The sequence below is a fragment of the Pseudotabrizicola algicola genome, from assembly GCF_010915705.1.
In the GTDB taxonomy this organism is placed as follows: domain Bacteria; phylum Pseudomonadota; class Alphaproteobacteria; order Rhodobacterales; family Rhodobacteraceae; genus Pseudotabrizicola; species Pseudotabrizicola algicola.
The window spans coordinates 1-49,967 of the sequence record NZ_JAAIKE010000014.1; the positions used below are offsets into that span (position 1 = coordinate 1).

General features: G+C 58.3%; 45 protein-coding genes, 1 tRNA gene and 1 pseudogene. 24 read left to right on the forward strand and 23 right to left on the reverse strand.

What is annotated here, in order from left to right; genetic code table 11:
* Positions 1–76: 76 nt before the first annotated feature.
* A tRNA-Met gene (locus G3572_RS20555) sits at positions 77–153 on the forward strand.
* A 215-nt stretch (positions 154–368) separates the two neighbouring features.
* Here the strand turns inward: G3572_RS20555 and G3572_RS20560 are convergent.
* A complete protein-coding gene (locus G3572_RS20560) occupies positions 369–599 on the reverse strand; it encodes a nucleotidyl transferase AbiEii/AbiGii toxin family protein (protein WP_354004079.1) in 231 nt (76 codons plus the stop codon).
* Between the two features lie 168 nt (positions 600–767).
* On the opposite strand from G3572_RS20560, the gene G3572_RS20565 reads away from it, so the two are divergent.
* Positions 768–2,807, forward strand: coding sequence for an autotransporter domain-containing protein (locus G3572_RS20565; RefSeq protein WP_164615389.1), 2,040 nt, complete (start codon positions 768–770; stop codon positions 2,805–2,807).
* Positions 2,808–3,198: 391 nt separating this feature from the next.
* Here the strand turns inward: G3572_RS20565 and G3572_RS20570 are convergent, their stop codons facing one another.
* From G3572_RS20570 to G3572_RS20580, 3 genes are read right to left on the reverse strand one after another with little or no spacing between them, the layout of a single operon-like run.
* Complete coding sequence (locus G3572_RS20570; protein WP_164615391.1) at positions 3,199–4,044, reverse strand: class II fructose-bisphosphate aldolase; 846 nt, start codon at positions 4,042–4,044, stop codon at positions 3,199–3,201.
* Positions 4,045–4,077: 33 nt separating this feature from the next.
* Positions 4,078–4,821: an SDR family NAD(P)-dependent oxidoreductase gene (locus G3572_RS20575; protein ID WP_164615393.1), complete on the reverse strand. Its 744-nt coding sequence runs from the start codon at positions 4,819–4,821 to the stop codon at positions 4,078–4,080.
* A gap of 35 nt (positions 4,822–4,856) precedes the next feature.
* Entirely contained in the window at positions 4,857–5,738 is an 882-nt protein-coding gene (locus tag G3572_RS20580) for a sugar phosphate isomerase/epimerase family protein (RefSeq protein ID WP_354004080.1), read from the reverse strand.
* Between the two features lie 89 nt (positions 5,739–5,827).
* On the opposite strand from G3572_RS20580, the gene iolC reads away from it, so the two are divergent.
* Positions 5,828–7,444, forward strand: a complete 1,617-nt coding sequence (gene iolC / locus G3572_RS20585) for a 5-dehydro-2-deoxygluconokinase (protein WP_164615397.1) — start codon at positions 5,828–5,830, stop codon at positions 7,442–7,444.
* 5 nt (positions 7,445–7,449) lie between these two features.
* On the opposite strand, the gene G3572_RS20590 is transcribed toward iolC, so the two are convergent.
* A complete protein-coding gene (locus G3572_RS20590; RefSeq protein ID WP_164615399.1) occupies positions 7,450–8,517 on the reverse strand; it encodes a LacI family DNA-binding transcriptional regulator in 1,068 nt (355 codons plus the stop codon).
* 193 nt (positions 8,518–8,710) lie between these two features.
* On the opposite strand from G3572_RS20590, the gene G3572_RS20595 reads away from it, so the two are divergent.
* The 4 genes from G3572_RS20595 to G3572_RS20610 all read left to right on the forward strand — a co-directional run bounded on the left by G3572_RS20595 (position 8,711) and on the right by G3572_RS20610 (position 12,632).
* On the forward strand, positions 8,711–9,208 hold the full coding sequence (locus G3572_RS20595; protein ID WP_164615401.1) for a TRAP transporter small permease: 498 nt from the start codon (positions 8,711–8,713) through the stop codon (positions 9,206–9,208).
* A gap of 6 nt (positions 9,209–9,214) precedes the next feature.
* Positions 9,215–10,510 (forward strand): TRAP transporter large permease, encoded by a 1,296-nt coding sequence (locus G3572_RS20600; RefSeq protein WP_164615403.1) that lies wholly within the window; start codon positions 9,215–9,217, stop codon positions 10,508–10,510.
* A gap of 14 nt (positions 10,511–10,524) precedes the next feature.
* Complete coding sequence (locus tag G3572_RS20605; protein WP_164615405.1) at positions 10,525–11,520, forward strand: TRAP transporter substrate-binding protein; 996 nt, start codon at positions 10,525–10,527, stop codon at positions 11,518–11,520.
* 239 nt (positions 11,521–11,759) lie between these two features.
* Entirely contained in the window at positions 11,760–12,632 is an 873-nt protein-coding gene (locus tag G3572_RS20610) for a TrmB family transcriptional regulator (protein WP_164615407.1), read from the forward strand.
* 41 nt (positions 12,633–12,673) lie between these two features.
* Here G3572_RS20610 and G3572_RS20615 read toward each other — a convergent pair whose 3' ends face one another.
* Genes G3572_RS20615 through G3572_RS20625 form a run of 3 tightly spaced genes read right to left on the reverse strand, consistent with a single transcriptional unit; the run spans position 12,674 to position 17,491 of the window.
* Positions 12,674–14,857: an acetate--CoA ligase family protein gene (locus G3572_RS20615; RefSeq protein WP_164615410.1), complete on the reverse strand. Its 2,184-nt coding sequence runs from the start codon at positions 14,855–14,857 to the stop codon at positions 12,674–12,676.
* Between the two features lie 10 nt (positions 14,858–14,867).
* Complete coding sequence (locus G3572_RS20620; RefSeq protein WP_164615412.1) at positions 14,868–16,403, reverse strand: acyl-CoA carboxylase subunit beta; 1,536 nt, start codon at positions 16,401–16,403, stop codon at positions 14,868–14,870.
* On the reverse strand, positions 16,403–17,491 hold the full coding sequence (locus G3572_RS20625) for a mandelate racemase/muconate lactonizing enzyme family protein (protein ID WP_164615414.1): 1,089 nt from the start codon (positions 17,489–17,491) through the stop codon (positions 16,403–16,405). Before G3572_RS20625 ends, G3572_RS20620 begins: the two co-directional genes overlap by 1 nt.
* A 197-nt stretch (positions 17,492–17,688) precedes the next feature.
* Between G3572_RS20625 and G3572_RS20630 the strand changes: the two genes are divergently transcribed.
* Genes G3572_RS20630 through G3572_RS20665 form a run of 8 tightly spaced genes read left to right on the forward strand, consistent with a single transcriptional unit; the run spans position 17,689 to position 27,054 of the window.
* Positions 17,689–18,657, forward strand: a complete 969-nt coding sequence (locus G3572_RS20630; protein WP_164615416.1) for a Bug family tripartite tricarboxylate transporter substrate binding protein — start codon at positions 17,689–17,691, stop codon at positions 18,655–18,657.
* A gap of 4 nt (positions 18,658–18,661) precedes the next feature.
* Entirely contained in the window at positions 18,662–19,198 is a 537-nt protein-coding gene (locus G3572_RS20635; protein ID WP_164615418.1) for a tripartite tricarboxylate transporter TctB family protein, read from the forward strand.
* 12 nt (positions 19,199–19,210) lie between these two features.
* Complete coding sequence (locus tag G3572_RS20640; RefSeq protein ID WP_164615420.1) at positions 19,211–20,680, forward strand: tripartite tricarboxylate transporter permease; 1,470 nt, start codon at positions 19,211–19,213, stop codon at positions 20,678–20,680.
* Positions 20,681–20,685: 5 nt separating this feature from the next.
* The gene (locus G3572_RS20645) at positions 20,686–21,750 is read left to right on the forward strand and encodes an AbrB family transcriptional regulator (protein WP_164615422.1); all 1,065 of its coding nucleotides are present in this window, start codon (positions 20,686–20,688) and stop codon (positions 21,748–21,750) included.
* Positions 21,671–22,747 (forward strand): YeiH family protein, encoded by a 1,077-nt coding sequence (locus G3572_RS20650; protein ID WP_240335668.1) that lies wholly within the window; start codon positions 21,671–21,673, stop codon positions 22,745–22,747. The genes G3572_RS20645 and G3572_RS20650 overlap by 80 nt, the downstream gene beginning before the upstream one ends.
* 11 nt (positions 22,748–22,758) lie before the next feature.
* The gene (locus G3572_RS20655) at positions 22,759–23,613 is read left to right on the forward strand and encodes an HpcH/HpaI aldolase/citrate lyase family protein (protein ID WP_164615424.1); all 855 of its coding nucleotides are present in this window, start codon (positions 22,759–22,761) and stop codon (positions 23,611–23,613) included.
* A gap of 5 nt (positions 23,614–23,618) precedes the next feature.
* Positions 23,619–26,225 carry an aconitate hydratase AcnA gene (acnA, locus tag G3572_RS20660; RefSeq protein WP_164615426.1) on the forward strand — a complete coding sequence of 869 codons (2,607 nt, stop codon included), beginning with the start codon at positions 23,619–23,621 and terminating at the stop codon, positions 26,223–26,225.
* Complete coding sequence (locus tag G3572_RS20665; RefSeq protein WP_164615428.1) at positions 26,218–27,054, forward strand: alpha/beta fold hydrolase; 837 nt, start codon at positions 26,218–26,220, stop codon at positions 27,052–27,054. Before acnA ends, G3572_RS20665 begins: the two co-directional genes overlap by 8 nt.
* On the opposite strand, the gene G3572_RS20670 is transcribed toward G3572_RS20665, so the two are convergent.
* The 3 genes from G3572_RS20670 to G3572_RS20680 are packed head-to-tail and all read right to left on the reverse strand — an operon-like array spanning position 26,999 to position 29,176.
* Positions 26,999–27,574 carry a biotin transporter BioY gene (locus tag G3572_RS20670; protein WP_205518841.1) on the reverse strand — a complete coding sequence of 192 codons (576 nt, stop codon included), beginning with the start codon at positions 27,572–27,574 and terminating at the stop codon, positions 26,999–27,001. The genes G3572_RS20665 and G3572_RS20670 overlap by 56 nt on opposite strands.
* Positions 27,571–28,953 (reverse strand): acetyl-CoA carboxylase biotin carboxylase subunit, encoded by a 1,383-nt coding sequence (locus G3572_RS20675; protein ID WP_164615430.1) that lies wholly within the window; start codon positions 28,951–28,953, stop codon positions 27,571–27,573. The genes G3572_RS20670 and G3572_RS20675 overlap by 4 nt, the downstream gene beginning before the upstream one ends.
* A 1-nt stretch (position 28,954) precedes the next feature.
* Positions 28,955–29,176, reverse strand: coding sequence for an acyl-CoA carboxylase biotin carboxyl carrier protein subunit (locus G3572_RS20680; protein WP_164615432.1), 222 nt, complete (start codon positions 29,174–29,176; stop codon positions 28,955–28,957).
* A gap of 115 nt (positions 29,177–29,291) precedes the next feature.
* Here G3572_RS20680 and G3572_RS20685 point away from each other — a divergent pair, with 115 nt between their 5' ends.
* Positions 29,292–30,131 carry an HTD2 family dehydratase gene (locus tag G3572_RS20685; RefSeq protein ID WP_164615434.1) on the forward strand — a complete coding sequence of 280 codons (840 nt, stop codon included), beginning with the start codon at positions 29,292–29,294 and terminating at the stop codon, positions 30,129–30,131.
* Between the two features lie 17 nt (positions 30,132–30,148).
* Positions 30,149–31,267 carry a methionine adenosyltransferase gene (gene metK, locus G3572_RS20690; RefSeq protein ID WP_164615436.1) on the forward strand — a complete coding sequence of 373 codons (1,119 nt, stop codon included), beginning with the start codon at positions 30,149–30,151 and terminating at the stop codon, positions 31,265–31,267.
* Positions 31,268–31,599: 332 nt separating this feature from the next.
* Here metK and G3572_RS22210 read toward each other — a convergent pair.
* Both G3572_RS22210 and G3572_RS20700 read right to left on the reverse strand, forming a co-directional pair.
* Positions 31,600–31,842 (reverse strand): annotated as a pseudogene (locus G3572_RS22210) (transposase domain-containing protein); the annotation flags it as partial.
* 174 nt (positions 31,843–32,016) lie between these two features.
* Positions 32,017–32,214 (reverse strand): hypothetical protein, encoded by a 198-nt coding sequence (locus G3572_RS20700; RefSeq protein WP_164615383.1) that lies wholly within the window; start codon positions 32,212–32,214, stop codon positions 32,017–32,019.
* A gap of 433 nt (positions 32,215–32,647) precedes the next feature.
* On the opposite strand from G3572_RS20700, the gene G3572_RS20705 reads away from it, so the two are divergent.
* Together G3572_RS20705 and G3572_RS20710 are read left to right on the forward strand one after the other, a co-directional pair.
* Positions 32,648–32,815, forward strand: coding sequence for a hypothetical protein (locus tag G3572_RS20705; RefSeq protein ID WP_164615385.1), 168 nt, complete (start codon positions 32,648–32,650; stop codon positions 32,813–32,815).
* Positions 32,816–33,331: 516 nt separating this feature from the next.
* Positions 33,332–34,699: an MvaI/BcnI family restriction endonuclease gene (locus G3572_RS20710; protein ID WP_164615440.1), complete on the forward strand. Its 1,368-nt coding sequence runs from the start codon at positions 33,332–33,334 to the stop codon at positions 34,697–34,699.
* Here G3572_RS20710 and G3572_RS20715 read toward each other — a convergent pair.
* From G3572_RS20715 to G3572_RS20755, 9 genes are all read right to left on the reverse strand, one after another.
* Positions 34,680–35,132, reverse strand: coding sequence for a very short patch repair endonuclease (locus G3572_RS20715; protein WP_240335669.1), 453 nt, complete (start codon positions 35,130–35,132; stop codon positions 34,680–34,682). The two genes, G3572_RS20710 and G3572_RS20715, sit on opposite strands and share 20 nt — an antisense overlap.
* Before the next feature lie 31 nt (positions 35,133–35,163).
* Positions 35,164–36,396 carry a DNA (cytosine-5-)-methyltransferase gene (gene dcm / locus G3572_RS20720; protein WP_164615444.1) on the reverse strand — a complete coding sequence of 411 codons (1,233 nt, stop codon included), beginning with the start codon at positions 36,394–36,396 and terminating at the stop codon, positions 35,164–35,166.
* A gap of 85 nt (positions 36,397–36,481) precedes the next feature.
* Positions 36,482–37,141 (reverse strand): hypothetical protein, encoded by a 660-nt coding sequence (locus G3572_RS20725; RefSeq protein ID WP_164615446.1) that lies wholly within the window; start codon positions 37,139–37,141, stop codon positions 36,482–36,484.
* On the reverse strand, positions 37,138–38,163 hold the full coding sequence (locus G3572_RS20730) for a helix-turn-helix domain-containing protein (protein WP_164615448.1): 1,026 nt from the start codon (positions 38,161–38,163) through the stop codon (positions 37,138–37,140). Before G3572_RS20730 ends, G3572_RS20725 begins: the two co-directional genes overlap by 4 nt.
* Entirely contained in the window at positions 38,160–38,555 is a 396-nt protein-coding gene (locus G3572_RS20735; protein ID WP_164615450.1) for a VRR-NUC domain-containing protein, read from the reverse strand. The genes G3572_RS20730 and G3572_RS20735 overlap by 4 nt, the downstream gene beginning before the upstream one ends.
* Positions 38,552–38,818 (reverse strand): hypothetical protein, encoded by a 267-nt coding sequence (locus tag G3572_RS20740; RefSeq protein WP_240335670.1) that lies wholly within the window; start codon positions 38,816–38,818, stop codon positions 38,552–38,554. Before G3572_RS20740 ends, G3572_RS20735 begins: the two co-directional genes overlap by 4 nt.
* The gene (locus tag G3572_RS20745; protein ID WP_164615452.1) at positions 38,815–39,063 is read right to left on the reverse strand and encodes a helix-turn-helix transcriptional regulator; all 249 of its coding nucleotides are present in this window, start codon (positions 39,061–39,063) and stop codon (positions 38,815–38,817) included. The genes G3572_RS20740 and G3572_RS20745 overlap by 4 nt, the downstream gene beginning before the upstream one ends.
* A gap of 120 nt (positions 39,064–39,183) precedes the next feature.
* Positions 39,184–39,324, reverse strand: a complete 141-nt coding sequence (locus tag G3572_RS20750; RefSeq protein ID WP_164615454.1) for a hypothetical protein — start codon at positions 39,322–39,324, stop codon at positions 39,184–39,186.
* A gap of 43 nt (positions 39,325–39,367) precedes the next feature.
* Positions 39,368–40,369, reverse strand: a complete 1,002-nt coding sequence (locus G3572_RS20755; protein ID WP_164615456.1) for a helix-turn-helix transcriptional regulator — start codon at positions 40,367–40,369, stop codon at positions 39,368–39,370.
* A gap of 274 nt (positions 40,370–40,643) precedes the next feature.
* Here G3572_RS20755 and G3572_RS20760 point away from each other — a divergent pair, with 274 nt between their 5' ends.
* Complete coding sequence (locus G3572_RS20760) at positions 40,644–41,240, forward strand: hypothetical protein (RefSeq protein WP_164615458.1); 597 nt, start codon at positions 40,644–40,646, stop codon at positions 41,238–41,240.
* A 19-nt stretch (positions 41,241–41,259) separates the two neighbouring features.
* Here the strand turns inward: G3572_RS20760 and G3572_RS20765 are convergent, their stop codons facing one another.
* On the reverse strand, positions 41,260–42,516 hold the full coding sequence (locus G3572_RS20765; protein WP_164615460.1) for a tyrosine-type recombinase/integrase: 1,257 nt from the start codon (positions 42,514–42,516) through the stop codon (positions 41,260–41,262).
* Positions 42,517–42,811: 295 nt separating this feature from the next.
* Between G3572_RS20765 and G3572_RS20770 the strand changes: the two genes are divergently transcribed.
* The 4 genes from G3572_RS20770 to G3572_RS20785 all read left to right on the forward strand — a co-directional run bounded on the left by G3572_RS20770 (position 42,812) and on the right by G3572_RS20785 (position 49,852).
* Positions 42,812–43,696, forward strand: a complete 885-nt coding sequence (locus G3572_RS20770; protein ID WP_164615462.1) for a 3'-5' exonuclease — start codon at positions 42,812–42,814, stop codon at positions 43,694–43,696.
* 99 nt (positions 43,697–43,795) lie between these two features.
* Positions 43,796–45,727 carry an ATP-dependent nuclease gene (locus G3572_RS20775; protein ID WP_205518842.1) on the forward strand — a complete coding sequence of 644 codons (1,932 nt, stop codon included), beginning with the start codon at positions 43,796–43,798 and terminating at the stop codon, positions 45,725–45,727.
* Entirely contained in the window at positions 45,724–47,625 is a 1,902-nt protein-coding gene (locus G3572_RS20780; protein ID WP_164615464.1) for an ATP-dependent helicase, read from the forward strand. Before G3572_RS20775 ends, G3572_RS20780 begins: the two co-directional genes overlap by 4 nt.
* 1,180 nt (positions 47,626–48,805) lie before the next feature.
* Positions 48,806–49,852, forward strand: coding sequence for a LacI family DNA-binding transcriptional regulator (locus tag G3572_RS20785; RefSeq protein WP_164615466.1), 1,047 nt, complete (start codon positions 48,806–48,808; stop codon positions 49,850–49,852).
* Positions 49,853–49,967 lie beyond the last annotated feature (115 nt).

Below are 49,967 nucleotides of genomic sequence, written 5' to 3' on the forward strand. Positions count from 1 at the left end.
CGCCAAACCTAATAAGAGACAAAACTCTCAATACGATAACAAAAACCCGATCGAAATTAATCGCCCTCGGGAATGGCGCGGGGTGGAGCAGCCCGGTAGCTCGTCAGGCTCATAACCTGAAGGTCACAGGTTCAAATCCTGTCCCCGCAACCAAAAAATTACATCATATCAAATACTTGTAACCCGGCGGAAACGTCGGGCTTTCGCTTGCGCGTTTTACCTCAACGCCACCTCAACGTTTGATGAGGCCCCCTTGGAAGAGGGTGTCATCACGCCGGTTTGCAGGCTGGTTCCAGCAATGTCCAAATGTCCGTCGTGACTTCGGCGAAAGATTTGCCGTCCAGCGCGGTCCCGTCGGAATAGGCACGTCACTGGGTCATCTTGTCCGGGTCAGCTGTGAACTCTGCCGACAAGCCGACTGGGCAGGTCGCCGGAACCAATGTATTTCTGCGCTCAAAGGTTCCCAGGATCGCATCGGCGAGATCCTTCATGTCAATCCCGACTGCCTTCGGCAGCGCCCAGAGGTCGTAGAAATCCTTCATCCGGCTATTGGCAATGCCCAGCGCAACGATTGGCTGAAACCCCTCGGCGCTCCGCACATCGCCTTGCGAGACTGTTCCCCTTTTGCCTCAGAAACATTCAGTCTGACATCAATCGTCGACTTGGCCTCCGCAGGTCCGCACTGGAAGTTAATGCAGAAAATTAACTATTTTCGTGGATCAGGAATGGGAGACGGTATGAGCATGCTTCATCTGCAAAGAGGTCGCATGGTGCAGACCGTCGGCATGAGCCTTGGCGCGGCTGTTACGCTCTCCTGCATGGGAGCAACCGCCTTTGCACAAGTCCTCGAGTGCGATAGCGCGGCACCGGTCGGGACAGAGGCATATGAAATCTGTGATCTTGGCACGTTGGACACCGGAACCCGCAGCGCGGCATCGGGCGTCAGTGCTGACGGGACTGTTGTGATCGGCAGCGCCAACACCAATGACGGCATGCGCCCGTTCCGCTGGACCCAAAGTGGCGGTATGCAAAACCTTGGAGTGCTCTACGACGACTACACCACGGCAAGAGGTGTCAATGCGGATGGTACTGTCGTGGTGGGTACCAGCGGAAATCGCGCATTTCGATGGGTTGACGGTGTGGGAATGTCAGACATTGGCACTCTTGCCGGCGGAAACACCACGGCGAATGCTGTCAGTCCGGATGGATCTGTCGTTGTTGGATACAGCACCGTTTCGGATCTCCAGCTTGCTTATCGCTGGACCGAAACGTCGATGGAAAGCCTTATCACCGGAACCCACAGCGAAGCCTTCGGCGTCAATTCTGACGGTACCGTCATCGTGGGGCATTACTACACCGGGTGGTGGGTCGCATTTCGCTGGGTCGAAGGCAGCGGGATGCAGTCTTTGGGAAGCCTCGGTGGGTATGTCCGCAGTCGCGCGAATGCGGTGACCCCGGATGGTTCCATCGTTGTGGGTTCCGCTGCCACGGCCGATGATTCAACGCATGCCTTTCGCTGGATCGCGAATGGCACTGCCGGAGTTTCCAGCAACCCCCAGATGGAAGACCTCGGCACGTTTGAAGGCGGAAGCTACAGCGACGCCACGGCTGTGAATGCCGATGGCTCTGTCGTGGTGGGATATTCCGACGATGGCGCATCAGGCTGGGCATTCCGGTGGGTGGAAGGCGTGGGCATGCAGAACCTTGGTGGATTGACCGGAGCATCCTACAGCATTGCCAACGGCGTAAGTGCCGACGGGTCCATCGTGGTGGGGGAGAGTGCAAGCTACGGAGAAGATCACTATGATATGGGAACAAGCAGAGCTTTCATCTGGCGCGAGGCGGGCGACGACGGCACCATGGAAGACATTGCCAACCTCACCGCCTCTGTCCCGATCCTTGGCAATGACAGTGCCGTCGCACAAGCCGAACAGCAGTTTGCGCTGGGTCAGACCATGGAGCAGCAGGCTTTTGTGCAATCCGGTCAGATGGTCATGTCTGCTCAGACCAATATCCAGCACACCGGGCGCAACCCGACGACGGTTGGCGCGCGCAATTCTTCGGTTGGCGCGATCAGCTTCGGGCGCGGGATCAGTGACACAGTCACACTGGGCGCAACCCTCAGCCTGAGCGGCACCAGCCTGAAAAACAACGCCTTCGACATGGATACGGATCTGGGCGCAGCCCTGTGGGGTCAGTACAGCGCAGGTGGTGCCGCGCGCACGGGCCTGCAGTTCAGCGGTGCAATCGGCTATATGACATCCGAGGGTGAAATCGCCCGCGGCCGACTGCTGACGGATGTGCTTTTGGCGACGGGCTCGTCAACAGTCGAAACCCGGGCCGTAAAGGCCAGCATAGGACACGGGCTTGAGCACGGTGATTGGCTGATCACATCGCAGATTGGCATCGCGCATTATGACACCCGCCGCGAGGCCTATGCCGAAACGGGTGCCAGCTTCAACGCCAGCTATGACGAGATGCGCAGCAGTCGGACCGTGGCGACGTTGGGCGTGACGGGAGCGTTTGACGTGAGCGAGCGTGGGCGACTGGCGATCGGAGTGGGCGTCGACCAGGAACTGAACCCGGAACGCCCTCGCCTGACCGGGACATCCGACATTCCCGGGCTGGCGACTTTCGACATTGGTGGCACCTTCAGCCCAAACCGCACCCGCGGTTTTGCGACCGTTGACTACACCCATGACTTTGAGAACGGGTCAAGTGTGACGGGAAATCTGCGGGTCGGCGACGCTGTCTATGGAACGACGCGTTCAGTGGGCGTTGGGGTCTCCTACAGCATGCAATTCTGACCGTCGCAATGCTCTCGGCTCCGGCCCTCATAATTGAGGGCCGGAGGTAATATACAGAGGGACAGACCACACTTTGGGTGTTCACTCTGGCTCCGAGTCTCGGTGACGCTGGATAGAATGTGGTGGCAACGTCAGGGGGCCTCGGACGAATGAGGAGAAGCGGTCGATCTGCCTGCAGACGACTGCGTCGGCCATGTCGGTTGTCTAGGTTGCTCAGCGCAACGCGGTCAACGCGAACATGGTGTTCAAGTCGCTGTGGTATACACGCTATGCGCCTAGCCGTGAGGGAGCCTGCCGATGTTTCCATCTTCTTGGCGATCTAGATTGTCGATCAGCACCTGAACACCATCATGCCGCCGGTGCTGCTTGAAATCGCGGCGGATTGGGCAGATCAGCACTGCCCGCTTGAGCCGACCAGTGTCAGTTTTGAACGCGCAACGTCCGCCGCTGCATCTGCACCGCTTCTGAGGACGTCGAAGATCGAGGCCCCGCTGGTGGCGGCCAGGCGGGTCGCTTCTACATAGGCGTGGCGCAGTTCGGTTGCGAAGTTCATCTTGGAAATGCCGATTTCGACTGCCTGCCGCAGCACGTCATCCGCAAGTCCCGACCCGCCATGCAAAACCAGAGGCGGCATATTCGCGGCCCGAAGTTTGGCAATTAGCTTGAAGTCGATCTTCGGAGCCGCTTTGTAGAACCCGTGTGCAGTTCCCACCGCGACAGCAAGCGCATCGGGTCTGACAGCGGCAACGTACTGCTGCACGGTGTCGAATGAGACAGAAAAAACCTGATTCTCACCGACGCTAAGACCATCTTCGACCCCTGCGATCCGGCCAAGCTCTGCTTCCACACCGGCACCAATCTGGCGACACAGATCCATAACCATGCGTGTCGCCGAAATGTTGTCGATCATAGGATGCGAAGAAGCATCGATCATGATGCCCGTAAACCCGAGCGCAAGCGCCCGGTCAATCTGGGGGAGGCTTTCGGAGTGATCAAGGTGCAGACAGACCGGCACTGTTACGTGCCGGGCCAGTTGAAGAATCCCGGCCGCAACGGCTTCCATTCGGCCAACCCGGTCCACGCCCTGACCGATGGCAAGGATGACCGGGGACCGCATATCCTGCGCCGCGATCAGGACCGCCTGGGCAATCTCGATCGTGTCGACATTGAACTGCGCGACGGCATAGCCGCGTTCGCGAGCAGCACAAAGCATTGGCGCGAGACTTTGCAACGGCATACGATTATCCTTTTGTGGATGGCGTTTGCGCCATCAGTCCATGTGTAATCCACCGTTCATGTCAACAATCTCGCCGGTGATGAAACCGCTGTGGGGACCGGCAAGATAGGCGACAAGATGGGCGACCTCTTCAGCTCTGCAAAACCGGCCGACCGGAATTTCCGTCAGAAGCTTGTCCCGTTGCGCCTGCGTCAGCTGCTCGGTCACCATCGGCGTCAGCACATAGCCGGGAGCAATGCCGTTCACGGTCACGCCGAAGGCTGCAGACTCGCGGGCCAGCGAGAAGGTCAGAACGCCAAGGCCACCCTTTGACGCGGCATAGGCCGTGCCTGCCGTTAGGCCCCCTGTCTTAATTCCGAGAGAGCAGATGTTGACGATGCGACCCCAACCGTTGTCTTTCATCCCGCCCAGCACTTGCCGGGACAGGTAAAACGCGCCGTCGAGATTAACCGACATCACGCGTCGCCATTCTTCGGGCGTGGTTTCAACGGCCTTGTTGTTGGACAGGATGCCCGCATTGTTGACCAGGATGCTTACGGGCCCTTCGCGGACCAGAAGGTCTTTGTAAACTGCTTCAACAGCTTCGGAATCAGACACATCAATCCCGACGGCAACCACATGACCGCCGGTATCTTCAACAAGGCTGTCCATCATCTCTGCCCGCAGGTCAGTTGCGATGACACGGTGGCCGTCAGCAACAAGCTGCCGTGTGATTGCCTGTCCCAAGGTGCCGGCCGCTCCGGTCACCATGGCAAGCTGGCGTTTGATCTCATGCATGTCGATCCTCCCAATCAAGCTGAGTGTGTGGCGTATTATGCTACAGGCCTTCGCCCAAAGATGTTGCGGATCATGTCCATCGCGTTACACGCGAAACCGTCGGCATCATCAAAATGATTGCGCCAGATCGCCAGTGCATTTGCGTGGTCATCTGCCAGCCGGCTACGCGCAAAAGCTTCGACCCCGACAAGACCATCATAACCGGCAGCGACCAGCGGCGCAGACATGGCTGCAAGGTCAAGCGACCCTTGATCGAGCCGCCCGCGATGGCTTTGATCCAGCTCGAAATACCCTAGGCGCGGCAAAGCGCGCAGCACCGCGGATGGTACGTCTGCCTCCTCGATCGACATGTGAAATGTATCAAGGTGAAGATGCAGGTTAGCGTGACCGGCATCTGCCAGATAGGTCAGGCCGCTTTCAACGGTGTTCAGCAGTGCGGTTTCATATCGGTTCACAAGTTCAATGCACAGCCGGATACCAGATGTTTCGGCAATCTCGGCCACATGATGCAGTGTGTCTGCGCTGCGCTGGATTGTGTCGTCCGACACCGGACCGGCTGCGCGGCCAAGCGGCCCATAGAGTATGCCATTGATTTGGGTCATTCCGCAGTCACGGGCCAGAGCGACGGCCAGTTCCAGATGATCTCTGCCACGCGCGCGCGCGTCGGCATCGGGCGAGCCCGGGTCTGAATGCGGCGGGACGCCGGCTGTCCCGATTGCGCCGAGCCCTGCTGCTTGGAACGCGGCGGCGACTTGCGACGGTATGATCCTCGCGGGGTCGCGCAATGGCAGCGCCACACAGTCAAAGCCTGCCGAAGCCGCGCCGCGCAGAGTCCGGCCCAGCACCTCGGGCTTTGGGTCCGTTGACCAGATCGCCGCGTGAATTGCTGTTCGGACCTTCATCATCCTCGAAACCATCTACAATTTCTATAATCCTAGATCTTGCAAAATGTAACCGGTTACGCAAGTGATAGATCTTCAACGCCCTGCTTCGGAGGAGTTTAGCGATGACTGTCACGATGAAAACGTTCGGCCGGGACCTCACACCGCCCGGAAGCAGAGGCACTGATCTGATCTGCATCGGGCGGGGCATCGCTGACCTCTATGCCGATCAGCTTGGTGGCAGGCTTGAGGATGCGGTTTCATTTTCTGCCTATGTCGGAGGAAGTGCGCTGAACATCTGTGTCGGCGTCGCTCGGCTTGGCCTCAACGCAGCAATGGTCCTTCGGCTGGGCGATGATCACATGGGTCGGCTTGTGCGTGAGACTATGGAGCGCAACGGCGTTGCCACAAAAGGGGTCATTGTAGATCCTGTTGCGCCAACGCCGCTGTGCATTCTGGGTGTCCGCGACCGCGAAACCTTTCCGCGCGATTTGTTCACCAACGGTGGGGCCTATCTGAACCTGACGGCTGAAGATCTTGACCGCGAAATGTTTCGCGATGCCCGCGCCGTGCTGATCAACGGCTCTTTTTTTGCCAGCGACTCTTTGCGCGGCACGTGCCGTCGGGCCTTGCAGCTTGCGCGCGAGGCGGGCTGCGCGACTGTGCTTGATGTCGACTATCGTCCGGCCTTGTGGGGGTTGGTGGGGCATGGCTCCGGCGAAGCGGCCTTTGTCGAGTCGTCCGTTGTCACTGAGTCGTTTGTCGAGTTTCTGCCGCAGTTCGACCTGATCGTCGGAACCGAGGAAGAGATCGCCATTGCCGGTGGTTCCACCGACAGTCTGGAAGCGGTGCGGCGTATCCGGGCCGTTTCGGATGCGACGGTCGTGTTGAAGCGTGGTCCAGTCGGTTGCGTTGCATTTGACGGACCGGTTCCGGACAGCGTTGACGCAGGCGTTGTAGTTGCGGGTTTCCGGATCGAGGTGATGAACACCGCCGGGGCAGGCGACAGTTTCATGGCCGGCTTTGCCTCTGGCTGGCTGACCGGCCAATCGCTGGAGGAAAGCTGCCGTATCGCCAATGCCTGTGGTGCAATCAATGTGGCCCGCCACGGGTGTTCTGATTCTGCCCCATCGCGTGAAGAGATCGACGTCTTCATAGCCGAAGGAATCACACAGCCAGAGAAGAGCACCCGAATGAGACAATTGCATGCGCAACTCGGCAGGCAGGTGAAGGTGGTTCCAAACAAAATCGGGCACCTTTCTGAGACAGCGTTTACAGACTCTGTTGGCGCGGCGCGGAAAGCAGTGGCGGAGGGGCGGTTGAATGGGTTGCTGTTTCCGGCCACTGATAGTTTCGCAGAGCTTGCGGAACTGACCGGCACATCCCTTTGGATTGCGCGCAGGCTTACAGTGGACAGCAGCCTTCGGGGTGGCATTCAGGCGATGTCTGCACTGCGCCGTTGGCCAAGAGAGCATATTTTGTGGGCCGCAGCGGCAACCACAGCAGAGGTGGAGATGCTGGCGGCTTTGGCAGAAGCGGCCGTAGAAACCCGGCACGAGATCCTCGCCGACATATCGGACGCCAGCGATCCGCGTGCTGTTGCACTGGCCATCCTTGAAGCAGACCTTTGCCCAGAATGGTGGATGGTGAACGCAGCCGATCGGGCTCTGGTTGAGCTGATCAATGGCCAGCCGATCGCGCCGCGCGGGATTCTGCAAAGATCGGATGTTGGTCCGGTCTGATCTGCTTAGGGTCGCGGCCGTGGCGGTGCCGTCGAATCCCTTACAACCAGATCGAAGTCCAGCAATGTGGCTTGGGGAAACTCGCTGCCGTTCAACTGCGCGACCAGAACCTCGGCTGCGAGTTCAGCCATTTTGCCCCAAGGCACACGGACCGTTGTTAGGGCAGGGGAGAGATGGCGCGCCCATTCCAGATCATCGAAGCCCGTTACAGAGATATCTTCGGGCACGCGCAGCCCCAGGGACTGGAGTTCCAGCAAAGCACCGAAGGCCTGCACGTCATTGTGGCACATGATCGCCGTGGCATCGGGCGTCCGGTTCAGCAGGTCCCGGCAGGCCTGGCGGGAGGCCGACATTTCGTAGGCGCAGATCCGGATCTGCTCATCTGGCAGCGGAAGGCCAGCGCTTTTCATGGCGTTTCTGATGCCTTCTAGCCGCAGTCGCGCACGGTCGCTTTCTACGACGTCGCCGCTGATGACACAGATCTTCAGGTGACCAATGCTGATCAGGTATTTCGCGATCCGCGACATCGCCTCGGCATTGTTGAAACCGACATTGGGATGTGGGGAAGTCGCGTTAAAAACACTTGTGTTTACGTAGGCAATGTCGCGCGATTGCAGCAGCCGGTAAACTTCGGCGCGATGATCGGCTCCGATCAGCATGATGCCGTCGACGCCGGTCCGGACAAGTTGCTGGATTTTCTCCGCTTCGATGTCGCGGTTGAAACCTGCCAGTGCCACAAGCAGGTTGTAACCAAGGCCGGCGGCCCGCTGCTGCAGACTTTCAACCTGCGTTGCGAAAATCGAATTCTGGATCGTGGGTATCACGATGCCAATGTTGCGAGACCGTTGCGAAGACAGCGCCCGCGCTGCGTTGTGCGGGATATAGGCAAGGGCATTAGCCGCCTCGGTAACCTTGCGCCGGATGGTTTCGCTGACCGATTTGGGCGCGTTGAAAGCCCGTGAAACGGTCGCTGTCGAAACCCCAGCTCTTTCGGCAACATCGCGGATCCCTATTGAGCCCGATCCCTTTCGTAGCCTTGTGGATCGCCGCTCTTCACTTGGTTCGTTATCCATCGCGAACCTCAACCCCTGCGTCTGATCGGCCCTTTGAACTATATCTTCTGCACGGATAACGCGACAGCAGGTTTATGCACCTTGCCCTAATTTCACCGAATCCGTCCCCATGTCTTGACAGTGAATGTAATCGGTTACAAACTCAATGACGGAGCAGGGAGGGCGCAGGCCAGCCTTGGGGGAGGCGAAGCTGATGGAGAGAGATTTTCCAAAATTTGGTGTGGAAACCGCAATTGCGGCTGTCCTCCTGACAATTCTGATGGTCATGATGACCGCGCAGGTTGTCCTGCGTTTTGGCTTTGGAACCTCGATCACCTGGCTTGAAGAGGTGATCCGGATCGTGTTTGTCTGGGCGGTATATGCCAGCGTTCTGGTGGCGTCTATTGAAGACAAGCACATCCGGGTCGCGCTGCACATCACTTTTTTGCCTCACAGATTGCAGCTTGTCGTCCTGGGAATCGCAGATCTTTGCTGGATCGGTTTCAACGCCGTCGTGATCTACGGTGCCTGCATTTATTCAATGTCGCTCTGGCAGTACCCGTACCGCCTTCCGACAACGGGCATTAACCTGATCTGGGCCTTTGCGATCATACCTGTCGCGTTCTTCATTCTCTCTGTTCGTATTTTGGTGAATATCCGCCGCCGCGCGCGCGGAGAGCTGGATATGACCGACGCACAGGCGGAGATGTGATCTGAAATGAGCCCTAGCCTCATCATTCTCATCGCATTTGTCGGTTCGATCTTGATCGGGATGCCCGTCGCCGGGGCGCTTGGAATGGCGGCACTGGCCGCATTGCTGGCTGCAGGACTGCCGCTCGAATATCTGGCCCAAAACGCGTTCAGCGCCATCGATTCTTTCACCCTGATCGCGATCCCGATGTTCATTCTGGCTGGCACGCTGATGGAGCGGGGGCGGCTGACTCATGATCTAGTTGCCCTGTCCCGAAGCATCGTGGGCGATGCGCCTGGGGGCCTCGGCACGGTCACCATTCTTGCTTGTTCACTGTTTGCGGCGATCACCGGATCGGGGCCTGCGACAACTGCCGCTATCGGGTCGATCATGATTCCGGCAATGATGCGTGACGGCTACAGCAAGGGATTTGCCGGCGGTCTTACGGCAAGTGCGGGCGGGCTGGGGGTTGTCATTCCGCCCTCCATCCCGATGATCATTTACGGCATCACGGCGGAAACCTCGATCACAGGGCTGTTCGTTGCAGGCATCATCCCAGGTATCCTGCTTGCCATCGTGCTGTATGGAACTTCGAAGTTCATCTGCAAGCGCAATGGATTTGGTTCGGCAAAAATACAGGGAAACCGCGGTCAGGAAATCCGGGCCGCACTGGCCAAGGCGCGCTGGGCGCTTTTTGCACCGGTTGTGATCCTCGGCGGGATCTACACCGGTACCTTTACCGTCACCGAAGCATCGGTTGCCGGGGCCCTCTATGCCATATTCGTCGGCGTCGCCATCAACCGGGCGCTGACCTGGCGTGGCTTCTACGAATGTCTCCTACAGACCGCAAAGATCTCGGGCACCGTGCTGATTATCCTGTCCACGGGACTTGTTTTTGGTCGTCTGATGGCCATCCACCAGATTCCGCAGGATGTGTCTGCCTTTCTGGTAGAAAACATCGCGAACGGCACATTGATGATTCTGCTCATCGCACTGCTGCTTTTGTTCATCGGTATGTGGATGGAGACCATAACGCAGATTGTGATCCTAACGCCCCTGCTGCTGCCGGTCGCGATGGAAGCTGGTCTGCATCCGATCCAGTTCGGCGTGATGTTCGTGATCGCTTGCGAGGTCGGTTATCAAACACCACCGCTCGGGGTGAATCTTTTTGTGGCAGGGGAGATAGCGAAGGCGCGGCTTGAAGACGTGTCCAAAGGTGCCTTGCCGTTCGTCATTGCTGAAAGCGCGGTGATGCTGCTTGTGGCTTTCGTGCCCGCCGTCACGCTCTGGCTGCCCTCGCTGTTTGGCTATGTTCGGTTATAGAGGAGGAGGTAACTATGTTCATCAAGGCTGGTGCACTTGCCCTGACACTGGGGTCGCTTGCGACGTCTGTGCTGGCGCAAGACTTTACAATCCGTTTGTCGCATGGCGACAACGAATCCAATCCGACACACATCACCGCAATGACATTTGCGGAAAAGGTCGCGGAGTATTCCGGCGGGCGGGTCGCGGTGCAGATCTTCCCGTCCAACCAGCTTGGCAGCGAAGAGGAAGTCGTTCGCGCTGTGCGCAACAACACCATTCAGGCACAGATCCCGGCGATGGCCAATGTCCATCCCGTTTCTCCGTCTGTTGGTGTTTTCCTCTTGCCCTACCTGTTTACGAACAGTGAAGAGGCACATGCCGGGCTGGATGCGATCCTCCCTGCAATCAACGAGCGCACCACGGAAGAGGCGGGTATCCGCTTTCTCGGAATCCTTGAAAAAGGCTTCCGCGTCATGACCAACTCGGTCCGGCCTGTCGAAACGCTTGAAGATCTAAAAGGTCTGAAAATCCGGGTGTCTCCGAATGAAATCGTGATCAAGACCTTTCAGGCATGGGGCATCGAGCCGGTGCCGATGGGCTGGGGCGAGGTCTTCACAGCGCTTCAGCAGCGGGTCATCGACGGTCAGGAAAATCCCTATACCACGGCCCAGACGTCTAAGTTTTACGAGATCCAGAGCTACATCACTGAAATTCACTACATGATCTGGACCGGGCCGCTGCTGATCAGCGAGCAGTTCTACCAGTCGCTGCCTGCCGATCTGCAGGACGCCGTTTCTCGGGCCGGCCAAGAGGCGGTCGTGGCAGGTCGCGCTGCGAATGCGGCGCAGACCGAAGAGGCCATGAAATTCCTTTCCGAGAACGGAATGACTCTTTCGGGCGCACCCAAGGACGAAGAAAAATGGAGTGATGCGGCGCGCGGCATCTGGCCATCACTCTATGGCGTAGTGGGCGGCGAAGAATGGGCCAACGAAGCTATCGCAATCTTTGAAGAGGCCAAGACCAACTGATACGGGATTGATTTTATCTCAAGGGCAGGGCGTCGCAAGGCTCCCTGCCAATTTCGTACATTAAACGATCAAGTTCAGCAGCCACTGTACGCTGTACATCATCGCGAGAAAACTTCAGCGGCAGGTCAGGCCGCGTTTGCATGTAAGGTAGTCTCGCTACTTTGGAGCTATGAGTTGCCTGCTGTCGACCTTCCAACTATGATAGCCGAAGCTATTCAGGTCGAACGGGATCGAAGATAATGAGTGGAAACATAGCAACTTTGGGTGTGGTTGCAGCTGAGGTCTTATCGGACCTTCGGGCGCTGGGCTTCACTGATTATGAAGCAAAAGTTTACATTCAGCTGCTGCGACAAAGCCCCGCGACTGCTTACGAGGTTTCCAAGAATGCCGGCGTTCCACGTCCCAATACCTATAACGCTCTGGAAAGCTTGGCACAGCGTGGTGTCGTGTTGCCCGTAAGCGAAGCACCAGCGCGCTATGTGGCGGCCCCGCCGGATCAAATATTGAACGAGTTGACGCGGCGAACCAGTGCTATTTGTGATCGCGTGTCTGCTAGATTGGCAGCGATGGTTTGGACGGTGGACGATCAGTATGTCTGGACCCTGTCAGGCGAAGATCAGGTGCACGCCAAGATCGACGCTTTGATTGATGGGACCGAGCACAGTCTGATGGTCAAAGCCGCATCTGACATTCTTTTCCGACACAAACCTGCACTTCAACGCGCCGGTAACCGAGGTGTCGAGATGCTCATCGTGTTGTTTGGTCCGGACGCCGAGGAGTTCAGGTTCGGTCCTGCCTGCAAGGTTTACATCCACGAAGGCAATGGGGTGCGGATGGGCAAGACTGACAATCTTTTCACCATTGCCACCGATCACAATGAAATGGTTACGGCAACGATCCAGAAGGAAGTTGTCGCCGTTCACACCCGAAACGGCCCAATCGTGACGATGGCAGAGTCTCTGATCCGTCATGATTTCTACATGGCAGAAATATTTGCGCGGTTTGGGGACCAAATCGACGATGCTTTCGGTCCCTATCTACGCGATCTTCGGCTGGCTTGTTTTACCGAGGAGCAGGCTGAAAGCTTCAAGAAAAAAACCGGTCTGGCGTAACGCGGGGGCGGTTTGGGGTCAGCCCCCGCCCCCGCTCCAGATCATGTCATCCGACTGGCAAGCCGCTTCTCAAGATGGGCGACGATGGCAAGCGCTCCTGCCATGGCGGGTATCTCGTCAAAGACCGGGATGCCAAGAACCCGCGCCTTTTCCCGGTAGATCCGCCGCTTTTCTTCCAACTCGGGCGAACCGTCTGCTCGCAGTGCCAATGCGAAATGGGCGACCCCCGGGAATTTGCGCAACCTGTCTTCAATGACCGCAAACAGATTGGCAATCGGATCGACACTTCCCCTGCCAACAAAAGCCGCGAGATTGAGGTGCATCGCCACCGCATCAGGCGCGGCGCCCGCGAGAACGTGATCTAGGATTTCACCGGCGATCCAGCCGTCCTTTTCCTGAAGCGTCCGAACGGGTGTGTCTATCGGGTTCAGGACGCTGGTTCCGGGCGGCAGGCCCATCGCTTCGAGCGGAGCCAGAACGTCTGCCGAGAAGGGCGCGACTGTCAGGCCGTTCGCAGCAAACACATCGGTCCCCAGAACACTTGATCCTCCGCCATTCCCGAAAAGAACGACATCACGCGTCGGTTTGTCGGGGCGCAATTCAAACGATTGCAGCACCAGAAGGGCATCGATGAATTCATCGACGGTCGTCACCAAGGCCACGGGCAACTGTGCCGCCAGTGCATCCCAGGCCCGATCATCGCCAGCAAGAGCCCCTGTGTGCGACGCAGCCGCTGCACGGCCCAACGCGCTGCGCCCGCCTTTCAGGATCACGACCGGTTTTGGAGCTGGATGGTTGCGCAACAGGTCGAAAAACGCCCGGCCTTCACGCACATCTTCAATGTAAAGGCCCACCGCTTTGGTTTGGGGATCAGCAAAGTAGTAGTTCACCAGTTCATGGGGCGTCACGTCAGCACTATTGCCGATCGTGACAAGCCCTGAGAAGCGCAGGCCACGCCACTGACCACGTTTGATGATGTCAGTCGACAGACCGCCGGACTGCGAGACAATGCCGATGTGGCCTACATCGCGCGGTGCGCCCACCGGAAAGGTCAGACCGCCACGGGGCGAATAGGTGCCCAGACAATTTGGGCCCAGCACGCGCACATCCGCGGCAGCGGCCTTGCGCACCAGATCTTCCTGCAGTGCGCGCCCTTCCTCCATCTCGCCGAAACCCGATGAGATGACCTGGGCGATTTTCAGTCGCCCCGCGGCATTGGCGATCACGTCCGGAATCCGCGTCGCCCCGATGGCGATGTAGGCATAATCCACCGGCTCCGGGGCTTCGGAAATTGTCGGATAGGCTGTCAGCCCTTCGATTTCCGTGGCTGATGGATGGATCGGATAGATCTGGCCGCTATAGCCAAAATCCTTGAGCCGCCGGATAAACGTGTTCGCGATTGCGACATCCTTGGTCGACGCGCCCAGAACAGCGATGGTCTTCGGCTCGAACAGTGGCAGGAATTCAAGCAACGGATCGCGTGCGTTTTGAGCAGACGCAGCGAGTTTTGCGTCCGAAAGAATGAACCGTGCATCTGCCGCGACGGCACCTTTGGCCGACACGATGACAGGATTGAGGTCCAGTTCAGCAATGTCGTCGGCCAGTGTCGTCAACAGCCCCTTCGCGCCGCCGATTGCCACCATTGCGTCCAGCAATGCGCCTTCGTTCACCGCCGCCTCGCCGCGCGCACCCTGCAGCAGCGAGCGCCCTTTCAACTCAGATAGCATCTCCTGCGCCTGCGTGCGGTCGATGGGGCAAATGCGGAAAGACACGTCCTTGAGCACTTCGACAAAGATACCGCCGAGCCCAACCATGATCATGGGGCCAAACTGCGGGTCACGAAAACCGCCGATGACGACTTCGCGTCCCGGCGGAATCATTTCCTCGACAAGCCATCCGTCCACCTTTGCGGTGGCAATTCCCGGCTTTTGCGACATGGCATTGATCGCGTCTGCCACGGCAGCGCCATCGGCCAGATGCAGGGTCACGCCCCCTGCATCCGATTTGTGCAAAATCTCGGCCGAGACGACCTTGACGACAAAGGGGGCGATCAGACCGGCTGCCCGCTGCCTGCCTTCTTCTGCTGACGTCACCACGACAGAGCGTGGCGTACGGACTCCGAAATGTGAAAGCAATGTCTTTCCGGTGGCTTCGTCAAGTGCCTGCCGACCCTCTGCACGGGCCCGGGCGATGATCTCTGCTGCGCTGATTGACTGGGTGTTCATGGGTATCACCTCAATAGCTCGTGGGCCATGTGCGCATCAGGTGCTGGCCGATGCCGCCAGTGCGCCGTCGCTGCTGCACGTCGAGCATGCGGATCAGATAGGCGCGTGTCTCTTGTGGCTTGATGACGTCATGGGCCGAAAAGATTGTCGCCATATCCCAGATTTCCAGATCCTTCTGAATGTCGGCCAGTGCAGCCTCGAAGCCCTCGTCGCCCGCCTTGAGGTTGTGAACAATCGTCGTCGCAAAGACCGGGTCCATGAAAGAGACCTCGGCCATCGGCCATGCAACGATGGCATCGTTATGCGCGCCACCACCCATGGCAACATAGGCGCGGCCATAGGCCTTGCGGCAAATGACGGTGACTTGTGGAACCGTAGTCATGCAGGTGGCATTCATGAAGTTCATGATGTGGCCGGGCGCACCGCGCCGTTCAGCATCTGTCCCCACCACAAAGCCGGGCGTGTCCATCAACCGAACGATGGGGATGTTGAAACTGTCGCACAGCACCGTGAAATCGATGATCTTGCGGCAAGCCTCGGCAGACAGCGCGCCGCCCCCGACCTGGGGATTGTTCGCAATGACCCCGACAACCTTGCCGTCAAGCCGGGCAAGCGCTACCACAGCCGAGCGACCGAAGCGGGCCTTGAACTCAAAAATGCTGTCTGTATCAAAGATCACGTCCATGACCTTTTTCATCGAATAGACCTGGGTGCGCTTTTCCGGAACGATGTCCAGAATACGCTCCTGATTGTCACCCGACCCTTCGGGAGCCGCTGCAACAGGCGGCAGTTCGCCATTATGTGAGGGCATGTAAGACAGGAAGCGACGGATCGCGGCCATTGCCTCTTCATCCGTGTCGACAAAATGATCGATCAGGCCGGTCTGTTCGGCATGCAGACGCCAGCCGCCGAGTTCCTCGAGATCGACCTTTTCCCCGATCGCCATAGACACGAGGCGGGGGCTGGACACCGACATGATCGAACCCTTGCGCATCACCGCAAAGTCAGAACAGCAGCACAGCCAGGCCGAGGAGCCGAACGAGGTGCCAAGTGCTGCCGCGGCCCAGGGTGTGTCGCGCATACGGCGGAACTGGCTGGTGTCATTCCCCAGCATGGTGCCCATGCCCTTTGACCCCATCGCATCAGGCAGGCGTGCGCCAGTGGATTCGCCAATATGCACAAACGGCATTCCGCGCTCGGTCACGGTGCGGCGGATGTAGCCGATCTTTTTCGAATTAGTTGATCCGGTCGACGCACCCTTGACCGTAAAATCGTTCACCACGACGCCGACATCACGGCCATCAATGCGACCAAAGCCCGTTATCTTGCCATCGCGCGGCGTTTTTCCGGCTTCGGCGTTTGAATAGCTTGAAGCGCCCAACAGGCCCATTTCGAAAAAGCTGCCCTCGTCGACCAGCGCATTCAGACGCTCTTCTGCGTTCAACTGGCCCTGCTCACGGCGCTGGGTCAGCTTTTTTTCCCCGCCCATCGCAGATGCGTCCGCGCGGCGCTTATCCAGTGCTGCAAGAATGTCTTCATGTGCCATCAGTTTCTCCCTTGATGTGTGTAGTCGACCCGCTCGGCGGTCATCTGGTCCAGCTTTGCGCGGTCAAGCCGGGGCCGGTATCCTGCTTCAAGCTCGATCACGCCGTTGGCAAAGGGAAGCGGGGTCTCGAAGAGCCGGTCTTTGGCTTTGATGAAGCCGTTGAACTCCCCGGCGTTGCGGATGGTGGTTCGGGCGACGCAGGCTTCCATCCAGGCATGAACTTCGGACCCGAGCCCGTCGCCCAAGACGGGTTCCATTCCGTTGCGGCGAACCGCGTCGAGACCTTCTTTCAGGCGTCCAAGTCCCCCGAAGCGCTTCAGCTTCAGTTTGCAGTATCCAACGCCAGGGATCGTTCCAGCGCGCTCGATATCGCGCAGGGTGCAGATCGGCTCGTCCAGCATCAGGGGAACGGTCGATGCAGCGGCCACGGCGGCATTTGCATCCCAGTCCTCTGAATCGCAGGGCTGTTCAAAGAGTTCGATACCGGTAGGGTCCAAAGCGGCGGCAAAACGCACGCCCTGATCCTGGCTGTAGGCACGGTTTGCATCTAGACGAAGTGTGGCCAGTCCCTTGCTTGCGGCTTGAATGCATTGCACGCGGGACAGATCAGCCTGAACATCCTTGCCGACCTTAACCTTAAAGGTCCGAAACCCCTGTGCCAGCCAGGTTTCAATTTCTTTCTCGATCTTCGCAGGCTCGGTCTCGTTGATCGGAGTTAGCAAAGGGAGCGAGGCACTTTCAGAAATCTGCAAAAGCGGATCATCAAGTAAACTTTCAAGCGCGGTCACCAGCGCGGTTGAGGCAACCTTGCTGTCCTCAAACGCGGCAAGGGTGCTCGCGATGGCTTCATCTGGCGTCTTTCCGATGGCTTCGCGGATGTGTCGGTCGAGAAAGGCCCAGCCATCCTCGCGCGTCTCGCTGCTGGATCCTGGCGAGATGTGGGCATCAGCGAATGCAGATGTGCCGTCGGAGGCTTCGACTTCGACGAGAAACGGCTCAAACGACTCGAAGGTTCGATAGGACAGGCGGTAAGGGCGGATCAACGGCACCAATAGGCGCCGCAAAGTGATCTTCCGAATCGTTGTCATTTTTTGCTCCGTTCATTCCAGTCTTCCGGGAATTTCCTTGTGTTTCGGGAACCTGACGGGTTGGATTGGCTGCTTGAGGTCTGGAAACACTAAAGAAAAATAGTAGTTGCTTAAGCGACTACGCTTACCTAGTCTTTGCCATGCGGTTGTCGTTAATGCAACAACGATCTGCCGCACGACCAAAGGGAGGAGACATTATGAAGAATTGCAAAACAGCGTTCGCAACCGCTCTGTTGAGCCTTGCGCTACCGGTATCTGCAACAGCTCAGGCTTACCCGGGGGGCGACATCCGGTATGTGCTGCATGTTGAGCCGGGCGGCGCGACAGATGTGATGGCGCGTCGGCTCGCGGAACAACTGCAGAAATCACTGAACGTCAACGTCATCGTCGAAAACCGCTCCGGAGGCAGTGGCGCGCGTCAGATGGCGCAGCTTTCACGGGCGCAGCCTGACGGGTTGACCATCGGATCTGTGACCGCGTCGCATCTGGGAATGTTCCAGCAGTCGGGCCAGTTCAACATCGACTCTGTGGAATGGGCCTGCAACCTGGTGCTGGAGCCTTATCTTCTTGCTGTGCGTGCCGATAGCGGAATTGACTCGCTTGATGATCTGGTGGAGCAGGCCAAAGCCGCGCCGGGATCAGTTTCTGTTGCGGGCTTCGGGGAGGCTTCAGGCGGCCATGTCGCGTGGCTGATGTTTGACGAGGCGGCAGAACTGGAAAAAGGCACCATCAACTGGGTGCCTTACAACAGTGTCGGTGATGCGACGACCGCCACGCTTGGCGGGCACAACACCGTGGCCATTTCCTATATCGGGCTGGTCAAGCAGCATGTAGAAGCCGGAACGATGAAGGTCATCGGCATCATGTCTGATACCCGGTCTTCGATCATGCCGGACGTGCCGACCTATGCCGAAGCCGGATTTGAGGTTGATACGCGCTGGCAGCAGTTCCGTGGCATCATCGTGCCGGAAAACACACCGGTCGAGGCGCAGGAGGCGCTGTGCGCGGTGGTGGACGAGGTGCTGCAGACACCAGAACTGCAGGCCTACATTTCCGAAGCTGACCTTGTCCCAGGTTATATGCCACCGGCGCAGTTCACTGATTTCGTGAAGGCGCAGGAAGAGGCGACGAAAACTTGGCTTACCCGGCTTGGACAAGGGCAGTAGCACCATGGGTCTTTTTGACAAGAAAGGCGCCGGCGTAAAGCCGGCGTCCATACCATCCGGCCCGGATGATCCCGGCGCGTCACCGGACGTAGCGGAGGACGAAATAAGGATACCCGCGGCGCTGTTCGATGGGCTTGTCTGCGGCACCTTGCTTGTCTTGGGGCTGTGGTTTGTTGTCGGGGCGCTAAGACTGCCAACAAGCAATGCAGCCTTTGATCCGGGAACCTTTCCGATGATCACCGGCTCGTTGCTGATTTTGCTATCGGCGATCCAGATCGGGCTCACAGTTTCGAGCAGGGGGGCACGCGGCGATGTGGTTTTCCAGCGACCGGTCTGGCTTGGCATCGGCATGGTTCTAATTGTTGCCTTTCCATTCGCCGTGGAAGCGTTCGGCTACTACATCGTCGCCGTGATTTGGGTGCCGATCTTTGGCGTGGTTGCCGGAATTCGCCGACCTCTTTCTCTTGTTGTCACAACTGCTGTCGTCCTCCTTTTGGCCAAGGGTGTCTTCGAGATGCTTCTGGGCACCCCTTTGCCATGATTGGAACGCACCATGATTGAGAATTTCATTCAGGCGCTAGGCCTTGTCTTTACGATCAAGGTCCTGCTCGCGTTGGTTTCCGGCGTGCTCGTCGGCTACTTCGTCGGCGCGATGCCCGGGCTGACATCTTCCATTGGCATGGCTTTGCTGATCCCGTTTACCTTCGGGATGGAACCCATTCCGGCAATCGTCATGATGGTCACGATCTATATGGCCGCAGACTACTCCGCAGGGATTCCGGCAATTCTTGTCAATGCTCCTGGTCAACCAGCGGCGGCTGTCACTGCCTTTGATGGCTTCCCCATGAGCCAAAGGGGCGAGTCAGGTAAAGCACTAAACCTGTCGATCATGGCCTCCGGTGCGGGTGCCCTAATCAGTGGTCTGCTTCTCGTATTATCGGCTCAGCTGATGGCTTCGGCGGCGCTGGCATTCGGTCCAGCAGAGTATTTCGCACTTGCAGTCGTCGGTCTGTCGCTGATTGGCGTGCTCAGCGCTGGGTCGACGCTCAAGGCCGTCATCGGTCTGATGTTTGGGCTGGTCGTAGTTACCATCGGGATTGATCCGATCCGGGGCTCAGAACGATTTGTTGTCGATTATCTGCTAATTGACGGAATTCCGTTTCTGCCTGCGCTGATTGGACTGTTCGCTCTGTCTGAAGTCTTTGTAATGCTGGAGACTGCAAACCAGAAGATCATGCCGATCAAGCATACACCCTCGGCCTCGGCGTCGTTCCGGGCATTGGCCCCCTACAAGGCCACTGTCGTGCGCTCGTCCCTTATCGGATACTTCGTCGGTGTGGTGCCAGGTGCCGGGGCGTCGATCGCGTCTTTGATCAGCTATGGGGTCGCAAAGAACCTGTCCCCGACGAAAGATACGTTCGGAACCGGAAATCCAGAAGGAATCGTGGCGTCAGAGTCGGCTAACAACGCCGCGGTGTCGGGTGCTCTTGCACCTCTGCTGTCGCTGGGAATCCCAGGCTCGGCCAGTGCCGCAGTGCTGATAGGGGGGTTGACGATCCAGGGTTTGCAGCCGGGTCCGCTACTGTTTACCAATAACCCAGAAATTCCTTACTCGATCTTTGTCGCCCTGTTCGTTGGTCTGCCGATCATGGTTGTGGTGGGCCTTTTCGGAGCTCGGCTGTGGGTCCAGATCACGCGGATTCCTCGACCGATCATCGCAACAATCGTAGCCTCCGTTTCTATGCTTGGTTCCTATGCTGCTGCTAACCACACTTTCGAGATGATGGTCACCGCCATTTTTGGCGTGATCGGCTACGTTTTGCGGCGGTGCGATATCCACCCGGCACCCATCGTGCTGGCGCTAGTGCTGGGCGACATGTTGGAAGCAAACCTGCGACGGGCAATGATCACTGCAAACGACAACTTCCTGACCGTCCTGAGCCAACCTATTACGGCTGTGCTGATCGCACTTGCGGTCCTGGTTCTGGTCTCACCCATGCTGGGTCGCCGTGCGGCAAAGTGACTGACATGAAAGGTCTCGGAAACTTGTTTCTCGCCGTCACAGTCGCGGCGGCGGGCGGTGCTCTGGCACATCTTGCTGATCTGCCTCTTGCCTGGCTGGTCGGGGCTGCGATTGCAACGGCGATTTACACTCTGGCCATTGCACCTGTCTTTGTTCCGCGGCCTGCCTACCGGCTTGCCCAACTGGTGGTGGGCACCTCGGTCGGCCTGACGGTCAGTGCCGACATTGCGCAGCGCATTGGCTGGCATCTGGTGGTGATCCCCATCGGTGCATGCATTTCCATCGCCATCGGCATGCTGCTGACGGGTCCGTTGTCGCGTCTGGGCGCGGTAGACAGGGTAACAGCGCACTTCTCGATGATCCCAGCCGGGATTTCGGAAATGGCGGATTTGTCGGGCAAACACGGGGCCGATGTGGGGGCGGTGGCGACCTTTCACGCCATGCGCGTGATGCTGGTGGTCTTCTTGCTGCCGCCACTGATTTTTGCGCTGGACGGCGGGGCCAGGCTTTCGGCCGACCCCGATCAAGGCGCGTGGACCGTCTCCTTGGCTGTCGGACTGGCTTGCGCGCTTTTGGCTGGCTGGGGTGGGTCGCGTCTGGGTCTTCCCTCGGCTTGGTTTCTAGGTCCGATGGCAAGCGTTGCGGTGCTTTCGGGTGCGGGACTGGTCGCAGCCTCGGAACCGCAAGGTCTGCTTGCTGTTGCACAGGTCGCGCTCGGCCTCAGTCTCGGAGCGCGCCTGAAGCGCGAGACAGTGCGTCGCCTGCCGCGTGCCTTGACCGCCGGGGCGGCGCTGATGCTGGTTCACGCGGCGCTTATGGCTGGTCTCGCGGTCGGCCTTGCAATTTTGGCGGGAGCAGAGCCGGTGACCCTTGTGCTGGGACTTGCAACCGGGGGATCGGCTGAGATGGTTCTTACCGCCCGCGCCGTGGGCGCGGATGCCGCCATCGTGGCTGCCTATCAGCTGACACGTGGCCTGCTGGGCAACGCATTTGCCGAAAGGCTGCACGAGAACGCGAATGGCACTACTGCGGTCCTTAAAGAGAGGAAACGTCGTGACGACGATCATTGACCATCCACGCCTGCAACCACTGCGTTTGGCGCTGCCCCGCCTTGCGCCGGGGGTTGCCGTTGCGTTTACCGTCGCCGCTGCTGCCACTTTTTTAGCCGACCATTATGGCGCACCGGTCATGCTGTTTGCACTGCTGTTGGGCATGGCGCTTCACTTTCTGTCTGCGGACGAGAAATGCATGCCTGGCATCGACTTTACCGCCAAGAAACTGCTGCGCTGGGGCATTGCGTTGCTGGGCGCGCGTATCACCTTTACCCAGATTTCCAGCCTTGGTGCTGGCCCGATCGCACTGGTCCTGATCTGCCTCGTGGCAACCATCGGGTTTGGCCTGCTGATTGCCCGGCTGTTGGGGCGGCGATGGACATTCGGCGTGCTGACAGGGGGGGCAGTGGCCATCTGCGGCGCATCGGCAGCCCTCGCCATTTCTGCGGTTTTGCCCAAAGACCCTGATCACGAGCAAAACACGCTGTTCACTGTAATCGCTGTGACATCACTGTCCACCATTGCCATGATCCTCTATCCGATGATTTTCACGGCACTGGGATTTGACACCGAACAGGTCGGCGTTCTGCTTGGGGCGACCATACATGATGTCGCACAGGTCGTCGGTGCTGGCTATGCGGTCTCCGACGAAACCGGCGACATCGCAACCTATGTGAAACTTCTGAGGGTCGCCATGCTTCCAGTGGTTGTGGTGCTGCTGGCGGTTCTTGCAACCCGCAGTGGACGCGCTGACGGCAGCTCTGTGCCTTGGCCTTTGTTTACGGTGGCTTTCGTCGCGATCCTGTTTGCCAACAGCTTTGGCCTGATCCCGACGGGTGTCGCAACATTCATGGTCGACACGTCACGTTGGTTTCTGGTCGCGGCAATTGCAGCGCTGGGCATCAAGACCTCGCTTCAGGCGATGTTTGCCCTGGGGCCCGTGAACCTTGCCGTTGTGGTGGGCGAGACGGTGTTTCTTGCCGTGCTGGCCGTGCTCATTCTTCTTCTTGTCTGAAAGGATTCCTGATGCCATTCCGCCCACGTCGCAGCGCCCTCTACATGCCCGGTTCCAACCCTCGCGCTTTGGAGAAAGCGCGGAGTTTGCCTGCGGATGTGGTGATCCTTGATTTGGAGGACTCGGTCGCACCTGATGAAAAGGCAAAGGCGCGTGACAGCGTTCTGCGTGCCGTCGCCGAAGGGGGCTTTGGCACGCGCGAGGTGGTCGTGCGAGTCAACGGGCTTGATACGCCATGGGGCAAGGAAGATCTTGCAGCCTTCGTCGGAACACAGGCAGACGCCGTTCTGGTGCCCAAGGTCTCATCGCGTGCCGATGTTGTGGCCGTGCAGGCCGGACTTGGGGCAGGGCGTTCGATGGCGATCTGGGCCATGATGGAAACGCCGCAGGCCATTCTGGCCGCCGCCGAAATCGCTTCGGCACGGGCCGAGGTGCCCGGATTTGCCGCCATGGTGATGGGCACCAATGATCTGGCCAAAGAGACGCGCGCCACGCTCTTGCCGGGTCGCAGGGCGTTTCAGCCCTGGCTTGCCACTTGTCTAATTGCCGCGCGCAGCAGCGGGCTGGACATCATTGATGGCGTTTTCAACGATCTGGAGGATGCCGCGGGCTTTGAGGCCGAATGTCGGCAGGGCAGGGAGATGGGGTTCGACGGCAAAACCCTCATTCATCCCCGCCAAATCGAGCCTTGCAACCAGGTGTTTTCGCCGGGCCCGGATGAACTGGCCTGGGCCGAACGCATCGCGCATCTGTTCGACCTGCCAGAAAACCAGAGCCTTGGCGTCGTGCGTCTGGAGGGGCGCATGGTCGAGCGTCTGCACGCAGAAATGGCGCAGCGAATGTTGGCCACTGTGACGCGAGGGTGAAAAAGATGGTAGATTGCGCGAACCCCCGGTATCTCAGGCCGCTGGCCGGCACCAATCTGACTTACCTCAGCCTGACTGCGGCAGAACCGGATGTTGGGCCACTGTCAGCGCTGCCCAGATCGTTGAAAGTTCTGGCCGAAGACATTCTGTGGCGTTTGCCGCTCTCGCAGGCGCGGGCGGAAATTGCGGCGCTTCGGGGCGAAGGGCCCGCCCAGGGCATCAGTTTTGCTCCGGGTCGCGCGTTGCTTCAAGATTTTCTGGGTGTGGCCCTGATGACCGATCTGGCGTCAATCCGCGATGCCATTGCGGCAGAAGGCGGGGATCCCCGCAGCCTCGATCCGGTGATCCCGGTCGATTTTGTGGTCGACCATTCCCTTGCGGTCCAGTTCAGCGGCACCGCAGCCGCGCTGTCGCTGAACCGTCAGACCGAAATGGACCGCAACCGCGAGCGTTTTGCCTTTATCAAATGGTGCCAGACCGCCTTTGACAACTTTCGTGTCATCCCTCCGGGCCGGGGGATCATGCATCAGGTCAATCTGGAATGGCTTAGTCCGGTTGTGCGGGTCTGCGCCGGTGTGGCCCGTCCCGATACCATGATCGGCACTGACAGCCATACAACCATGGTCAATGCGCTTGGTGTGCTGGGCTGGGGCGTTGGAGGGATCGAGGCCGAGGCTGCCATGCTGGGACTGCCGCTGGAGCTTTCGCCGCCAAGGGTTGTCGGGGTGCGGCTGATCGGAGACATGCGTCCGGGCACGACCTCGACCGACTTGGTGCTTCATGTCACACAGATGCTGCGCAGCTTGGGCGTCGTCGGCTCCTTTGTCGAATTTCATGGCGAAGGGGTGACACAGCTTCCGCTTGCAGATCGGGCGACGATTGCCAATATGTCGCCTGAATACGGCGCGACCTGCACGTTCTTTCCCATCGATGAAGCAACGATTGACTATCTGCGCATGACGGGGCGGGAGGAGCCGCATCTGGCCCGCATCGAGGCCTATGCCAAGGCCCAAGGTCTTTGGGCGAATGGTCAGCCGGTCTACAGCTCCGACTATGTGTTTGACCTCTCGACGGTAGAGCCCTGCATGGCTGGGCCCGAGCGTCCCGAGCAGCGCGTGACGCTTGCACAAGTGCCCGCATCGTTTGATAAGCGCATGCTCAAACTTGACATCGCAGGCACTGCCGGGCCGGACAGCGGCCACGGTGCCGTGGCCATTGCAGCCATCACCAGCTGCACCAATACGGCCAATCCCGCCCTGATGATCACTGCCGGTCTCCTTGCGCGGAACGCGGTCAGGCAGGGCTTGACCCCGGCACCTTGGGTAAAGACATCGCTTGCCCCGGGGTCGCGCGTTGTGACGGATTATCTTGATTCAGCTGGTCTGACACCGTTTCTTGATGCTCTGGGCTTTCAGACCGTCGGCTATGGCTGCACGACCTGCAACGGCAATTCCGGGCCGCTTTTGCCTGAAATGGCAAGGCGGATCGACGGCGAGGGATTGGCAACGGTTGCCGTTCTGTCGGGCAATCGCAACTTCGAGGGGCGCATCCATCCGGCGATCAAGGCTGCCTATCTTGCATCGCCACCCTTGGTCATTGCGGCGGCGCTGGCGGGAAATGTATCGATCAACCTTGCCGAAAGCCCGCTGGGGCATTCGCCGCAGGGGGTGCCGGTCTATCTGCGCGACCTTTGGCCTGATCCGGCCGAGGTGGCAGCGCTTGTGGATGGCCACGTCACTGCAACCACGTTCCGGCATTCGTATGACACCGGCATGGAGACGACCGATGCCTGGGAAAGCCTGACGGCACCGGACGGAGATCGATTTCCCTGGGACCCGGGTAGCCTGTTCATTCAGCCTTCTGCCTTTGCCATGCTGCCCCCTGCGTTTGAAGCTGGCGCAAAGCTGGACGGCCTGCGCGCGCTCTTGTCCCTGAAGGATGGGATCACCACGGACCACATCTCGCCCAATGCGGCGATCCGGCCCGACAGTCCAGCCGGACGGTGGCTAACCGAGCGTGGCACTTCGGTGCAAAAGCTTGGCAACTATGGTCTGCGGCGCGGCATCCCGGAGGTCTGTGCGCGGGGCATGTTCGACAACCCGCTGCTGGAGAACGAATTTATGGGCGGTCAACGCGGAAATTTTGCGCGCTTGGGGTCTGACGTCGCAAGCGTCTGGGACGTTGCTCAGCGCCACGCAGAATCCGGCACCGGCTTGGTCATTATGGCGGGCCGCAACTATGGCGCTGGCTCGTCACGCGACTGGGCGGCCAAAGGACTGCGGCTGTTGGGTGTGGTCGCCGTGTTGGCGGAAAGCTTTGAGCGCATCCACCGGTCCAATCTGATTGGTATGGGCGTGCTGCCTCTGACCTTTGTCGATGGCACGAGCCGACGCGATCTGGGGGTGTCGGGCGACGAGGTGCTGACCATCGATATTCCAAGGGGCGGTCTTTCACCTGGTGCCTTGCTGGCGGTGGAGACCGGCGGTTTGCGGTTCCCCCTGCGTCTACAAGCTCATTCACCGACCGAAGTGGCACTTCTGAACGAAGGCGGCCTGTTGCCGATGATCCGCAAGCAGTTTGTGAAGAACGCGGGACCCAACACCGTTGCCTGAGCTTGCGATTAGCCGGACGCCGCATTGCGGCGGGTCAATGGTCTGGCGAACAGGGGGTACAGGCGAGCCCGTCGTTCTTTTGCATGGGGGTGCCGGATCGTGGACCCACTGGGTCCGCAATATGGGCACGCTTGCCCGGCATCATCACGTGTTGGTACCTGACATGCCTGGCTTTGGCGGCTCTGATCGGGTCGGCCTGAAAGACAACATCGACCCATTGGCCTGGGCGCTGATCCAGGGAATTGAACGCCTGATCGGACATCAGCCGTTTCATCTGGTTGGCTTTTCCTTTGGCGGGCTTGTGGCCGCGCGCATCGCGGCACTTGCCAAAGATCGTGTGCGTCGATTGATCCTTGTGGGGGCGAGTGGTTTTGGCCTGCCAACCTCTCTGCGTCTTTCGCTGCAAAGCTGGCGAGGGCTTTCCGAGGCTGATCAGGCTGCGGCTCATGCACACAATCTGCGTGTCCTGATGTTGACTGGAAAGATCACTGTAAAAACCATCCGTCTGCAGGCTGCCAATGCACAACTAGCGCGCCTCAACAGCCGACCTTGGTCGAACCAGCCAATCTTGCGCGATACTCTGGCTGACCTAAAGATGCCGCTTGGTGCCATCTGGGGGACCAGCGACGCCATCTTAAACTCCGACCTTGAGTACCGCATCAATATCTTGCGTCGATGTGATCCTGCCTGCCCCGTCGCGCTCATCAAAGGGGCAGGCCACTGGGTGGCCTATGATGCACCAATCAGGTTTACTAAGGCGCTTCTGCCGATGCTCACCTCACCTTTTCCACCAGTGACCAGACCTGCGGTAAGATCATCACTGCAATAGCGATCTTGACCAAGTCTCCGGCGACGAAGGGAATGAGGCCAAGCGAAATTGCTTGTGTCAGGCCCACATGAACGGCCAGCCACCCGACACCGAGCGTGTAGATGAGAATGGTTCCAACACCCACGGCGGCCAGCGTGCCAAGAGCACTGCGGTGCCAGTCACGGTCAGCAAGAATGCCCACAATTACAGCGGCAGCGAGGAACCCGAACAGATAACCTGCCGTGGGACTGATGAGAAAGGCAATGCCGCCGCCGCCCGCGAAGACCGGCATGCCAACAGCGCCCTGTAGCAGGTAAGCGACCAGCGTGGCAGCGGCCAAGCGCGCACCAAAACTGAGCGCAATCAACAAAACGGCCAAGGTTTGTAGGGTCATTGGCACAGGCCACATTGGCACCTGAATGCGGGCCGACAGTGCAATCACCGCTGTTCCGACTAGCACGAGTGCTATTTGTCGCAACAGGCCCATCGTCCCTTGTTGTGGAGTCCAGAGTTTATCAGCGATTGAAGATTGGGTTGTCACGATGCGATCTCCTCTTCTGCCGCACTCAGCAGGTCAATTCTGTGCTCGTCGATGAAACTTGTGTACACGTCACCCGTGACAAAGCTTTCATTTTCCAGACAGGCGATCAGGAAGGTGCGGTTGGTTTGCAACCCCTGCACCGACATCTCACGCAACGCTTTTGCGGCGTTGGTCCGGGCTTCATGGCGGGTCGCCCCATGTACAATTATCTTCGCAATCATGGGGTCGTAAAATGGCGTGACGCTGTCACCTTGACGATACCCGCTGTCGATGCGCAAACCTGGAATATCAGCGGGAAGACTGAAGACCGATAGGGTGCCGGGGGATGGCATAAAATGCTTGGCTGGGTTTTCTGCATAGAGTCGGCACTCTACAGCGTGGCCCTGACAACCGATGTCGGCTTGCGGCACGCCGTGCAGTGCCCCGGATGCAAAGCGCAACTGCATCGAGACCAGATCTTGCCCCGTCACCATTTCGGTCACCGGATGTTCGACCTGGATCCGTGTGTTCATCTCTAGAAAGAAGAATTCGAAACTTGCGGCATCCACGATGAATTCTATAGTGCCAGCCCCGCTGTAGGCGGTGTGACGGCACAGGGCGACCGCTGCTGCCGTCATGCGCGCACGCACAGAATCCGGCAATCCGGGGGCAGGGCTTTCCTCTATAACCTTTTGAAAGCGCCGTTGCAGCGAGCAGTCGCGTTCGTAAAGATGAACAGCACCGGCAGCACCAAAGCCAAAGACCTGAATTTCGATATGCCGGGCTTTTGGCACAAATCGCTCCAGAAACACCGAGCCGTCACCAAACGCCTTGCCCGCCATTGATTGCGTTGCAGCCACGGTTTCCAGCAGCTTTGCCGGATCATCCACCCTTCGCATGCCGATGCCGCCGCCACCCGCCGCAGCCTTGACAAGGAGGGGATAGCCAACCTCGGCTCCGGCAGCTTCAACGCCTTCGGTTTCACCTGGAAGGAACCGGCCGGAACCCGGCACGATCGGGACACCGGCCGCCTTGGCCAGATCCCGGGCGCGCTGCTTGTCACCCATCGCGCGGATGGACTCTGGCGTCGGACCCACCCAAGTAAGTCCGGCAGCAATGACGGCCTCGGCGAAATCGGCGTTCTCTGCAAGAAAACCGTACCCGGGGTGAATTGCATCTGCGCCGGATTGCCGAGCTGCATCCAGCACCTTGGACACGTCCAGATAGCTTTCACGCGCGGCAGCAGGGCCGATGGCCAGTGCTTCTTCCGCGTCGGCGACATGCGCTGCGTTCGCGTCGGCTTCGGAATAGACGGCCACGGTGGCAATTCCAAGATCGCGGGCAGAGCGGAAGATACGACGCGCGATCTCGCCCCGGTTGGCAACAAGGAGCTTTTTCATGTCACGCCTCGATGCGGGCAACGACAGTGCCTTCGGTGACTGTTGCGCCTTCCTCAGCAAGGATTTCGACGAGAACGCCATCTTCGGTCGCGGAAACGGGGATCTCCATCTTCATCGACTCGAGAATCATGATCGTATCGCCCTCGGCAAGTTTCTGGCCAACCTGTGCTTCGATCTTCCAAATATTGCCTGTGATCTCGGTCTTTATGTTGATGATGGTCATTTCGTACTCCTCTGCAATCGCCTGCCTATCGTCGCATCATAGGCAACGAATTTAGTAGTTGCAATAACAACAACGAATATGTCAAGCATCAGGCGTAGATGAGGGAGATGCACCAATGGATATCGACAATCTGATGCCTTGGCTGGGGCGCACCGAAAGACGAGATGCCTTCGTAGATGCCTGGCCGGTTGAAGGCTTGCAGGCATTGCTCGACCAGTCGGGTCCCTGCGTCCCCGGCAGTGAGGCACCACTGCTGTCGCAGTGGCTGTATTTCGGACCAACGGTTGATCAATCGCGGATCGATGTTGATGGCCACCCCAAGCGGGGAAGATTTTTGCCGCCCGTAGAATTGCCACGCCGCATGTGGGCGGCCAGTGACATTCAGTTTCACGCGCCTTTGCTGATCGGGAAGGACGTGACCAAGACCGCAGAAATCGCGGATATTTCATTGAAGCAGGGCGAAAGCGGCGCATTGGTTTTCGTAAAGGTTGCAAACCGGTACGAGAGCGGCGGAACACTTTTGCTGGAAGAAAACCAGACCCTGGTTTACAGGGACCACCCGCCCGCCAACTCGGCTGCGCCCGCCAGCAAGCAGGCCCCAAAGACACCGGCCTGGACGGTTTGTCATCGACCGGATGAAACTATGGTGTTCCGCTATTCGGCTGTCACCTTCAATGCGCACCGCATTCATTACGACCGCGCCTATGCGACCGGCGTGGAAGGCTACGCCGGTGTGATCGTGCAGGGTCAGTTGCTTGCGACATTGATGCTGGAGGCCTGCAAAGCCAACGCTGGTCCCAAGATCCGTCGATTCAGCTTTCGGGGGGTTCAACCCGTTTTTACCGGCGAAACAGTGTTTGCAGAGGGCCGGGAAAAAGAAGGTGGATGTGATTTATGGATACGCGACGAGATCGGTGTTTTACGAATGAGCGGCACTGCAGAGCTTGACCATTGACAGGGGGCGGGGCGCAAATGCAGATCCATAGCGGTCTTTTCACATCCGAAAGTGTGTCCGCCGGACATCCGGACAAGATTTGTGACCAGATATCAGATGCCATTTTGGATACTTGTCTGGCCCAAGACCCTGGCTCGCGCGTTGCGATGGAAACGGCGATCAAGGGTGATCTCCTTTGCCTTATAGGTGAGTTAACCACCCTTGCGGAGTTTGACTTCGAAGCGGTTGCCCGCGATGTCCTGCGGGATATTGGCCATACAGATGGGCGGTGGGGAGTCGATACTGACCGCATCCGCATTGTAAGGCAGATAAGTCACCAGTCACCCGAAATCAGCAGTGGTGTAAGCCAGGACGACACGGGTGCAGGCGATCAAGGCATCATGTTCGGTTTTGCCTGTACCGATACGCCTGAATACATGCCCCTTCCGATTCAACTTTCACACCAACTTATGCGTCAACACCACGCTCTACGCAGAACTCCTGTCGGAATGCTTCTTGGACCGGATGCCAAGTCTCAGGTGACTGTACGTTACAAGGGCGGACGCCCGCAGCATGTCTCCCACGTCGTTATTTCTTCCCAGCACTCACCGGACCTCGCAATCGAGGATTTGCGCGAAATGCTGCGCGAGGAAATTGCTCGTCCGGCTCTTGGCGGTTGGATTACAGATGAAACAGTATTCCACCTCAACCCGGCCGGCACATTTCATGTCGGCGGGCCACAGTCTGACGCCGGGCTGACTGGGCGCAAGATTATCGTGGATACTTATGGGGGTTACGCCCGTCATGGCGGCGGGGCATTTTCAGGAAAAGATGCAACGAAAGTTGATCGATCAGGAGCCTACGCGGCGCGTCAGCTGGCCAAGGATGTTGTTGCCCGAGGATGGGCGCAGGACTGCGAAGTTCGTGTCGCATATGCAATCGGAGTGGCTGAACCTATCGAGATCTCATTCAATGTTGAACGTGGCGTTTTCCCGGCCGATCTTTACCGGGAGTGCGGCGTCAATCTTCCGGAACTGATGCGTCCGCGCCGGATAATTGACCGGCTGGGTTTGACTCGCCCGTGCTTTCGTAAGACTGCGTCCTTTGGACATTTTGGCCAAGCAGGTTTTTCGTGGGAGGAGGGCCTGGCTGCATGATCCCGTGAAAACTCGCTTCCGGCCAAATTAATAATAATGCAGCTTCGAAATTCTGAGCGCCTCCCCGAAATCTCGACAGTGACGGAAGCTACGATCCTACGTCTGCGGGTCAAGCATGAGGAGAACAGGACATGTTGAAGCGCAGGAACCACGATGCAGCCTTTTTTGCGCGGGTAGCGTTGGAGGCCGTGACGGGAGAGCGCACCATGTCGGACATGGCCCCGCGTATGGCGTGCATCCGACGATGATCCATCAACGGAAACGGCCGCTGCTGGAGAGTGCCGCAGGCATCTTCGAGCGCGGCGGCAAGGCGGCAGTAAGTGCAAGCCCGATTAGACCGTGACAGTGTATTTCCACGAGAGCATGTTGTCGATCTGGCTCTGCTTGTTCCCTTGGGCGATGGCGGTGAGCGTTGGTGACAGCCATGCGTGGTGATCGACGCCCTTCATTTTGTAGGTCTCGATCAGCGACGCGATGACGGCCCAGTTGTCGGCTCCGGCGTCATGTCCGGCGAAGAGGGCGTTCTAACGGTTCAGGACAACGGGACAGATGGTGCGTTCAACGGTGTTGTTATCGGGCATGTTGCCCGCGGCGCCCCAGGATCGGCAAGCAATTCCCGCCCTGTCATGGTAGGGTTGATTTGTCGGCACAGGAGCGTCGGAGGGCGAAGAAGCGGGCATGCCGTTTTGACTATGAGCTGTGAGCTCGCGTTGTTATCTGGCCGCCCCTGCGAATAGGTCCGCCTGATCTCAGGCGGTGTAATCTGCAAAAGAATCTGGTGCTATACCGAGTCTTACAAGCACATTAGCAGCAGGTTTACGCCGACTCTCTATCGCCTTCGAAGCTTCAACCGCGGCACGGCACAGTGCAACAAAGTTCACCAGACCTCTGAGTGCGCCGCTGCTTTTGTGAACAAACGACGGTGTTTTGAGGAGAAGCGTGGCCATAGGGCCTCCTGATTTTGGCAATTCCGTACGGTACCAAGTTAGTCGCTTACTCGGCCTGCTGCAATGCAGCGAAGCGGTCTTCCTGTCATGCGTGAAGCGCATAGCTCAGGCGAAAGGCAACTGCGCGTCTCGCATCGATCAGTGGAGCTTGACCTTGCCGGAGTGGCAGGTCGGCGCATAATTCATCCATTTGATTGGTTGTAGCAGGGAGGCAACTTGCGCGTCTCGAGCATGGTGGCCGCCATGACGAAACTCACAGAAATACAGACAACTACACTCAGCGCCGCGGCCCTGCGCCTCGATAATGCCCTGCCACTGCCAAGGGGGGTGGCCGGGTAGCGTCCACGGACGTGGTGTAGGGCGAGGTGGCCATCGAGGTGTATGAACGAGGTGGAGTTTCGACGCTTCAAACACGCATCACACGGAGACCCCGATGACCAAGACCAACATGGACCTGTCCGAGCTCTTGTCCAAGCACGATCAAGGCGACCTGCTACGCAGCATCTGGAAAGGCTTTGGACTCGGACTGGCGGGCGCTTCGTGCGACCGATGCCGTCTCCAGATGGCACGCCAAACTCCTGCAAGCTTTGGCTTCCGCTAGGTGGATTCCGAAGTGGGTGGATTCCGCGTGGTGGATTCTCTGGATTCCGCAAAAGAATCCAGCACGCTCAGGTCGTGATTTCATAAGTTAATGATATTAGGTGATTTTCGGGCCTGGATCCCGCGAGGTGGATTCCAGGTGGATTCCCCGGTGAAAGTGCTTGTCGCTAGCGAAATGCTGCGCTGCGCCCCCCCGCATACATTCGGGGCCGGGGAGGAACCATGCCAAGGGGGGGCAGAAGCGAAAGTCAGATGAAGGACTTCCTTTGAGCTACCATCTTCGATGGCAGGGTCCGCCGCAAAAGGGCGGCAAGGTCGTGCTGGGCTGGCTTAGCAGTTGAGCGCATAGCAAGCTTAGCGACTTTGGACTTAAAAATGCACACGTAAAAAAAATATAGTGATTATAATCATATAGTTAGAAATTTTTGCTTGGTTTTGGCCCCGGCGAAGGGGTTGTGGCGCCTTGCGGAGTGACCTACCTACCTTGTGAAGCAATAGAATTTCACAGGAGTGGTCGATGTCATTCGAATATTATCCGCAATCCCTTGGGGATCTGAGAGGCGTTCTCGCTGCGCATGGTGTCAGTGAAGCGTTGATCAAGCCACTCAGCAAGAACCACAACGACAAGAACCAAGTCTACTCTGGGTCAGACTTCCGCCCGCTGTATCCCTTGTTCGATTTGGAATTCCGACTTCGTGGCTCGTCTTCCAGTCAAAAGAAGGGCGCACGGACTGAAGGGCAGGCAATCCAAGAGGCCGTGTTCAAGAGTTTCAGCTGGCTGCGGCAGGATGGAGGTGAGGTCGCTGCACGCGGTGTTCGGATGATCATTTATGCGCAGTATCCGGAAACCCGGCTCAGCGGATTCCAGACCTCCGAGAATACGATGCCCGCTGCAATGTCAGTGGAGTTCACAAAAAAGCATCCTGAAATTCCCCGTTACCTTGTTCTTGGGCGCCGCGGCGGTGGTGAAGCACTGGCCGTAATGGTCGCTGATCCAGGCGCAGCCTTTTGCGATGAGGTCTCAAATCTACCAGCTGCCCCTGGCTCCCGTGTCTGGAAGCACCTGCGCCTTCGTCAGACCGCCGACGTACGACTTCAGGCATTGCTGGCAGGCGCTGTCGGTAAGTTGCTTCCGGGCTGTCGACTCGACGCGATGGGAATGACCTTGCCGTTCAACGGAACACAGGTCTGCGGATATACGCTAGAGCATGCGCTCGGCATCAACCCGAACAGCAATTCACATGGGGACTTCGAGGGAATTGAACTAAAGACCCATACTCAGAACAAAGTCACGCTCTTTACACCTGAGCCAGATATGGGTGCCTATTCGGATGACTTCACCCACTTCATGACTACGTTTGGCTATCAGGACAATGATGGCAACTGGCGACTGACGGGCATTCATAGGGTTGGTGTCCGTTGCCCGAAAAGCGGTCTGACACTCCAAATCATGAACCATGAACGCGGCAAGTCGCTTGCGGCCAGCGCTGATCAGGACGTCCATCTGGCCCTGATCGATGATTTTGGCACGCTGGCTGCTGGCTGGAGCCTCGAGCGGATCCTGAACTGCTGGACCGCCAAGCACAACGAGGCAGTTTATATTCCGGCAGTAAAAAAAGACTGCAAAGACCCGGCGCTCCTTGGCATCGGGTACAAATACGATGTTAAGTTCTCTGAAAGCATCATGTGGTGTCGGGAAACTTCGGCCGAGCAACTTTTCGAAGCGCTGTACAACGGAACGCTATTCTTGGACCCTGCGCCAAAATATTGTCCAGGGCGACTGCATTTGAACAAGCGGCGCTCGCAGTGGCGCGTCAATGACATCCACTCGGCTGCCAAGGAGATTTACAATGATGTTCGGTTCATCACACTGAATGGAGGATGACCTTGTCGAGGTCACCGCCACCGCCCTGAAACCAAAAATGTGCGTTCCTCGGGTCGAGGATGGCAGCAACCATATGGTCCAGCAGCTTTTCGATCTCCTGCCGCTTCGGGCCTTTCACAGCACATTCCCAGATTGTGCCGATGCGCCAGCCGAGGGCTACAAGAGCTTCTCGGTTCCTTTGATCGCGGAACACGGTGCCGCCGATCTTAGCTTGCCAGAACTCGGCCCGTGTTTTTGGCCAGTGAAACATAGAACAGTCGTGGCCGTGCCAGAAGCAACCATTTACGAAAATCACAACGTGATGGCGGGGAAGAACCATATCTGGCTTGCCGGGCAACTGACTGTCATGCAGCCTAAATCTGAGGCCGCTAGCGTGAAGCCCGCGCCGGATCATCATTTCCGGCTTCGTGTCACCGCTCTTGATGGCGGCCATATTCCGGCTGCGGGTTTCGCTGTTGTGGACGTCAGCCAACCCGAAGAGCCACCTGCCGATTGTCCCGCTCTATGACTGCTTCAATATGCGGCTTCATGATACGGGCGACTTCGGCAAAAACGGGGACTGCGACAGAGTTGCCGAACTGCCTGTACGCCTGCGTGTCCGAAACCGGGATTCGGAAGTCATCTCCGTAACCCATTAACCGTGCACACTCGCGCGGAGTAAGTCGGCGGGGATTCTTTCCAAGCCCTCGACTGACCAAGATCTCGGAACCATCCTTGAAATAGCGCGCCGACAGCGTGCGTGAGATGCTGTCACCGTTGACGAGGCCAAATCCGAAGCCATTGCCTTTTGCGCGGTGCTTGGCCGCATAGTCCTGTAAATATTGCCAAAGCTTGTCCGTGAGAGTGAATTTTTCGTTCACAAGCGCGTCAGGTCCAAGCGTATAGTGGCCCTCGGGTGCCTCGGAGCCGTCGGCTGGGTGCAAGATGTTACGCATTTTCTGATGGCCATAAGCCGGAAGATGCAGGTCGTCCCACGAAAAAGCGGTCTTCTCTCTGAAGCCAACCATTACGATCCGCTCCCTATGTTGCGGGACAAAGTGGGCCGCGTCGATGATCATCGTGTGCAGGCTGTAGCCCAGTTCTTCGGAAAGCTTGCGTCGAATAACCTCGAAAGTCCGACCACGGTCGTGGCTCTTAAGGTTCTTAACATTTTCCAAAAGAAACGCGGCCGGTCGGTGAGCCTTCAAGATGCGCAGAACATCGAAGAAAAGGGTTCCTTGGGTTTCGTCTTGGAAACCGTGCAGTCTGCCCAGCGCGTTCTTCTTGGAAACCCCGGCTATCGAGAATGGCTGGCAAGGAAACCCTGCAACAAGAACATCATGCTCGGGAATATCCTCCGCCTTAATCTCGGTGATGTCACCGGCGATGGGCCGGTTGTCCGGGTAGTTGGCCAAGTAGGTCTGTTGGGCAAACCTATCCCATTCAGAAGTGAATACGCACCGGCCATCTGCGCTTTCCATTGCCCTCCGAAGGCCTCCAATTCCGGCGAAGAGGTCGACGAAGGTGAATGTACCGGATCCAGTATCACCGGAGCGGCGGGCGGCAACCTTCATGCGTAAGAGCTCCATCACGGAGTCCCTAGGTGCCTCTTCCCCCCGTTTGAAGCGGTATATATGACCCTCCGAGTAGCCCAACGCCTTTGCGGCTTCTTGCACAGTGTAACCTGCCTTGATCAGCAGTTCGGAAAACTCGGTCATGGACGCCCTCTTCTGGGAATTTTTCTGACACCATGCGTCTAAGCATCCCTAAACGCAAGAACAGAATAAAAACAACGAAGCGCCATCACCGCTTGATCCATGGCTGCGACTTCGGCATTGCCGTCGTCATCTCGACTTCCCTAAGCATCCCGCCCTCTGCCAGCCCGTCTCGCACCCAGCTCAGCGCCAACCACCAATCCTCATAGCGTCGCCGGGCGGATGCGATCTGCTCCGGATGTGGCCGCCAGGTGATGGGGCATGCCAGCACCTCGACCGTCCGCAACTTGCCGCGCGTCTTCACTCGCTCGGTGCCGACTACGATGGTGGCCGCGCGTTCGCCGTGCTGGTTTCGCTTGGTCTCGACCGGCACGCAGCGTGGCACGGCGCCGGGCATCCAGTCCGGGGTCATGCCAGCACGCGCGAGTTCGGCCAACTGGATCGCCATGCGGATGCCGCCGAGACTGTCGGGCAAGCCTGCGACTGTGGCGGCGATCACCTCGGCGTCCGGATGGGAGCACCTGCCCATCTTGTGCTTGCCACCGTCGACCTTGCAGCCAAGAGCGGCGCGTTGCAGCAGGACGTATTCAAGGCCGAAGCCGAAGCCTTCCTCAGCTATTTCGTCTGGCAGCGGCAATTCAAGCTGCGCTTGCTCAACGCGGAATGCCCATTCCAGTGCCGCCTGCACGCCATGCGCGCGTTTCACTCGCGTTCCGCCCGTTCGGCAGATTTGTCGCTGCAGGGTCATCGCACGCCCCGCAATCGGAGCCGTTCGGGCGTGACCAAGCCGCGCACCAGCATCAAATCACGAATGCTGTTGTTGATCGCGCTGACAGGCAGGTAGCCGTCCGCGTTGACCATCTTGGCGTAGAACGCCGCCTTCTCGTCGTCGCTGAGCCGAGGAGTTTCTTCGCGTTTCCGCCGCCGTTTGGCCTTTTGGCCCTTGGCGGTTGCGATGGCCGTCTGCGAGTCGCGCTGGGCGGCACGTTCCATAAACCGGTCGAGGGCTTTGGGGCCATCGGGCGGGTTCGGATGATCGGCCCGGGTCTCGATGGCGACCTCGATGATCCGCTTCCGCGACAACCCGATATCGTCAATCCAACGGCGAACGTGGGTTCTGGCTGGCCAGCCCTGCCACCAAGCGGGCAGGGTGGCGTTGGCGGCGAAGCCCAGCGCTGTAAGCAGTTCAGCGAAGAACCGATCAAAATCGGCCTCGCGCGTGCCTGCGTCCTCCTCCTCCTTTACTGGTTTACGTAGTGGTTCTCTTACAAGGTTGGTGTCCGGATTCCGGACACGGCTTTGGGCATTTTCCGGACACGGGTCAGGGCAAAAACCGTACACGGGTTCTTGCGGATTGCCGTGTGCGATTTCCGGACACGGCTCGGGCAGATCAGCAGGGATGCTGCCTTTTTCAGGTGCAGTTTCAGCATCATGGCCGAAAAGTAAAAACCCGTGTCCGGTTTCCGGACATGGCTCGGGATCATGTGGTGCAAAGCCTTCCTCAAACCCCAGGATGTAGCGTGTCGGCAGCTGGCGCTTGGTGACGGGATCGATGCGCGGTACCCGGCGCAGCAGATGTTCCGCCTCCAGCCGGTCGAGATGTTCGTTCAGGGTGGAGCGGCTGATCTCGCAATCATGGGCCAGCCGGTCCTGTGAAGGAAAGCAACCGAAGTCGGGGTTGAAGCGGTCGCAGAGGTGCCAGAGCACGATCTTGGTCGTCGGCTTTAGCCCGCGCCGCTGGATCGCCCAGTTGGTGGCATCATGGCTCATGGTGCGGCCCTCCGCATGGGGCGCTGCGCGCGGCTGGTGAAGCCATTGTCGGCCAGCGCGCCCAGCGCATCGTCGACTGACCGGACCAGCGCCCAGCCAAAACCCTGCGAACAGACGGTGTCGCGGAAGACCTCCTGCGATTTGCGCAATCGGCCGGTTTCGCTTTTGACCTCAAGGAACAGCACGCGGCCGCCGGAGATCACGATCAGGTCGGCAAACCCGGCATGGACACCCATGCCGACCAGGATCGCCTGACGCTTTGCACCGCGGGGCCCGGCCTCGGTCACCTCGTTGACGCAGTGATGGACGATGGCGTCGCGGGGCAGGGCGAAGCGCAAGGCCTGCACGATTGCGCGCTGGGCATCGGCCTCGGGTGTGCTGCGCCGGTTCATGCCGCACCACCTTTCGGAAAAACTGCCGCCGCGATGGCATGCAAGGGGCGCCGGTCCAGCAGGCGCAGCATTTCGATCGCATCACCGCATTCGCGTGCATCGTCGGTCTGGCCGACAACGACACGTGCCGCGAGGATCACCAAGGATTCCGGATGCTTTGTGGTATCAGCCAGGACGCCGCGCGCCTCGGTCAGGCGGTCGTGCATCCAGTCGCCGGTGGCCGAGGTCGGGACAACGGGCGGGCGGGACAGGAGCTGTTTCATTTCCGCCCCCGCTGTGTCCGGGCCGGGCGGGTTTGTTCCTGCGCGCTGATCCAGTCCTGGACCGAGGTGCGCCGGTAGAGCACCTTGCGGCCGATCCTCGTGCAGGGCGGGCCGAGCTGGCGGGCCTCCCAGCGGGCGAGGGTGTCGCATGCAAGGCCGAGTTCACCGGCCAGCTGCTCGCGGCTGATCCAGTCAGCCAGTAGGTTTAGGGGTTGGTCCTGCGGTGCAGGGGCTGTGGTCTGCATTACGGTCTCCCATCCAGATCCCGGCAGAGGCCGGAGACGGGGCGAGGGAAGCAGACGGTAAGGACCGGAACCTAGGCAGAGACCGGAATTGGGACGCGGCGGGCAATTCCGGTCCTTGTTTCATTGGGATTTGAGCGAAAAATCGGAATGCGAATCGGAAAGGCCGTCCAGCGCCATTCCGCCATTTCCGGTTGCCAACACCAGATCGATCCCGCTGCTCCATGCAGGAAGCGATGCAGTTCGGATTTCAACGGCGATCATTGCGCTACACCGGGCGGCGCGGGACAGGACGCGCGTGCCGGTGTCAGGGCAGTGAAGGGAAATCGCTGCGACGGTGGGCCTCGACGAGGATGCGCAGTTCCGGCGGGGCGATCACATCGACCACATCACCCCATTGATAGAGGTGCCAGGCCATCTCCAGCCAGCCCCCGGCGGTGAACCGAACGGTCAGGCTGCCGTCGGCCTCGTCCTGAACCTGCTGATCGGGGTGAAAGCCGAAGGTCCGTGCGACATCGGCGGCTGCGGGGGCAAACCGCCACTCCACCGGTCCGTACTCATCGTCGGAATGGAACGACCCGAAGGCCTTGGCGGCGTGCCTGCCAAGATCAAAGCCGGGATCCCGCACGAAGGAGTCCTGCAGGAGGCTGGCGCGGCTGATCCGGTCCAGCCGGAAATGCCGATACTTGCCGCCGTTGTCGATCTCGCGGGCGATCAGATAGCCGCGCATGCCGAAGAGAACGCCGTAGGGCTCGACCGCCCGCGACCGTGGCGCGGCATCCTGCGCACCGGCATAATCGATCTGCATCGTGAACGGGCCTTTCAGCGCGTTGTCGATCGCGCCAAGGACAAGCGCCGAATACTGCGCGCGGGGCCCAGGACGGCAGGCATGACCTCGGGCCTCCAGCACCGCCTCGGCATCCACCTCGGCGCGGCGGGCAAAGGTCGGGGGCATCGTGGCAAGCAAACGGTTGCGCAGGGAGGTCAGCGCAGCAACCTCAGTGGTTGCACCATCACGCTCGGCGCGACGGATCCCCATTTCCAGCGCTGACAATTCGCTGTCGCGAATGCCCTGCAGGTGCAGCAGGCGGCTGTCGGGCAGTTGCCACCACTTGCGCCGTTCCTTGTCGGTGCGGGTCTGCACCATCGGAAACGCCTCCTCCAGCGCCCGTGACATGCGCTGGGCTGTGCGGAGGGTCACGCCGAAGGTGTCCACGATCTGGACCAGGCTGATGCCGCCCGGCCTGGCGGCCGCCTCTTCGGCCAAACGCATGATGTCGAGGGCCTTGCCCAGACGTTTGTTGTCCATCTTCCATCCCTGACCGAACCTGACAGGGACGTTAACGACAATTCGCTTCAAAAGCGATTGGCTGGCTATGGTCAGCTCAAGCCGATTCCACCTGTGCGTGTTTCCGATCACCGGGGTGTTTTTCACCCGGATCTCCAGACATGGCTGTTTGAAGACACCTTGAGACGTGTTCCTGGACAGCGGGCCTGCTGGCAAGCTGCTGTTCGGCAACGCGATCCCTGCCATGCCCGGTGCTGACCCGGGTGTCGCTGAATGAAGTAAGGACGCACGACCCATGAGCCTGCCGCCGAGAGCCTTCTATTCCTTGAATGAGACATCCGCCCGTTGGGGTTGTGCAGCTGCCGACCTGGCCGGATGGGCCGCAACCGACCATCTGACACTGGTCACCAGCATCGCTTCGGTGATCTGCGGCAAGCAGCCGGTGGCGGGCATTGTGGTGGTCAGCGCCGCCGACATGATGCGGATGTTCCGCCGTCATGGCCCGAGCGACGAGGAATGCCGGATCTATCGCATCCGGCCGCAGGGCAGCGCAGAGTGGCAATACATCACGGAACCGACGGATGGCGTGGTCATCAAGATCACCGATCTGATGCTGCTGGCCGAGGAGGTGCAGAAGTTCGAGGACGAGCGCGACCTGCTGCGGCGCCCCGCCGGGTCAGCGGGTTCTGCGCCGCGCTACGATTGGGAGGGCATGACCATCATGCTGTTTCGCCGCATCAACGATCAAGGTGTGCCCGCAACGCAGGCCGAACTGATCGCGGAGGTGCAGGATTGGTTTGCCCAGAACTCGCCCAACGGTGAAATCCCCGAGGAAAGCACGACGCGGAAGAAGGTCGCGCCGATTTGGCGGGCGCTGCGAGAACGGGAGTGATTGACACCGATCCTGCCGTTCAGGCGCTTTTCTGTTCCTGATCGGCATCGTGCACCAGCTGGGGCCGGGGCCGGAAGATGCTGGCAACAGCATTGACCCCGTCGCGCAGCGGCGAGTCCATCAGGTGCGCATAGCGTTGGGTCGTTTGCATCTGCGTGTGACCCAGCAGCTTGCCGATCATTTCCAGCGAGGCCCCGCCGCTGACCAGTAGCGATGCAAAGGTGTGGCGCAGATCGTGGATCCGGACATCGGGCAGTTTCGCCTCGCTCTGGATCCCGATCCAGAACCGGCGGATTTCCTTGACCGGCTGGCCGGGCGTGTCGCCGGGGAAGAGCCACGGATTGCCGCGTGGCACCAGCAGGGCGCGCTGGCGCACGATGGCCGCCACATCGCCCGAAATCGGGATGCGGTGGATCTTGCGCTGCTTGGTGGTCGCCGCCGGTTTTGACCAGCTGCCTAGGTCGAGATTGAACTGTTCAAACCGTGCCTGTCGCACCTCGCCCGACCGCGCGCCGGTCAGCATGCAGAGCCGGATGATCCCGGCCGCGCGCTGGTCCTTGGCGGCATCCAGCGCCTTGGCCAGCCGCCCGATTTCCTCGGGCGTCAGGAAACGTTCGCGTTCGTTCTCGATCCGACGGCGGAACCCGCTGGCCGGATTGTCCGGTCGCATGCCCCAGCCGATGGCCAGCGTGAACATCTTGCGCAGCACCTCACCCACTCGGTTGGCGCGCACCGGCGTGGGCTTCGGCCCCTGCAGCTTGCGGGCCCGGTTATTCGGTTTGGCCTTCGAGGGGCGAGCCCGGCCTGCAGCGATCTTGGTCAGCAGCTTTTCGACATCGGCCTTGGTGATCTCGGTAACCAGCTTCTTGCCCCAGTCGGGCGCCACCAGCTTGTGCATGATGGTGTGCTGGTCGGCGGCATTGCGGGCTGCGAGGTGCGGGGTATGTTCAGCCAGATAGCGCGCTATTATGTCGTTGACCCGCGGGGCCTCGCGCGACGTCTCGCGCAGGCTGAGAGGATCGATCCCTTCATCAATGTCGCGTCGCAGTTCCTTGGCCCGTTCCCGCGCGGCGACCGTGTTCCACTCCGGCCAGCGCCCGATCGTCATCCGCCTCTGTCGCCCAGCGATCCGGTAGTCCAGCGTGAAGGCCCGGTTGCCCGAGGGGTAGATGGTGATCGAGAACCCGCGCACATCGGTGTCGAAAATCTGGTAATCCCGCCCCAGGTTCTCAGCCTCTCGGACGGTTTTCTCATTCAGTTTCAGCCTGTTGACCATGGATCTATCCCCATCTGCTCGTCCGACATGAGGCGTGGATTCGCGCCCTTATCAAGCAAAGCATGGCGACAGGACCGGAATGCAGGCGGTGACCGGAATTGATTAGGATACAAGCTTTCCGCATCTTGGTTGCAGGTGGTCTTTGTGAGCAGTATGATTTCGACACTATGCTCAAGATATGTGGAGGCCTTTGCTTTCAAAGAGCTTGAGGAAGCCAACACCCCTGTACAACGAGCAAGGTCGCCCGCCAAATAGCTGAGGAAAGGCGAAGATTGTTTTGGACACCACAGTGAGCATGGAAGAACTGGAAGAATATGCGCGTACCCTCGAAGCGAGCGGGGACTATCGTGTTTTGCGACGGCTTACCCAACGAAAGTCGATCGAAATACCTGATGAAGTAGTAACGCGCAGAGGCCTCTTTGTTGACGTTGAAACAACGGGGTTGGATCCATCTAAACATGAAATTATAGAACTTGCTATGGTGCCGTTCAGCTATGGATTAGACGGCAAGATTTATTCATTGGGTGAACCTTTCCAAAAAATGCGGCAGCCATTGAGGGCAATTCCGGCAGAAATTACTGCGATCACCGGCATTGACGATTCAATGGTAGCGGGCGCAAAAATTGATCCACAAGAAGTTGCTGCATTCGCCGCCGGTTCTGTATTGATAATAGCTCATAATGCCGAATTTGATCGGCGTTTCCTCGAGCGCTTTTCCGACGTCTTTGCCTCGGTCGCTTGGGCATGCTCGATGACCCAGATAGATTGGATCGGTGAGGGTTATCAGGGCTTTAAGCTAAGTTATCTCGCAAACGACGCTGGTTTCTTCTATGAACGACACAGGGCTACTAGCGACTGTCTTGCTGCGATTGAACTCTTGGCTCGACCATTGGCTCGCAGCGGGCGTCTGGCTTTGACTGAGCTCTTGGAACGGGCCAGGCGCCCTACTTGGCGTGTTTGGGCAGAAAGTGCGCCATTCGACACTAAAGACTTACTGAAGGCGCGAAGCTATCGTTGGAATGCAGATGCAAATGGCAGGCCTCGTGCATGGTACATCGACGTTCTTGAGGCCGAGCTTGAAACGGAGTTGGAATTTTTGAAGAATGAAGTCTTCCGTCGGGATGTAAATATCCCCAAAAGCCGGATCGATGCCTACAATAGGTTCTCCGAACGAGTGTAGCTGTGGATGCCATAGAGGTTGCGCTTCAAGATTAAATTCACCCTCAGTGTGAAAGAGTTAAGAAGTAAAGCTGATGAATAAAAGCAGTCACCTCGATGAGTGGAATATGATTATGAAAGTTTGGGGAAAATGCACATAAGTCGACTAGCAATTGATAATTTTCGTTGCATTCGTGCACTCGATATCGAACTTTCGCCGACTTCAGTTATCATCGGCGAAAACAACGCTGGAAAGACTGCAGTTCTTGATGCTGTCAAAATTGCCCTAAGCCGTAAGTGGGGAAGGTCAGGGCAGACAGGTTTCAATGAGTATGACTTTCCATTTGGTGCGGCGCAGGAAGGCACAGACGGTGATATTCGAATCCGACTGTGGTTCTCCGAGTCACAGCGAAATGAATGGCATCAGCCCATGGTGGATGATTTAATTGAGATAATACGTACTGATCCACACTCCGGCACGCACTCGATTTGTATGCAAGTGACGTGTTCCTTCGAGAGTGTCACCAACTCGGTTGAGCCTGTTTGGCATTTCCTGAACGATGCGGATCAACCGTTTGCCGGCGCCGGCGCAAGAAACCAAAATTTATCGCGTTTCTTTGACTATGTACCATGCTTCTCGATGGCTGCAATGCGCGATGCTGGGGTTGAATTTGGTGGCCGATCGCGGTTTTGGGGAACCCTGCTCAAGAGTATAGAGGTGGATAAGGACAAGGCGGCAAGTCTTGAAGAACGGTTTTCTCAGCTTAACGGCGAGCTCTTAGCTGCTGATCCTAAACTTGAGGCAATAAAGGATGCGTTGAAGGCGATCAGCACGGTGATTGCAAACGGAGCGGCGGGCGATGTCGACATTCGTGCAATCCCGGTCAATCTATGGGAGATAATCAGTCGGAGCGAGGTGGTCATTCAAGGGCAGACCCAAGATCCTTGGCTGCCAATTGGAAAACATGGGCACGGTGTCCAAAGTTTGGCCATTATTTTCTTATTCAGGGCTTTTGTAGAGAATGCATTAGGTGGAGCTTTGCCAGAAGAGGCGGAACCAATTCTGACTTTGGAGGAACCCGAGGCTCACCTACATCCTCAAGCGTGTCGGTCCCTCTGGTTGGCCATAAATGCTCTGCCTGGACAGAAGTTTGTAACAACTCACTCACCATTTTTTGTTCAGAATGTGCCATTCAAGGACATCATTGTCCTGCGACGAGGCACCAGTGGTCCTGTCGCGGCGTCACTTCCGCGAAACTTCAAAGCCGTTGTGCCGTACAACGCACTGTTAGAGGCTGCAATCGCTAAAATTGGGCCGAGTATCAGTTGGAATCCGACATCCGGATGCATCGTCTGCACACAGACTATCTCTGATGCTCAGTTTCGTGATCTTTTAATGTGCTATACGGGCGCAGACAGAGGCCCGCACCATGCTGAGATTAAAGCTATGCGCGATCGCAGCAGGAGCTTCATCGGAAATGAAGAAATCAGCAAGCTGGAAAGTTGGGCAAAGCGGATCCGTGGGGAGATATTTTTTGCAAACAAGTGGCTATTATGTGAGGGCCAGGCTGAATATGCAATCTTGTCAGCAGTTGCAGACAAGCTCGGCTGTCCTCTTGACGCTCACGGAATCTCTGTGATCGACTATCAGAACAACGGCAGTCCAGGTGCGTTTGCAGCTTTGGCTCGGGTATTAGATTATCCGTGGGCTATGATCTGTGACGGTGACAATGGTGGCAACGATCACATCGCTCAACTTAGGTCACACCATTTTTCTGACGCTGAGATAGCCGATCGCGTCACCCAACTACCGAAGGATTTTGACCTCGAAAGGCTGATCGTTACATGCGCCCTAAGGCCTTGCTTGCTGGCAGCGGCTCGCGAGCTGGATCCGCAGGTGGTGGACAGTGATGAAGCTCTGCTTGCACTTGCCTATGCTCGAAAGGAAGAGATCGCTGTGCGGATAAGTGCCCAAATCCGGCTAACGGCGTCTGTTGGAGACATCCCAGCAGAGTTTCGAGCCATTTTTGTCAGAATAGGAGCTTGCGAATGAGATCGGATCGAGACCAGGAATCACTACTGCTTGCCCTTACTGACGTTCAACGCGAAGCTGCCCTGTGGAACGAGGGCGCGATGATGCTGCTCGCAGGGCCTGGGTCTGGTAAAACACGTGTACTTACAGCTCGGATTGCTCGGCTGTTCAAGGCAGAGCCAAGCGCGAAGTGGAGGATACTTGCACTTACATTCACGACGCGCGCGGCTGATGAGATGCGCCAGAGAGTGGAGGAACTTGTTCCTGAATGTGTCGAACGCATGTTTGCGGGAACCTTCCATTCCTTTGCCTGCGAGGTGCTTCGTCAGAGTGGCTCGCATGTCGGAGTGAGGACTGACTTTAAGATCTATTCAAGTCTCGAAGATCGCTTGCTCCTTCTTTCCGAGGCGCTGATGCGCGCCGATCTGGATATAGGTGAACCATTAGATCGGGCTCTGCCAGTACTTGACGGTTTGAGGGATCGACTTGCTGGGCCTGATGACTGCTTGCGCTACTTTTCAGATGAGAACCGGGGCAAGCGTTTTGCTTCGGCCTACGACGCCTACATGCGTCACTTGCAGGCTGAGAATGCTTTGGACTTTCCTGCGATTATATACATGGCCTATAGGCTTTTCACCAGTTTCCCTGTGATTGCAGATCGCTACAGAAGAACTTACCGTTTCACAAGTTTGGATGAGTTTCAGGACACAAATCATGCCCAGTATTCGTTCGTGCGAGCCTTTACAGGAAATGACTATAAGAACCTGTTTGTTGTCGCTGACGACGATCAGGTGATTTACCAATGGAATGGTGCGAGCCCACAACGGCTACAACAATTTGTGACGGATTATGACCCGTCTATTCTCCAGATGCCAACCAACTTTCGCTGTCCTTCGGATGTTGTGTTGATGGCTAATGGATTAGTTTCGCACAACTTGTTGCGAACTCCAGGCAAGAATCCGCTCGTTGCTGGAAAGGCAGAAGCCCATGACATCGAAAGTGTGCGTCTCCTGCGATTTGAGTCAGACGATGAGGAGGCGGCAGGGGTCGCTGCGGATCTAGCACAAAAACGTGTTCAGAATGCCGGGGACGTCGCGATCATCGCGCGCACAAAGAACTTGCTTGTCAAAGTCCAAGGCGAACTCGCCGTCCTCGGCATTGCTTCACAGATTTCCCAACGAAGAGACTCGTTTGCGAGTGTCCCGTATCAATGGCTACATTGCTGCCTTAAGATTGCAAATCGGCGGACCGATCCACGAGAATTCGCTGCCTTTGTAGAGGCTGGGAACGTACTATTGGACTTGAAACTTGAAGCTGATGATTTGGTCGAGCTGGCGCGATCAGCCCATGGAGATTTCTTGAGAGCGTGGGCGAGCGAGGCGCAACCTTTGTCGGCGTTCGCAAAAAAAGCAGTGGACATTCTGCGCACCGAGCTTGTCGATCGGAATGATTTTCGGAAGTTTGTCAGAGGCCTTACAGAACTCTTTGCACAACCCGAGTGGACGCTAGTCGAAACGCAGCCTTCATTTGAAGAAGACCAGAGAGCTTGGCGGGATCTCTTCACAGAGATTTCTGGACAGGTCGGGCGGCTTGCGCCACTGGATACGTTCTTGCAGGAGTTGGATCTGCGTTCCAAAGAACCGCCAATGAAAACGGGAGTGGTCCCCCTTCTCACAATTCATGGCTCAAAGGGAAATGAGTTTCCACATGTCTATTTGATGGGTCTCGCAGAAGATGTTCTTCCATCCTTCCAGAGCAAGAAGGCAGGCGACCGATCGCCCCAAATGGAGGAGGAACGTCGCAATTGCTTCGTTGCAATCACGCGATGTAAAGATACCCTCACGCTCTCTTATGCTAGAGTATACAACGGTTGGGCTAAGGCGCCGTCGCGCTTCCTACGGGAGATGGCTATCATGTGAGTGTGGCAAATGTGGATTGTCTATCCGCTCGTCACCTCAACGCCACCTCAACCCACGTATGCAGTTTTGCCCCGCTCCAACCCGCGACAATCCGTCGAAACTCCATCAATGCCAACGAACGGCATCCAACTTATCTCGTGATTTCAAGGGGATGGCGTCTAAGTTTATGAATCTACGCGATTATTGATTTATGGGTCCATAGGCTCATAACCTGAAGGCCGCAGGTTCAAATCCTGCCCCCGCAACCAAATCATCCCGGAATATTACAAAGGCTTAGGCCAAAATAGAGCGCCCCAAGGGGCGCTTTTGGCGTTACAAGACCCGTGGAAGCACTGTGGAAGCAAGAGGGCGCAAAGTCATTCATACCGCTTCGTCAAACGGTGCCTGTGATGACCGGACGCTTTCATTGTGGCTCGATCGGGATCATCGCATCGATACCGGCCGCGATTCCGCTCCAAAAAGCGAACTGTGTAACGTCGATCGCGACAACATCCAGCACCGCCCGCTCTTCGGTCATGAACACGAACTCGGTAACCCTTCGCGGCGGGCAGCCCCTTGAGGCCGGGCAGACAAGCGCGAGTCGCTTGCAGCAGTAGCGACTGCAAGCACTCATCACTCCAGCATGGTGGCCGACCGAAAGGCGAGGCTTGACGGCGTGACCTTGGGCGGGTTGGCGGGACAGATGAAGGGCGAGCGCCTTTTCCATGCACAAGTCGACCACTACCAACCCCTAGACTCTCGTTTTGAATGTGGGAGGACCGCGGGAGGTTGATAAAATCGATTTTATTTATCTCGCGATGCATCTCTTTTCCGTCCTGTCGCAACAACCGCGATGGTTGATATGGCGGCGATCAGTCCAACTTGGGGTGTAGGAGTGCTGAGTTGAGGTGCAAGTCGAGACTACCTCAGGCCGATGCGAAATCCTTTAGCTGCCACGGGCGGTGCTTGTAATAATCAGATAGAAAACATTCTTTTTTCAGGGTCTGCGGCCCTCGCGGCGCCAGTCAGTGCTTTCGGATCGTCGGCTTTCGCGAGCCCTCGCCGTCAGAATGCGCCTTGAAGTTCCGGTCGAGACCTCGCTCGCCACCCTTGTTGCGGTCATTGTCTCGCTCAGGCCATGATCATGATGGACAAGACCTTCCCAAATGTGTCAAATCGATTTGAGTAATAGGAGGAAAACGTGGCAACCATCTATGACGTCGCACGTGCTGCGGGGGTTGCCCCCTCGACCGTGTCGCGCCACATCAATGGCCACTCTGTGCGCCAGAGCGAAGCGATCGAACGTGCCATTGGTACGCTGGGCTTTCGTGCCAGCGCCAGCGCACGCAATCTGCGCAAGGGCAACACGCAGGTCATCGCGATGATCGTGCCCGATATCCAGAATCCCTATTACGCCGCTACCGTGGCTGGGGCCGAAGAAATCGGTCGCCAGAACGGGCTGCGCATGGTTCTGTGCAACACCGACGAAGACATCGATCTGGAAGATGATGTGCTGCGCGACATTGCCGGGCGCGTCGATGGCGCGATCCTTGTGCCCGCGTCCGAACGTTCCAGTACCTCCCTCTTTGATGCGCCCAATGCGATCCCGCTGGTGCTGATGGACCGCGAAACGCTAGGCAAGCGGCGCTTTGACACGGTCACCATCGAAAACCATCGCGGCGGGGTGCTGGCGGCGCAGCATCTGCTGGATCTGGGCCACCGCGATGTGGCCATCATCACCGGCCCCGTGACCGCATCACAATCGCGCGCCCGCGAAACCGGGTTTCTGGAAGTGTTCGCAAATGCTGATATCCAGGTGCCCGACCGCTTTATCGTGCGCGGCGATTTCCGCGAAGCAGGCGGCTATCAGGCGGCGCTGGACATTCTCAGCGCCCGCCGGCGCCCGAGCGCGCTGTTTGTCGTCAACAACATGATGTCGATGGGTGCCCTGCGCGCGATCAATGATCTCCGCCTGCGCCTTCCGCATGATCTGTCGCTGGTCTGCTTTGACCAGCTGCCTTGCGAAGGCGTCATCTCGCCCCGGCTTACGACGATCCGCCGCCCGATGGAAGAACAGGGCGCGATGGCCATGCGGCTGATGCTGACACGCCTGCGCGCCGAAGCAGATGACGACCGCGATCACGAACCCCGCACCCTGACGCTGCCCGTGGAACTGGTGCTGGGGGCGTCGACCGCGCGGGCTGGGCAGGGGGCTGCGCCCGTGACACTTGTAGAAGACGACAGATAAGGAAGACGACCGATGTCCAAGCGCCTGCTGCTTACCGGAGAGACCTGGATCAGCTACGGGGTTCACCTGAAAGGGTTCAGCTCTTACACCACTGGCGGATACGAGGAGGGGCAGA

Coding starts and splice junctions, on each gene's coding strand:
- G3572_RS20635 (WP_164615418.1), top strand. CDS start 18,662: ATGGGTCTTTTTGACAAGAAAGGCGCCGGCGTAAAGCCGGCGTCCATA.
- G3572_RS20575 (WP_164615393.1), bottom strand. CDS start 4,821: ATGCATGAGATCAAACGCCAGCTTGCCATGGTGACCGGAGCGGCCGGC.
- G3572_RS20565 (WP_164615389.1), top strand. CDS start 768: ATGGTGCAGACCGTCGGCATGAGCCTTGGCGCGGCTGTTACGCTCTCC.
- dcm (WP_164615444.1), bottom strand. CDS start 36,396: ATGACCGAGTTTTCCGAACTGCTGATCAAGGCAGGTTACACTGTGCAA.
- G3572_RS20750 (WP_164615454.1), bottom strand. CDS start 39,324: ATGATCGCCGTTGAAATCCGAACTGCATCGCTTCCTGCATGGAGCAGC.
- G3572_RS20780 (WP_164615464.1), top strand. CDS start 45,724: ATGAGATCGGATCGAGACCAGGAATCACTACTGCTTGCCCTTACTGAC.
- G3572_RS20715 (WP_240335669.1), bottom strand. CDS start 35,132: ATGGCCGCCATCAAGAGCGGTGACACGAAGCCGGAAATGATGATCCGG.
- G3572_RS20595 (WP_164615401.1), top strand. CDS start 8,711: ATGGAGAGAGATTTTCCAAAATTTGGTGTGGAAACCGCAATTGCGGCT.
- G3572_RS20725 (WP_164615446.1), bottom strand. CDS start 37,141: ATGACCCTGCAGCGACAAATCTGCCGAACGGGCGGAACGCGAGTGAAA.
- G3572_RS20755 (WP_164615456.1), bottom strand. CDS start 40,369: ATGGACAACAAACGTCTGGGCAAGGCCCTCGACATCATGCGTTTGGCC.
- G3572_RS20685 (WP_164615434.1), top strand. CDS start 29,292: ATGGATATCGACAATCTGATGCCTTGGCTGGGGCGCACCGAAAGACGA.
- G3572_RS20570 (WP_164615391.1), bottom strand. CDS start 4,044: ATGCCGTTGCAAAGTCTCGCGCCAATGCTTTGTGCTGCTCGCGAACGC.
- G3572_RS20710 (WP_164615440.1), top strand. CDS start 33,332: ATGTCATTCGAATATTATCCGCAATCCCTTGGGGATCTGAGAGGCGTT.
- G3572_RS20735 (WP_164615450.1), bottom strand. CDS start 38,555: ATGAACCGGCGCAGCACACCCGAGGCCGATGCCCAGCGCGCAATCGTG.
- metK (WP_164615436.1), top strand. CDS start 30,149: ATGCAGATCCATAGCGGTCTTTTCACATCCGAAAGTGTGTCCGCCGGA.
- G3572_RS20620 (WP_164615412.1), bottom strand. CDS start 16,403: ATGGCACATGAAGACATTCTTGCAGCACTGGATAAGCGCCGCGCGGAC.
- G3572_RS20745 (WP_164615452.1), bottom strand. CDS start 39,063: ATGCAGACCACAGCCCCTGCACCGCAGGACCAACCCCTAAACCTACTG.
- G3572_RS20590 (WP_164615399.1), bottom strand. CDS start 8,517: ATGGATAACGAACCAAGTGAAGAGCGGCGATCCACAAGGCTACGAAAG.
- G3572_RS20760 (WP_164615458.1), top strand. CDS start 40,644: ATGAGCCTGCCGCCGAGAGCCTTCTATTCCTTGAATGAGACATCCGCC.
- G3572_RS20700 (WP_164615383.1), bottom strand. CDS start 32,214: ATGGCCACGCTTCTCCTCAAAACACCGTCGTTTGTTCACAAAAGCAGC.
- G3572_RS20600 (WP_164615403.1), top strand. CDS start 9,215: ATGAGCCCTAGCCTCATCATTCTCATCGCATTTGTCGGTTCGATCTTG.
- G3572_RS20765 (WP_164615460.1), bottom strand. CDS start 42,516: ATGGTCAACAGGCTGAAACTGAATGAGAAAACCGTCCGAGAGGCTGAG.
- G3572_RS20640 (WP_164615420.1), top strand. CDS start 19,211: ATGATTGAGAATTTCATTCAGGCGCTAGGCCTTGTCTTTACGATCAAG.
- G3572_RS20680 (WP_164615432.1), bottom strand. CDS start 29,176: ATGACCATCATCAACATAAAGACCGAGATCACAGGCAATATTTGGAAG.
- G3572_RS20740 (WP_240335670.1), bottom strand. CDS start 38,818: ATGAAACAGCTCCTGTCCCGCCCGCCCGTTGTCCCGACCTCGGCCACC.
- G3572_RS20675 (WP_164615430.1), bottom strand. CDS start 28,953: ATGAAAAAGCTCCTTGTTGCCAACCGGGGCGAGATCGCGCGTCGTATC.
- G3572_RS20580 (WP_354004080.1), bottom strand. CDS start 5,738: ATGGTTTCGAGGATGATGAAGGTCCGAACAGCAATTCACGCGGCGATC.
- G3572_RS20705 (WP_164615385.1), top strand. CDS start 32,648: ATGACCAAGACCAACATGGACCTGTCCGAGCTCTTGTCCAAGCACGAT.
- G3572_RS20625 (WP_164615414.1), bottom strand. CDS start 17,491: ATGACAACGATTCGGAAGATCACTTTGCGGCGCCTATTGGTGCCGTTG.
- G3572_RS20610 (WP_164615407.1), top strand. CDS start 11,760: ATGAGTGGAAACATAGCAACTTTGGGTGTGGTTGCAGCTGAGGTCTTA.
- G3572_RS20630 (WP_164615416.1), top strand. CDS start 17,689: ATGAAGAATTGCAAAACAGCGTTCGCAACCGCTCTGTTGAGCCTTGCG.
- acnA (WP_164615426.1), top strand. CDS start 23,619: ATGGTAGATTGCGCGAACCCCCGGTATCTCAGGCCGCTGGCCGGCACC.
- G3572_RS20730 (WP_164615448.1), bottom strand. CDS start 38,163: ATGAGCCATGATGCCACCAACTGGGCGATCCAGCGGCGCGGGCTAAAG.
- G3572_RS20645 (WP_164615422.1), top strand. CDS start 20,686: ATGAAAGGTCTCGGAAACTTGTTTCTCGCCGTCACAGTCGCGGCGGCG.
- G3572_RS20605 (WP_164615405.1), top strand. CDS start 10,525: ATGTTCATCAAGGCTGGTGCACTTGCCCTGACACTGGGGTCGCTTGCG.
- G3572_RS20770 (WP_164615462.1), top strand. CDS start 42,812: ATGGAAGAACTGGAAGAATATGCGCGTACCCTCGAAGCGAGCGGGGAC.
- G3572_RS20615 (WP_164615410.1), bottom strand. CDS start 14,857: ATGAACACCCAGTCAATCAGCGCAGCAGAGATCATCGCCCGGGCCCGT.
- iolC (WP_164615397.1), top strand. CDS start 5,828: ATGACTGTCACGATGAAAACGTTCGGCCGGGACCTCACACCGCCCGGA.
- G3572_RS20655 (WP_164615424.1), top strand. CDS start 22,759: ATGCCATTCCGCCCACGTCGCAGCGCCCTCTACATGCCCGGTTCCAAC.